General features: G+C 62.9%; 51 protein-coding genes and 1 pseudogene (2 of these 52 cut by a window edge). 21 read left to right on the top strand and 31 right to left on the bottom strand.

Annotated elements, in window-relative coordinates; translation table 11 throughout:
• Positions 1-769, top strand: the end of a protein-coding gene (locus tag ACTV8E_RS18720; RefSeq protein WP_443200469.1) for a carbamoyltransferase family protein. Its footprint begins 1,043 nt before the window's first position; 769 of the gene's 1,812 nt are visible here — the last part of the coding sequence; the start codon falls outside the window, past its left edge; it ends in the stop codon at positions 767-769.
• On the opposite strand, the gene ACTV8E_RS18715 is transcribed toward ACTV8E_RS18720, so the two are convergent.
• Positions 762-1,133, bottom strand: coding sequence for a DUF6746 family protein (locus ACTV8E_RS18715; protein ID WP_443200468.1), 372 nt, complete (start codon positions 1,131-1,133; stop codon positions 762-764). The two genes, ACTV8E_RS18720 and ACTV8E_RS18715, sit on opposite strands and share 8 nt — an antisense overlap.
• A 163-nt stretch (positions 1,134-1,296) precedes the next feature.
• The gene (locus tag ACTV8E_RS18710) at positions 1,297-2,001 is read right to left on the bottom strand and encodes a glutathione S-transferase C-terminal domain-containing protein (protein ID WP_443200467.1); all 705 of its coding nucleotides are present in this window, start codon (positions 1,999-2,001) and stop codon (positions 1,297-1,299) included.
• 107 nt (positions 2,002-2,108) lie between these two features.
• Between ACTV8E_RS18710 and ACTV8E_RS18705 the strand changes: the two genes are divergently transcribed.
• The 10 genes and pseudogenes from ACTV8E_RS18705 (at position 2,109) to ACTV8E_RS18660 (ending at position 13,225) form a co-directional block, all read left to right on the top strand.
• Positions 2,109-2,555: an HIT family protein gene (locus ACTV8E_RS18705; RefSeq protein WP_443200466.1), complete on the top strand. Its 447-nt coding sequence runs from the start codon at positions 2,109-2,111 to the stop codon at positions 2,553-2,555.
• Positions 2,556-2,633: 78 nt separating this feature from the next.
• Positions 2,634-3,575 carry a cation diffusion facilitator family transporter gene (locus ACTV8E_RS18700; RefSeq protein ID WP_443200465.1) on the top strand — a complete coding sequence of 314 codons (942 nt, stop codon included), beginning with the start codon at positions 2,634-2,636 and terminating at the stop codon, positions 3,573-3,575.
• Positions 3,576-3,720: 145 nt separating this feature from the next.
• Positions 3,721-4,239, top strand: a complete 519-nt coding sequence (locus tag ACTV8E_RS18695; RefSeq protein WP_251836411.1) for an RNA polymerase sigma factor — start codon at positions 3,721-3,723, stop codon at positions 4,237-4,239.
• Positions 4,236-5,168: a FecR family protein gene (locus ACTV8E_RS18690; RefSeq protein ID WP_443200464.1), complete on the top strand. Its 933-nt coding sequence runs from the start codon at positions 4,236-4,238 to the stop codon at positions 5,166-5,168. Before ACTV8E_RS18695 ends, ACTV8E_RS18690 begins: the two co-directional genes overlap by 4 nt.
• 111 nt (positions 5,169-5,279) lie before the next feature.
• A complete protein-coding gene (locus ACTV8E_RS18685; protein ID WP_443200463.1) occupies positions 5,280-7,673 on the top strand; it encodes a TonB-dependent receptor in 2,394 nt (797 codons plus the stop codon).
• 67 nt (positions 7,674-7,740) lie between these two features.
• Positions 7,741-8,865: a PepSY-associated TM helix domain-containing protein gene (locus tag ACTV8E_RS18680; protein WP_251836408.1), complete on the top strand. Its 1,125-nt coding sequence runs from the start codon at positions 7,741-7,743 to the stop codon at positions 8,863-8,865.
• Positions 8,862-9,035 (top strand): hypothetical protein, encoded by a 174-nt coding sequence (locus tag ACTV8E_RS18675; protein WP_251836407.1) that lies wholly within the window; start codon positions 8,862-8,864, stop codon positions 9,033-9,035. Before ACTV8E_RS18680 ends, ACTV8E_RS18675 begins: the two co-directional genes overlap by 4 nt.
• Before the next feature lie 1,305 nt (positions 9,036-10,340).
• Positions 10,341-10,874 (top strand): annotated as a pseudogene (locus ACTV8E_RS18670) (methyl-accepting chemotaxis protein); the annotation flags it as partial.
• Between the two features lie 291 nt (positions 10,875-11,165).
• Positions 11,166-12,080 carry a DMT family transporter gene (locus ACTV8E_RS18665; RefSeq protein ID WP_251836405.1) on the top strand — a complete coding sequence of 305 codons (915 nt, stop codon included), beginning with the start codon at positions 11,166-11,168 and terminating at the stop codon, positions 12,078-12,080.
• A gap of 59 nt (positions 12,081-12,139) precedes the next feature.
• Positions 12,140-13,225, top strand: coding sequence for an FUSC family protein (locus ACTV8E_RS18660; protein ID WP_443200462.1), 1,086 nt, complete (start codon positions 12,140-12,142; stop codon positions 13,223-13,225).
• Positions 13,226-13,366: 141 nt separating this feature from the next.
• Here the strand turns inward: ACTV8E_RS18660 and ACTV8E_RS18655 are convergent, their stop codons facing one another.
• Positions 13,367-15,451 (bottom strand): carboxy terminal-processing peptidase, encoded by a 2,085-nt coding sequence (locus ACTV8E_RS18655; protein ID WP_251836433.1) that lies wholly within the window; start codon positions 15,449-15,451, stop codon positions 13,367-13,369.
• A 137-nt stretch (positions 15,452-15,588) separates the two neighbouring features.
• On the opposite strand from ACTV8E_RS18655, the gene ACTV8E_RS18650 reads away from it, so the two are divergent.
• Positions 15,589-16,551 (top strand): zinc-binding dehydrogenase, encoded by a 963-nt coding sequence (locus tag ACTV8E_RS18650; RefSeq protein ID WP_443200461.1) that lies wholly within the window; start codon positions 15,589-15,591, stop codon positions 16,549-16,551.
• A 95-nt stretch (positions 16,552-16,646) separates the two neighbouring features.
• On the opposite strand, the gene ACTV8E_RS18645 is transcribed toward ACTV8E_RS18650, so the two are convergent.
• The 3 genes from ACTV8E_RS18645 to ACTV8E_RS18635 form a co-directional block, all read right to left on the bottom strand.
• On the bottom strand, positions 16,647-17,036 hold the full coding sequence (locus tag ACTV8E_RS18645) for a VOC family protein (protein WP_443200460.1): 390 nt from the start codon (positions 17,034-17,036) through the stop codon (positions 16,647-16,649).
• A gap of 119 nt (positions 17,037-17,155) precedes the next feature.
• Positions 17,156-17,809: an HAD family hydrolase gene (locus ACTV8E_RS18640; protein WP_443200459.1), complete on the bottom strand. Its 654-nt coding sequence runs from the start codon at positions 17,807-17,809 to the stop codon at positions 17,156-17,158.
• 46 nt (positions 17,810-17,855) lie between these two features.
• Complete coding sequence (locus ACTV8E_RS18635) at positions 17,856-18,578, bottom strand: SIMPL domain-containing protein (RefSeq protein ID WP_251836400.1); 723 nt, start codon at positions 18,576-18,578, stop codon at positions 17,856-17,858.
• A 145-nt stretch (positions 18,579-18,723) separates the two neighbouring features.
• On the opposite strand from ACTV8E_RS18635, the gene ACTV8E_RS18630 reads away from it, so the two are divergent.
• Entirely contained in the window at positions 18,724-20,988 is a 2,265-nt protein-coding gene (locus tag ACTV8E_RS18630; RefSeq protein ID WP_443200458.1) for a beta-agarase, read from the top strand.
• A 481-nt stretch (positions 20,989-21,469) separates the two neighbouring features.
• Here ACTV8E_RS18630 and ACTV8E_RS18625 read toward each other — a convergent pair whose 3' ends face one another.
• Complete coding sequence (locus ACTV8E_RS18625; protein WP_251836398.1) at positions 21,470-22,507, bottom strand: metal-dependent hydrolase; 1,038 nt, start codon at positions 22,505-22,507, stop codon at positions 21,470-21,472.
• A gap of 140 nt (positions 22,508-22,647) precedes the next feature.
• A complete protein-coding gene (locus ACTV8E_RS18620) occupies positions 22,648-23,169 on the bottom strand; it encodes an Hsp20/alpha crystallin family protein (RefSeq protein WP_251836397.1) in 522 nt (173 codons plus the stop codon).
• Between the two features lie 182 nt (positions 23,170-23,351).
• Between ACTV8E_RS18620 and arfB the strand changes: the two genes are divergently transcribed.
• Positions 23,352-23,765: an alternative ribosome rescue aminoacyl-tRNA hydrolase ArfB gene (gene arfB / locus ACTV8E_RS18615; protein WP_251836396.1), complete on the top strand. Its 414-nt coding sequence runs from the start codon at positions 23,352-23,354 to the stop codon at positions 23,763-23,765.
• A 21-nt stretch (positions 23,766-23,786) separates the two neighbouring features.
• Here the strand turns inward: arfB and ACTV8E_RS18610 are convergent, their stop codons facing one another.
• Together ACTV8E_RS18610 and phhA are read right to left on the bottom strand one after the other, a co-directional pair.
• Positions 23,787-24,137: a 4a-hydroxytetrahydrobiopterin dehydratase gene (locus ACTV8E_RS18610; protein ID WP_443200457.1), complete on the bottom strand. Its 351-nt coding sequence runs from the start codon at positions 24,135-24,137 to the stop codon at positions 23,787-23,789.
• Between the two features lie 40 nt (positions 24,138-24,177).
• Positions 24,178-24,960 (bottom strand): phenylalanine 4-monooxygenase, encoded by a 783-nt coding sequence (gene phhA / locus ACTV8E_RS18605; RefSeq protein WP_443200456.1) that lies wholly within the window; start codon positions 24,958-24,960, stop codon positions 24,178-24,180.
• Positions 24,961-25,191: 231 nt separating this feature from the next.
• Here phhA and ACTV8E_RS18600 point away from each other — a divergent pair, with 231 nt between their 5' ends.
• Complete coding sequence (locus ACTV8E_RS18600; RefSeq protein ID WP_443200455.1) at positions 25,192-26,754, top strand: sigma-54-dependent transcriptional regulator; 1,563 nt, start codon at positions 25,192-25,194, stop codon at positions 26,752-26,754.
• A gap of 74 nt (positions 26,755-26,828) precedes the next feature.
• Positions 26,829-27,377, top strand: a complete 549-nt coding sequence (locus ACTV8E_RS18595) for a DUF1003 domain-containing protein (RefSeq protein WP_443200454.1) — start codon at positions 26,829-26,831, stop codon at positions 27,375-27,377.
• A 245-nt stretch (positions 27,378-27,622) separates the two neighbouring features.
• Here ACTV8E_RS18595 and ACTV8E_RS18590 read toward each other — a convergent pair whose 3' ends face one another.
• A complete protein-coding gene (locus ACTV8E_RS18590; RefSeq protein ID WP_443200453.1) occupies positions 27,623-28,081 on the bottom strand; it encodes a DUF411 domain-containing protein in 459 nt (152 codons plus the stop codon).
• Between the two features lie 91 nt (positions 28,082-28,172).
• Positions 28,173-28,424 (bottom strand): heavy-metal-associated domain-containing protein, encoded by a 252-nt coding sequence (locus tag ACTV8E_RS18585; RefSeq protein WP_443200452.1) that lies wholly within the window; start codon positions 28,422-28,424, stop codon positions 28,173-28,175.
• A 287-nt stretch (positions 28,425-28,711) separates the two neighbouring features.
• On the opposite strand from ACTV8E_RS18585, the gene chrA reads away from it, so the two are divergent.
• Entirely contained in the window at positions 28,712-29,920 is a 1,209-nt protein-coding gene (gene chrA, locus ACTV8E_RS18580; RefSeq protein WP_443200451.1) for a chromate efflux transporter, read from the top strand.
• Positions 29,921-30,013: 93 nt separating this feature from the next.
• Positions 30,014-31,585 (top strand): phospholipase D family protein, encoded by a 1,572-nt coding sequence (locus ACTV8E_RS18575; protein ID WP_443200450.1) that lies wholly within the window; start codon positions 30,014-30,016, stop codon positions 31,583-31,585.
• On the opposite strand, the gene ACTV8E_RS18570 is transcribed toward ACTV8E_RS18575, so the two are convergent.
• Entirely contained in the window at positions 31,580-32,668 is a 1,089-nt protein-coding gene (locus ACTV8E_RS18570) for an acyltransferase family protein (RefSeq protein WP_443200449.1), read from the bottom strand. The genes ACTV8E_RS18575 and ACTV8E_RS18570 overlap by 6 nt on opposite strands.
• Positions 32,669-32,900: 232 nt before the next feature.
• Here ACTV8E_RS18570 and ACTV8E_RS18565 point away from each other — a divergent pair, with 232 nt between their 5' ends.
• A complete protein-coding gene (locus ACTV8E_RS18565) occupies positions 32,901-33,839 on the top strand; it encodes an SGNH/GDSL hydrolase family protein (protein WP_443200448.1) in 939 nt (312 codons plus the stop codon).
• Between the two features lie 58 nt (positions 33,840-33,897).
• Here the strand turns inward: ACTV8E_RS18565 and ACTV8E_RS18560 are convergent, their stop codons facing one another.
• The 8 genes from ACTV8E_RS18560 to ACTV8E_RS18525 all read right to left on the bottom strand — a co-directional run bounded on the left by ACTV8E_RS18560 (position 33,898) and on the right by ACTV8E_RS18525 (position 42,309).
• A complete protein-coding gene (locus ACTV8E_RS18560; protein WP_443200447.1) occupies positions 33,898-34,788 on the bottom strand; it encodes a Dyp-type peroxidase in 891 nt (296 codons plus the stop codon).
• Between the two features lie 258 nt (positions 34,789-35,046).
• Positions 35,047-35,466, bottom strand: a complete 420-nt coding sequence (locus tag ACTV8E_RS18555) for a hypothetical protein (RefSeq protein WP_251836431.1) — start codon at positions 35,464-35,466, stop codon at positions 35,047-35,049.
• 72 nt (positions 35,467-35,538) lie between these two features.
• Positions 35,539-37,170 (bottom strand): BatD family protein, encoded by a 1,632-nt coding sequence (locus ACTV8E_RS18550; RefSeq protein WP_443200446.1) that lies wholly within the window; start codon positions 37,168-37,170, stop codon positions 35,539-35,541.
• Complete coding sequence (locus tag ACTV8E_RS18545) at positions 37,167-38,870, bottom strand: VWA domain-containing protein (RefSeq protein WP_443200445.1); 1,704 nt, start codon at positions 38,868-38,870, stop codon at positions 37,167-37,169. Before ACTV8E_RS18545 ends, ACTV8E_RS18550 begins: the two co-directional genes overlap by 4 nt.
• The gene (locus tag ACTV8E_RS18540; RefSeq protein ID WP_443200444.1) at positions 38,870-39,883 is read right to left on the bottom strand and encodes a VWA domain-containing protein; all 1,014 of its coding nucleotides are present in this window, start codon (positions 39,881-39,883) and stop codon (positions 38,870-38,872) included. Before ACTV8E_RS18540 ends, ACTV8E_RS18545 begins: the two co-directional genes overlap by 1 nt.
• A complete protein-coding gene (locus tag ACTV8E_RS18535) occupies positions 39,876-40,361 on the bottom strand; it encodes a DUF4381 domain-containing protein (RefSeq protein WP_251836382.1) in 486 nt (161 codons plus the stop codon). Before ACTV8E_RS18535 ends, ACTV8E_RS18540 begins: the two co-directional genes overlap by 8 nt.
• Positions 40,358-41,299 (bottom strand): DUF58 domain-containing protein, encoded by a 942-nt coding sequence (locus ACTV8E_RS18530; RefSeq protein ID WP_443200443.1) that lies wholly within the window; start codon positions 41,297-41,299, stop codon positions 40,358-40,360. The genes ACTV8E_RS18535 and ACTV8E_RS18530 overlap by 4 nt, the downstream gene beginning before the upstream one ends.
• A 50-nt stretch (positions 41,300-41,349) precedes the next feature.
• Positions 41,350-42,309 (bottom strand): AAA family ATPase, encoded by a 960-nt coding sequence (locus tag ACTV8E_RS18525; protein ID WP_251836430.1) that lies wholly within the window; start codon positions 42,307-42,309, stop codon positions 41,350-41,352.
• A gap of 241 nt (positions 42,310-42,550) precedes the next feature.
• Here ACTV8E_RS18525 and ACTV8E_RS18520 point away from each other — a divergent pair, with 241 nt between their 5' ends.
• Positions 42,551-47,392, top strand: a complete 4,842-nt coding sequence (locus tag ACTV8E_RS18520; RefSeq protein ID WP_443200442.1) for an NAD-glutamate dehydrogenase — start codon at positions 42,551-42,553, stop codon at positions 47,390-47,392.
• A gap of 497 nt (positions 47,393-47,889) precedes the next feature.
• On the top strand, positions 47,890-48,429 hold the full coding sequence (locus ACTV8E_RS18515) for an REP-associated tyrosine transposase (protein WP_443200441.1): 540 nt from the start codon (positions 47,890-47,892) through the stop codon (positions 48,427-48,429).
• A 614-nt stretch (positions 48,430-49,043) separates the two neighbouring features.
• Here the strand turns inward: ACTV8E_RS18515 and ahbB (ACTV8E_RS18510) are convergent.
• From ahbB (ACTV8E_RS18510) to ACTV8E_RS18465, 10 genes are all read right to left on the bottom strand, one after another.
• Positions 49,044-49,550, bottom strand: coding sequence for a siroheme decarboxylase subunit beta (ahbB, locus tag ACTV8E_RS18510; protein ID WP_443200440.1), 507 nt, complete (start codon positions 49,548-49,550; stop codon positions 49,044-49,046).
• A complete protein-coding gene (locus ACTV8E_RS18505) occupies positions 49,525-49,968 on the bottom strand; it encodes an Lrp/AsnC family transcriptional regulator (protein ID WP_443200439.1) in 444 nt (147 codons plus the stop codon). The genes ahbB (ACTV8E_RS18510) and ACTV8E_RS18505 overlap by 26 nt, the downstream gene beginning before the upstream one ends.
• Complete coding sequence (gene ahbB / locus ACTV8E_RS18500; protein ID WP_443200438.1) at positions 49,961-50,476, bottom strand: siroheme decarboxylase subunit beta; 516 nt, start codon at positions 50,474-50,476, stop codon at positions 49,961-49,963. The genes ACTV8E_RS18505 and ahbB (ACTV8E_RS18500) overlap by 8 nt, the downstream gene beginning before the upstream one ends.
• On the bottom strand, positions 50,461-50,934 hold the full coding sequence (locus ACTV8E_RS18495) for an Lrp/AsnC family transcriptional regulator (RefSeq protein WP_443200437.1): 474 nt from the start codon (positions 50,932-50,934) through the stop codon (positions 50,461-50,463). The genes ahbB (ACTV8E_RS18500) and ACTV8E_RS18495 overlap by 16 nt, the downstream gene beginning before the upstream one ends.
• Before the next feature lies 1 nt (position 50,935).
• Positions 50,936-52,111 (bottom strand): cytochrome D1 domain-containing protein, encoded by a 1,176-nt coding sequence (locus ACTV8E_RS18490; protein WP_443200436.1) that lies wholly within the window; start codon positions 52,109-52,111, stop codon positions 50,936-50,938.
• On the bottom strand, positions 52,108-52,449 hold the full coding sequence (locus tag ACTV8E_RS18485; protein ID WP_251836373.1) for a c-type cytochrome: 342 nt from the start codon (positions 52,447-52,449) through the stop codon (positions 52,108-52,110). Before ACTV8E_RS18485 ends, ACTV8E_RS18490 begins: the two co-directional genes overlap by 4 nt.
• Before the next feature lie 20 nt (positions 52,450-52,469).
• Complete coding sequence (locus tag ACTV8E_RS18480; RefSeq protein ID WP_251836372.1) at positions 52,470-52,784, bottom strand: c-type cytochrome; 315 nt, start codon at positions 52,782-52,784, stop codon at positions 52,470-52,472.
• 54 nt (positions 52,785-52,838) lie between these two features.
• Positions 52,839-54,557, bottom strand: a complete 1,719-nt coding sequence (locus ACTV8E_RS18475; RefSeq protein ID WP_443200435.1) for a cytochrome D1 domain-containing protein — start codon at positions 54,555-54,557, stop codon at positions 52,839-52,841.
• A gap of 363 nt (positions 54,558-54,920) precedes the next feature.
• On the bottom strand, positions 54,921-55,796 hold the full coding sequence (locus ACTV8E_RS18470; RefSeq protein ID WP_443200434.1) for an ethylbenzene dehydrogenase-related protein: 876 nt from the start codon (positions 55,794-55,796) through the stop codon (positions 54,921-54,923).
• A gap of 32 nt (positions 55,797-55,828) precedes the next feature.
• Positions 55,829-56,002, bottom strand: the end of a protein-coding gene (locus tag ACTV8E_RS18465) for a NapC/NirT family cytochrome c (protein ID WP_273534893.1). The gene runs 435 nt beyond the window's last position; 174 of the gene's 609 nt are visible here — the last part of the coding sequence; its start codon lies off the right edge, out of view — the gene reads right to left on this strand; its stop codon occupies positions 55,829-55,831.

Raw genomic sequence — 56,002 nt, 5'->3', positions numbered from 1 at the left:
CACCGCCGTGGGTGCTGCCGCCTACGTGTCACACCAGCGCGGCGTGCCGGTGGAGAAGATGGAACACGTCTACCTCGGGCCCCGTTACACCAACGAGGACGTCATTGCCGCGTGCGCAGGCCACCCGAATCAGCCGCAGTGGCAGAAGATCGACAACGTACCCGAACACGTTGCCCAGCTTATGGTCGAGGGCCATCCGGTGGCCTGGTTTCAGGGGCGTATGGAGTTCGGCCCGCGCGCGTTGGGCGGGCGTTCGATCATCGGCTGTCCGAGCGTGCCCGGCGTTGCCGATCGCATCAATGCACAGATCAAGTTTCGCGAACGCTGGCGTCCGTTCTGCCCATCCATGCTCGATACCGTCGCCCCACACATGCTCAAGGTTGATCATCCCAGCCCCTTCATGACCTTCACCTTCGAGGTCAACGAAGGCTGGGCCGGGCGCGTACCGGAAGTCGTCCACGAAGACGGCACCGCCCGCGCCCAGGTAGTGGAGCGCCGACATCACCCGCGCTGGTACGACCTGATGGTCGAGCTGGAAAAGCTGACCGGTAATGGTGTGGCGCTCAACACGTCGCTCAACCGTCGTGGTGAACCTATGGTCTGCTCGCCCACCGATGCGTTGAACATCTTCTACGGGTCGGATCTGCAGTATCTGGTCATGGAGGATGTGTTGGTGGTGAAGGAAAGGGCAGATCAGGGTAGGGTTGAATCGATGCTAGCGGCTGGGCTTGAAGTTCGAGCCCAGCCGTCACAGGGACCGCTTATTTGACCAGCGTGCGCGCCGCTTCCAGGTAGCGCGCGCCTTGCGCCTTTACCGTCTGTGGGTCGGCAGTTTCCGAGGCGATGTGCACCTCTTCCAGGGTCGCAGCGATCTGCTGCAGTTCTTCATCGATTTTTTTCAGCGCGTTTTCCAGCGTGTAGCTAAGCATATGCACTTCGGCCATACGCTCGGAGGTCAGCTCCTGAGCGAGCGTATCGGCCAGTCGCTGGTTGTAATCGGCGAGGTGGGTGACTGCTTCCGTCAGGCTAGTGGAAGGCACGCCCTTGAAGTGGGCGAGGCGTTCGCTGGCCAAGGTTGAAGTGGCCAGGCAGGTACCCAGGGCAAACGCGGCAAATCGGGCGATAGAGTTCACGAGGCGATTCCTGTTGGAGAAGTTGGTGACTCGAAAGTAACAATTCTCAAACGGGAATTAATTGCATTTAGTCAATTTTTGCTACGATTTTTCATCGCTGTCCACGCCATGCCTTGTCCGCAACCGGCCATCAAACGCGCCTTCGCGGACTAGGCACTTCACGTTATCCCTGGCTGGGAATCTCCAGTCCACGCACCACGGCGGGACGCGCCAGAAAGGCCTGCAGCACACGCTCGACGTTGGGGAAGCGCTGGAATTCCACCAGATCGCCGGCGGCGTAGAAGTCCACCAGCGTACGGACCCAGGGGAAGAGGGCGATATCGGCAATGCTGTACTCATTGCCCATGATCCAGGCGCGGCCGTCCAGGCGCTGTTCCAACACGCCGAGCAGGCGTTTGGCCTCGGCAATGTAGCGCTCGCGCGGGCGCGGATCTTCGATGTCCTTGCCGGCGAATTTATGGAAGAAACCGAGTTGGCCGAACATCGGGCCAACGCCCCCCATTTGGAACATCAGCCACTGGATACATTCGTAGCGGCCCGCAGCATCCTGGGGCAGCAACTGGCCGGTCTTCTCCGCCAGATAAATCAGAATGGCGCCGGATTCGAACAACGCCAGCGGCTGACCGTTCGGGCCATTGGGGTCGAGAATTGCGGGAATCTTGTTGTTCGGGTTGAGCGAGAGAAACTCCGGAGAGAGCTGGTCATTGCTGTCGAAGCTGACCCGATGCGCTTCATACGGCAGGCCGATTTCCTCGAGCATGATGGAAACCTTGACGCCGTTGGGCGTGGTCAGCGAATAAAGCTGCAGCCGTTCGGGGTGGGAGGCGGGCCATTTGCGGGTGATGGGGAAGGCAGAAAGGTTGGCCATGGCAAGGCTCCGGTGTGAAGAGTGAAGCCAAGAGGATAACGCCCCGGTGGCGGAACGGGCAGAAGGCGGTATCTTTCTCCCATCGTTAACGGGTTGGAGAAACCTTTATGAGTCTGCAGGGCGATTACGATTCACAGAACATCTTTGCCAAGATCATTCGCGGCGAGGCCCCGAGTTACAAAGTCTACGAGGACGACGATGTGCTGGCGTTTCTCGACCTGTTCCCGCAGTCCTACGGCCATACGCTGGTGATTCCCAAGAAGGCGGCGGCGCGCAACCTGCTGGAAATTGACGCGGACAGCCTGTGTCAACTGACCCTGGCGGTGCAAAAGGTCACGCGTGCATTGGTCGAGGAGCTGCAACCGGCAGGAGTGCAGGTGGCACAGTTCAACGGCGCACCGGCCGGGCAGACGGTGTTCCACATCCACATGCACATCATTCCGCGCCATGAAGGCGAGAGCCTGGGCATTCATGCCAGCCAGAAGGCCGACCCGGTCGAGCTTGAACGACTGCAGGCACGGCTGGTGCGGCGGCTGAATTCGCTGACGGCTTGACCTGTCCCCCATGGCAAGCTTCATCGTTGAGCGGGACGGTGCCTTCCGCCGTCCTTACGCCAGACACGGAGCGCGTTGATGCCAGAGCATGCCCCCCATTCCGCTCATGGCCATGAACATGGCCCACATCAGCATGACGGCCACAGCCACACACCGACGGTAACACTGGGAAATGTCGGGCGGATTCGCTGGGTGTTTCTGCTGACCGCCGGCTATGCCGCCATCCAGGCCGTCGGCGGTTGGTTGTCCGGCTCGTTGGCGCTGATCGCTGACGCCGGGCATATGGTGTCCGACTCGGCGGCGCTGCTGCTGGCGCTGGTCGCCTACCGCATTGCCGCTCGCGCAGCGGATGAAACGCGCACGTATGGGTTCCATAGGGTGCGCGTGCTGGCTGCTTTGGCCAATGGCGCATCGCTGCTGTTGTTAGTTGCCTGGATCGTCTGGGAAGCCGTCGGCCGGTTGCGTGAGCCGACCGAGGTGTTGGCCGGACCCATGCTGGTCGTCGCGGTGATTGGCCTGGCGGTAAACATCGTCGGAGCGCTGGTGCTCTGGTCGGGCAATCGCGGCGACAGCAACCTGCGCGGCGCGTTGCTGCATGTGATGGGCGATCTGCTCGGTTCCGTCGGCGCCATTGCGGCGGCCATCGGCATTTTGCTGACCGGCTGGACTGTCCTCGATCCCTTGCTGTCGGTGCTGGTCGCGGTGCTGGTGGTGCGCTCGGCGTGGGGGTTGGTGTCGGAGGCCATCCGCGTCCTCTTGCAGTCGGTGCCGCTGGGACTGGATGTACGGGCGGCCGAGGCCGACCTGGCCACCTTGCCGGGTATCAACGAGGTGGGGCATTTCCATGCCTGGACACTGACCGACGAAAGCTGCGTGGCGACGGTGCATGTCACCCCGGCGTCCGGCGCCGATCCCCTGGAATTGCCCGCGCGGGTGGCGTCGCGGTTACGCGAGCGCTACGCCATTGATCACGTAACCGTACAGGTCGACCCGCCCGGCAAGATCAGCCAGCCTCATTAAGGCTTTCCGAGCCTGGCTGCGTGTCCGGCTCGTCATCTGACTTACCAAAAAAACACGACAGCCTGATCGGCTCCGGCTAGTATTGCTCGCCATCTGAGAACGATTCCGATTTGTTCTTCATTCGCATCTCGTCGGCGAGGTCGCTGTGTCAGCTGAGAACATTACGCATCAACAACGGGTTGGCGTGCTCTACCGCGAGCATCGCGACTGGCTGCTCGGCTGGCTGCGCAGAAACCTGAGCTGCCCGCAGCGGGCCGAGGATTTGAGCCAGGACACTTTCGTGCGCCTGCTGGGGCGCAACGGCTTGCCGGAACTGCGAGAGCCCCGCGCTTTGCTGACCACCGTCGCTCGCGGCTTGCTGATCGACCACTTTCGCCGCAGCGATCTGGAGCGTATTTATCTGGACGAGCTGGCGCGGCTGCCAGAGAGAGTTCAGCCGAGTCCGGAAGAACAGGCGCTGGCGCTGGAAGCGTTGCGCCAGGTGGAGCAGATGCTCGGCCACTTGCCCGGCAAGGCCCGCGCGGCCTTTTTATACAACCGGCTGGATGGACTGGGCCATGCCGAAATCGCCGAGCGCCTCGGCGTGTCGGTGTCGCGGGTGCGCCAGTACCTAGCCCAAGCGCTGCGCCAGTGTTACGTGGCGATTTACGGAGAGCCGCAATGAATGCGGTAACCCATCGGGTATTGGACGAAGCCATCGACTGGCAGCTTTGCCTCGACTCCGGCGACGCCACGGACCAGGAGCGCCAGGCCTTCACCGCTTGGTTGGCTGCCCATCCAGAGCATGCTCGGGCTTGGCAGCAATTGGGCGGCCTCGATCAGCAGCTTGCCGTCGCCGAGCCGGCGCCGGCACGGCGCGCATTGTTGCGCCGCCCCACACGCCGCCGGCTGGGCTCCAGCCTGTTGGTGTTGGTGCTGCTGGGTGGGCTGCTGGGGCTGAGCGCTCAACGCCCGCTGAGCGACTTTCTTGCCGACGAGATAACCGCACGCGGTGAGCAACGCAGCCTGTTATTGCCGGACCAGACCCGCGTGCACCTGAACAGCGCCAGTGCTTTGGATATCGACTTCACCGCGCAGCATCGCCACCTGACTCTGCGCAGCGGCGAGATTCTGGTGGAGACCGCCAAGGGTGACAGCCGCCCGTTGTGGGTGATGACCGAGCATGGGCGGCTGCGGCCGCTTGGCACGCGTTTTCTGGTGCGCCTGGAGGAGGGCGCCACGCGCCTGACTGTGCTGCAGTCGTCCGTCGCGGCCTATGCGCAAACGGCGGGCGAGGAACGCATCATCGAGGCCGGCGAACAGGTCATGATCGGTCGGAACGGGTTGGGTACGTCCCAAGCGGCGTCCTATGCCGCCGATGCCTGGAGCCGCGGCATGCTGGTGGTGGATGACGTACCTTTAGGCGAGTTCATCGCGCGCCTTGGCGAACAGCGGCGTGGGTACCTGGGGCTTGATCCGCGCTTGGCGCAGTTGCGTATCAGCGGCAGCTTTCCGTTACACGACACGGACCTGGCATTGGCCGCCTTGGTGCCCAGCGTGCCGGTGCGTATTCAGCGCTACACCGACTGGTGGGTGAAAGTGGTGCCGCAGTAAGGAGCGCTTGCTCGGTGCAGGGCAGAAAAATATTTTCGTCAGGCCCTGTCACTTTTGTTCTTTGTCACGGCATAGGCATTGAGACTGATTTCCATCTAGGAGCTGTTCGCAATGCACCGCACGTCGACGCTGTTCCAACCTCGTTTGCTGGTTGCCGCTGTGGCACTGGCCTGTTTGCCGCAGCTGGCCCTGGCCGAGCGCTACCAGCTCCCGGCCGGCCCGCTCGCCGGCACACTCAACCGTATTGCCAGCGAAGCCGGCATCGTGTTGAGCATCGACCCCCGTCTCACCGCCGGGCGCAGCTCGCAGCCGGTAGAAGGCGACTACGCGCCCTTGGCCGCACTCAGCGCCGCGCTGCGCGGCAGCGGGTTGCAACTGGTGCAGAGCAGGGCGGGCACCTACAGCCTGGAGCCGATCAAACAGGACGTCATGGTCTTGCCCGAGAGCAGCATCAGCGCCCAAGGGCTGGCTGAAGGCAGCGCCGAGAGCGGCTACCGCAGCGAATCGGTGCGCAATGTGGGTGCCCTGGGTGGCATGGCGCTGCAGGACACGCCGTTTTCCATGAGTGTGGTGTCTCGGGAGTTGCTGGAAAACACCCAAACCACCTCCAGCGACGATGTGTTCAAGCGCAACCCGTTTACCCAATTGTATTCACCCAAAAATGCCGGCTACGCCAGTGCCGTGGCGATTCGTGGCTTCACCGCAGCGGGCAATCTGAGTCTTGCCAACGACGGCCTGCGCTTCAGCAACGGCTATGACGGCGGCAACTTCATCGAAGAAATGGAGCAACTGGAAATTCTCACCGGCCTCAGCGGCTTTCTCTATGGTCCGGCCAGCCCGGGCGGTCTGGTCAACTATGTGCTCAAACGCCCAACGGCCGCGCGCTACAGCAGCGTGACACTCGGCAATGCCGGGGGTAACAACTATTACCTGCACGGGGATTTTGGCGGGCCGATCGACAGTGCAGGGACCTTCGGGTATCGACTCAATGTGCTGGCGCAGGACGGCGAGACCGAGATCGACCTGCAGAAACGCCGGCGGGAAATGGTCAGCCTGGCGGTGGACTGGAACGTCAGTGATGACCTGCTGGTCCAGTTCGAGGCGTCCCACAAGAAAAGCGAAACCCGTGGGCTGAACAGCTATTGGTACTTCTTCGACCAGGGTTTGCGCCCCTCTGCCAAAGACCTCGAGAACGACAGGTTGTACAGCCAGCGCTGGGCGTTCGCCGACAGTGAACATGACCGCGTTGGCGGACGCTTCAATTGGCGCCTGAACGATCTCTTCAGCCTGCGCGGCGCCCTGGGCTACACCCAGTACACCGATGAATATGCCTATACCGGCCCCACCGTCGCCAACGCGGGGCTCTACACCCAGCCGCTGTATGCCTTTGCGCCGGTGGATACCGAAGAAACGTCCGGCAACCTGTTCCTCGATGCGGCTTTCGACACCGCCGGCATCGGCCATGCGATGACGTTCGGCTACCAGGGCAATGTCGCGCGGGTGAAGCATTACACCGACTACGTTCCGTTTCCCGGCCCGCAATATGTCTCTGTGACCCCAGAGGTGCCTTTTGACCAACAGCCGCAGGTGGCCAAGCCTGCCTATTCGGTCGGCAATGGTGATCAGCGGGTGGCCACGCGCAACCAGTCAGACAGTGTCTTGGTGGGGGATGTCATCACCTTCAACGAGCAGTGGTCGAGCATCCTTGGCCTGACCCACACCCGGATCAAGACGTTCAGCAGCGACTTCTACTGGATGGAGGCGTTCGGCACGCCGGAGACCCGTACCCATTACGATGAACGCGAAACCTCGCCCAGCGTTTCGCTGATCTACAAGCCACAACCCTGGCTGACCACCTATGCCACCTACATCGAGGGTCTGCAGGCGGGCGGCATCGCCCCTTCCACCGCGCTCAACGCCGGTGAGGCCCTGGCACCGGAAGTCAGCGAGCAGTACGAGCTGGGTCTGAAAGCCACCGTGGGCGAGACCCTGCTGACCCTGGCGCTGTTCGATATCGACAAGCCCAACAGCTACGTCAATGGGGCCAACCTCTATGTTCAGGAGGGTCGCCAACGGAGCCGGGGTGTCGAATTCGGTGTGACCGGCAAGGTCACGCCTGAGTTGACCCTGGTGGGCGGACTCACCGTGCTCGACCCGGAGGTGGACGATTCCGGCGTCGCCGCCAATGACGGCAACCTCCCGACCGACGTTGCCAGCCGGCTGGCCAAGCTGTATGCCGAGTATGACGTCAACGCCGTACCCGGTTTTGCCGTGACCGGCGGCGCCTATCACACCGGCAAGCAATACACCGATGCCGGCAATGCTCACAGTCTGCCGTCATTTACCACGTTCGACCTGGGCGCCCGCTACCGCGTGCGGGTGGCCGAAACCCACATGACCCTGCGTGCCAACCTGAGCAACCTGGCCGACAAGGAGTACTGGCTGAACAGCTATTACCTGGGCGATCCGCGCACGCTGACGTTCTCTGCCCAACTGGAGTTTTGATTCGTTTCCATCGCCAAGGAAGGCTGGCTGCAACCGTTCGATTCCCAGTTTTACATCGAGATGTGCAATGAACGCTTCCACTATCCGTCGCTGGTCCGCCGTGCATACCTGGACCAGCCTGATCTGCACGTTGTTCCTGCTGATGCTGGCGATCACCGGGCTGCCACTGATCTTTCACCATGAGCTGGAGCATTTGCTCGGCGAGGCGCCCGAGTTGCGCCAGATGCCGGCCGAAACACCGCAGCTCGATCTGCAACAGCTGGTGTTGGCCGCCGAGGCCCATCGGCCTGGCGAGGTGGTGCAATACCTAGGCTGGGATGAAGAGGACGCCAATGGCGTGGTGACGATCATGGCCGCCACCGCCGGCACCGAACCCAACAGCTCGCATACCTTCATGCTCGATGCGCGCACCGGCGAGGCCGTGGCCATGCCGGCGGCCAACGGCGGGCTGATGATGTTTTTCCTGCGCATGCATGTGGACATGTTCGCCGGGTTGGCGGGCAAGCTGTTGCTGGCCTTCATGGGGCTGTTGTTCGTGGTGGCGATCATCTCCGGAGCGGTGCTCTATGCGCCGTTCATGCGTCGTTTGCAATTCGGCGAAGTCCGTCGCCAGCGTTCGCCACGCACACGCTGGCTGGACCTGCACAACCTGATCGGCATCGTCATCCTGACCTGGGCGCTGGTGGTGGGCGTGACCGGTGTGATCAGCGCCTGCGCCGACCTGCTGATCAGCGCCTGGCGCACCGAAAGTCTGGCGGCCATGGTGGCGCCGTACCGCGATGTGCCGCCGCTGACTGAGCGGGCCCCGGTCAGCGATGTGCTGACGATTGCCGCCTCCGCTGCGCCGGGCATGCAGCCGGATTTCATTGCGTTCCCCGGTACGCGTTTTTCCAGCGAGCATCATTATTCGGTGTTTATGAAAGGCAGCACGCACCTGACCGCGCACCTGTGGAAGCCCGTGCTGATCGACGCGCGCACTCTGGAGATTACCGCCGTCAGCACGCCGCCCTGGTACATGAGCGCACTGTCGCTGTCGCAGCCGCTGCATTTTGGCGACTACGGCGGCCGGCCCATGCAGATTCTCTGGGCGCTGCTGGATGGGCTGACCATCGTGGTGCTCGGCAGCGGCTTGTATCTGTGGTGGGTGCGACGGCGCAGCGTGGCGCCGGTCAGCCGCGAGGTACGTGTATGACGCGCTGGCGTGATTCGACCTGGGGTATTCCGAGTGTGATTGCGGGGCTGGGTGCGGTCGGACTGTTCGCCGCGCTGCTCGGCGACGGGGTGTGGGACGCTCTCGCCTGGCTGGGGCTCGGTATACCCGGTGTGGTGAGCGTGATGGCGCTCTGGCTGGGGCGCGGTTGATGCCGCTTTGCCTGTTCTTTGGCCCGACTCGTAGACCAGGTTATGCAGCTGGAACGGCTTAAAAATTAATCTCAGCGTTTTAGTCAAGTAATTCAATTTTTGCCCGATAAAAGTCGGATGTGGGTCTGCTTGGCGTTTGACGCCAGAATGCTGCCTGTTTATCAGCTGCCCGAAAGAGGCAGAGACTTGTGTGCGAGAGGTTCGAGAACTGTGAATACAAAGACGTTAAGGGCGCGGCTGTGGCTGTTGGGGATAGCCAGTGTGTTGGGGGTGGCGCTGCTGGCCGCGACAACATTGTGGTACGCGCAGCGCAGCAAGGACCAATTGCAGGAGTTCGTCGAACGCTTCATCACCGTCAATAGCCTCGCCACAAAGTCTTATGCCAACGGCCTGCAAACAGGCCAGGCGTTGCGCAATATCCTGCTCGACCCGGGTAATCAGCGAGGCCATGACAACTACGCCAATGCGGTGAAGGCCTTTGGTGAGCAGGCGGCGGCATTGATTGAGCGAATGCGCCGGCATCCGGTATCGACGCCCAGGGCCGATGAGCTGGAGGTTAAAATCCGTGCCTGGCGTCCCAAGCAGGACAGGGTCATCGAGTTGGTCAAGGCGCAGCGCGTCAGCGAGGCGATGGTGTACCTGAATGCCGAAGAAACGCCCGCTTGGCGTGAAGTGCGCGCCATTCTGATGGCCGTGGTAGCGAACAGTGAAGAGCGGGCCGCGGCCCGGAATACCGATTTGATCGCATCGCTGGAAGCGTCCGAGCGGATGTCGATGATCATCAGTCTGTTGGCGTTATTACTGGTCGCTCTGGCCACGTTCTTCATCGGGCGCGGCGTATTGCGCCAAGTGGGCGGTGAGCCTACCGACGCAGCCCTTGCATTGCGGCGTATCGCCGGAGGCGATCTGACCCAGACGCTGAGCCTGGCGCACGGTGATCGCGACAGTATTCTCGCGGCGGCGGTGGAGATGCAGGCTCAGTTGGGCGACCTGATTGGCGCCATTCACCAGGATGCGCAGGCGGTACTGAGTGCCAGCGAAAAACTCCAGCACAACGCCGGCATCGTGTCGGCGGCGGCGCAGGAACAAAGCGACGCGACGTCCGCCATCGCTGCGGCGACCGAGGAGCTGACGGTGAGCATCGGGGCGATGTCAGATCATGCCGGGGAAGCCCTGAATCTGTCGCAAAACACCGAAAGCCAGGTGCGTCAGGGGCTTGAAGGCATCAGCTTGACGACGTCGACCATCAACAAGGTGGCCCACAGCATGGCCGAGTCGACGGTGACCATGGAGGAGCTGTCGAAAAAGGTTATCAACATCAACGGAATCGCCCGCACCATTCACGAAATCGCCGATCAGACCAACCTGCTGGCGCTCAACGCGGCCATCGAGGCCGCCCGAGCCGGCGAACAGGGACGAGGCTTTGCGGTGGTAGCCGATGAGGTACGCAACCTGGCCGCCCGCACTGCTAGCTCAACGGTCGAGATCAGCGAGATGCTCAGTGATATTCAGAACAGCTCGCAGATGGCCTTGAACACCCTGAGCCAGACCCAGGCGTTGGTGCAGGACAGCGCCGCGTCCACCCAGCAGGTGCAGAGCGCGGTGTCCGGCCTGGACGAGTCGGCAGCTGAACTGCGCAGTGCCATCAACTCGATCCAGCTGGGCCTGCACGAACAGAGCATGGCGGGTACGGATATCGCGCAACGGGTCGAAATGATCGCTCAGGGCATCGCCAATACCAATCAGGCCGCTGCCAGCTCCAGCAGCTACGCCCGGGAGTTGCTGGGTCTGTCGCAGACGTTGCGTACCCAGGTCAGCCGGTTTCGTACGCGTTCTTAAAAAAAACCAGCTCCCGCAACGGCGCCGTCTGGGCAGGGCGACGTTGCTCGTTGCAAGGAACTGAGATCGATCAATAGCTGAACGAGCAGCCCGCCGCGCAGTCGTGGATTCCCACGGTGGGCTGCCCGAACGAAGCGGCATTGTCAGTCCTGCAATGGGGCGCGAGGCCATCCTGCTCATTCGGTCTTTTCATTGGATTTGACGTGCCAGCCGGACAGTCCACTCGCGTCCAGCGCACTCTGTCGCTAGTCGTGAGTCCAACCGGGAGCTGTTTATCGGAGGCTGGCGAGGATGCCCAACAACACGCAAGGTGTGACCCGTGCCCATCTGGGCATGCTGCTCTGGGCCGTTCTGGTGGGGTTGTCTTTCCCGGCGGTGGGGCTGATGAGCGAGGGGCTGCCACCCCTGTTGCTGACGGCGGTGCGTTTTGCCATCGCGGCATTGGCGGTCTGGCCGTTGCTGTTGGGGCAACCGGAACGCTGGCCCAGCCTGCCGGGGTTGCTGCTGTACGCCGTCATGGGCCTGTGCCTGGCCGGCTTTTTCGGCGCAATGTTCTGGGCGGCGCATCGGGCCAGCGCGCTAAGCATGGCCACCTTGTATGTCAGTGTGCCGCTGATGGCCTACGGTCTGGGACGCCGGCTCGGCGTGGAGCAGCCGGCCGGTCGCATGCTGGCCCTGTTGCTACTGGGCGCACTCGGCGCGCTTGGCCTGGCGTGGGCGGAAAGCGGTGGCCAGCAGGGCGAACTGCAGTTGCGCCGCGGCGAACTGTTGTTTTTTCTGGGGTGTGTGGCTTCCGCACTGTTCCCGGTGTTGAGCAAGTGGGGCTTGAAAAACGGCTGGCTGGCACGCCAGGCCGTCCCACGTACGTTCTGGAGCCTGGTCGTCGGCGGCTTGCTGATTGCTGTGCTGGGGCTGTTCTGGGAGGCGCCACAGGCGCTGTCCCGCATGAGCCCATCGGATCTTCTGATCCTGGCTTATCTGGGCATCTTCTCGACGGCGGCCACCTTCTGGCTGCTGCAGCGTGCCACGGCGTTGCTTACCCCAGGGGCGATCACGGCCTACAGCTATCTGGTGCCATTCGTGTCGATGCTGGTGTTGTTTGGCGAACAGCCGCAGCGCATTGGTTGGCAGTGGCTGCCCGGCAGCGTGCTGGTGATCCTGTCGATCGGCTTGTTGCTGCGCCAGGAGAACGGAACGACGACCTGAGGCCGGCAAATGCCTTCGTTTCAACCAAGGAGAGTGAGATGGCGAGCGGACGGATACTGATGGATATCAAAGGGATGCTGCGGCAGCAGATGCGTCTGTTACTGACCATCACTCCCAGCGACCGGTTGTGGCAGATGCCCATCGCCGCAGCACTGGCTTCGGGGCTGCCGTTGTTCGTCGGCGCCTACTTCGGAGAATTGCAATACGGGCTGGTGTCGTCATTGGGTGGGCTGGTCTTTCTGTACCTGCCCAACACACCCATGTCCCACCGCATGGTGATGCTGATGGCCTGTGCCTTCGCGATGATCGCCTGTTATGCGCTGGGGGTGATCAGCCATTTCTTCCCGGTGTTGAAGGTGCCGGTGCTGGTGTTCGCCAGCATTCTGGTCACCATGGTCTGCCGCTTTTACGGGGTGGGCATGCCGGGCAGTCTGTTCTTCATCATGGCTGCGGCCATCGGCGCCTATACGCCGCTGGAGGTGCTCCAGGTGCCCCTGATGGTCGGGTTGATCAGCATGGGCGCGCTGCTGGCGTGCCTGATCGGTTTTTTCTACAGCCTTTATACCCTGCGTTTGCTGCCTCCCCAGCCGGTCTTGCAGCGGCTGCCGCCAACCTTCAATTTCGTCGTGTTCGACTCGGTGATTATTGGCGTGTTCGTAGGTATTTCGCTGCTGTTGGCGCAGGTGCTGCAGCTGGACAAACCCTATTGGGTTCCGGTGACCTGTCTGGCAGTCATCCAGGGTGCGTCGCTGCAGGCCGTCTGGAACAAACAACTGCAACGTGTGCTGGGCACTGTCATCGGTTTGCTGGTGGCCTGGGGAATGCTGTTGCTGCCGTTGAACAACTGGAGCATCGCGCTGACCATGATGCTGCTGTCGTTCGTGATCGAATATTCAGTGGTTCGGCACTATGCCTTCGCTACCATTTTCATCACGCCCTTGACGATTTTGCTCGCCGAAGCCGCGACCCTCGGGCAGGGCTCGCCAAATACGCTGATCGAGGCTCGGTTCTATGACACGGTGCTGGGCTGTTTAGTGGGGCTGGTGGGCGGAATTTGCCTGCACAACCCACGATTTCGCGACGTGATTGGCCGGCCTATGCGCCGTCTGATTCCGGCCCGCTTTGCGGGGTCGGCAAAAGAGTAGGGGATCTCCCGGCGGGTGCCGGGAGGCTGGATTTTAGTCCGTAGGTGGATGTCGTTGTTCCCACCATGGCTCTTTCAACGGGTGGATCGGTGAAGCGTGATCCACCCTACATCCCGATAACCGGGGTTCCCCGGCTGGGGTTTAGTGCTTGGCAACCTGCGGCTGCAGAACCAGATAGTCGAGCAGGATGTGTCCGCTTTCCGCCAGATAGGCATCTTCTTCAGGCGTAGGCTTGTCCGCTGCGGTGAGCAGGGCGTCTTCCTCGTCATCGTCCTTGAGCTTGCTCAGCAGTTCTTCACCCTTGGCCTCGCGGCGAGCATTTTCCAAGGCGAGCTGCTTGGCCTCGATGGCGGCCTGCTGGGCGCGGCGCTTGGTTTCGTTGAGGCTGACGGTGGTTTCGTTCATCAGTGTCTGGGACAGGCTCAGCCGGTCACGGGTGAAGACAAAGTCCGGGTGGGTGGCGGTGCGCTTTTCATGGCGCTTCTGCAGTTCGACGAGGAACGGCTTGAACGGGTCCGAATCGGTACGGATCGCCGGATTGATGCTATCCCACGGCATGGCTTCCGGCAGGGCGCTTTCGCCGATCTGCTGGGTGTCGACCACCGAGGGGTAGGCGATGTCCGGCAGCACGCCCTGGTGCTGGGTGCTCTGTCCGGAAACCCGGTAGAACTTGGCCAGGGTCAGCTTGAGTTCGCCATGATTGAGCGGCTGGATACTCTGCACCGTGCCTTTGCCAAAGGTCTGCCCGCCGAGGATCAGGGCACGGTGATAGTCCTGCATGGCCCCGGCGAAGATTTCCGAGGCGGACGCCGAGAGGCGATTGACCAGCACGGCCATGGGGCCGGAGTAATAAGCGCCAGGGTTTTCATCGGCGAGTACATCGACGCGACCGTCGCTGTTGCGCACCAGCACCGTGGGGCCTTGTTCGATGAACAGACCGGTCAGCTCAGTGGCTTCCTGCAGGGAACCGCCACCGTTGTTGCGCAGATCGATGACGATGCCGTCGACCTTCTCCTTCTGCAATTCGCCGAGCAGTTTCTTGACGTCGCGGGTGGTGCTCTTGTACTCGGGATCGCCGGCCCGGTAGGCCTTGAAATCCAGGTAGAAGGCGGGGATCTCGATGATGCCAAGCTTGTAGTCACGACCATCGTGGGCCAGCTTCAGTACCGATTTTTTCGCGGCCTGTTCTTCCAGCTTGACTGCCTCGCGGGTGATGGTCACCACTTTGCTGGTCTGGTCGTTCGGCGCGTTGCTGGCCGGGATGATTTCCAGGCGTACCTTAGAGCCTTTCGGGCCGCGGATCAGCTTGACCACTTCATCCAGGCGCCAGCCGATTACATCGACCATTTCGTCATTGCCCTGGGCAACGCCAACAATCTTGTCGGCCGGGGCGATCTGCTTGCTCTTCTCGGCGGGACCGGCCGGCACCAGACGCACCACCTTGACGTTTTCGTTATCGCTTTGCAGCACCGCGCCGATGCCTTCCAGCGACAGGCTCATGTTGATGTCGAAGTTTTCCGCATTGTCCGGCGACAGGTAGTTGGTGTGCGGGTCGTAAGTCTGCGAAAAGGCGTTGATGTACGCCTGGAAGACGTCTTCAGTGCGGGTCTGCTTGAGGCGTGCGAGCTGGTTCTTGTAACGCTTGGTGAGCAGTTCCTGGATGGCCTTGGGCTCTTTGCCGGCGATCTTCAGGCGCAGCACTTCATCTTTAACGCGCTTGCGCCACAGCTCGTCGAGCTCGGCGCGGTCCTTGGCCCAGGGCGCCTCCTCGCGATCGACCAGCAGGTCTTCGTCGAGGGTGAAGTCGATGCTTTCCACCCCCTTATCCAGCAACCCCAGGGTGTAATCCAGGCGCTCCGTCAGGCGTACCAGGTGGCGCTTGTAAATGGCGAAACCCGGTTCCAGATTGCCAGCTTTGAGGAAATCGTCGAACTGGGTGCGCCATTTATCGAATTCAGCGATGTCGGCAGCGGTGAAATAGCTGCGTGACGGATCGAGGAGCTTGAGGTAACCCTCGTAGATTTTCTGCGAGCGGGCATCGTCCAGCGGGGGTTTGCTGTAGTGGTGCCGCTTGAGCAATTCGACCACGTTGAGGCTGGCGATCACCTGGTCGCGGTCGGGCTGCAGAGCGGACCAATCGCCCGCATTGGTGGGCTTGGCAGCCACTGGCAGGACGCTCCCGCCGAGGGCCAGGGCCAGGGCAGTGCCGCACAGCAGGCGCTTGATGTTGAGTCGACGCAGGGTCAGGTGATAACGCATAGTAGGCCGTCTGTCTGGGCGCCGGGCTCCGCGAGGGGGTCGGCGGCATAACGCAAAAGCCCGGTCAATCCGGGCTCGATTCAGAAACTCACTATGGAGGCAGCGTGAAGGCATTGCAAGGTATCGAAGGACGTGTGGAGTGGGCAGAACGGAGCCGTGAACTCTGTGACGCTGGCCAGATTCGCATCCAAGTGGCGGCGGCCGGTCTCAACCGCGCCGATCTGCTGCAACGCGCCGGGCATTATCCGCCACCGCCGGGCGTTACCGATGTGCTGGGGCTGGAGTGCGCCGGCGTGGTCACTGAAGTCGGCCCAGGCAGTACCTGGCAAGTCGGCGACCGAGTGTGCGCGTTGCTGGCGGGCGGTGGCATGGCCGAGGAGGTGGTGGTCGATGCCGGTCACGTGCTGCCAGTGCCGGATGGCCTGAGCCTCGTTGAAGCGGCGGCGCTGCCGGAGGTATACGCCACCGCCTGGCTCAACCTGTTTCAGCTTGCGCGCCTGCAGCCGGGCGAAAAAGTGCTGGTGCATGCCGGTGCCGGCGGGGTTGGCTCGGCGGCGATCCAGTTGTGCAAGGCATTCGGCAATTCGTGCTGGGTCAGTGTCGGTTCCGCCGAGCGCCTGGCCTATTGCGAATCCCTGGGCGCCCGCGGTGGCGTGCTGCGCGGCGAGAATCTGGAAGCGCTGCGCGACCACGCGCCCTTCGATGTCATTCTCGATCCGGTGGGTGCCAGCTATGCGCCGCTCAATCTGGATGTCATGGCCCGTGACGGCCGCTGGGTGATCATCGCCATGATGGGCGGCCGACGCGCTGAGCTCGACCTGGCCAAGCTGCTGGCCAAGCGCGTGCAACTGACCGGCTCGACGCTGCGTAACCGCGACGATGCCTTCAAGTCCGATCTGATCCGTGAGCTGCGCCAGCAGGTGTGGCCGCTGTTTGGCGAGGGCCGCTTGAAACCGCAGCTGGAGCGTACCTTTGCCGCACAGGATGTCGACGCGGCGTTCGCCGAGCTGGAAAGCAACCAAGTGAACGGCAAGATCGTGCTGGTGATCGACGAAAGCTTGAGCTGAGTTCGCGAGTGAGTGCATGGAATAGCGGCGCACCGTGTCCACACGGCCGCGCCGCTAATCCGCTCCCTGAAGACTAGACCCGGCGTACAGCGCACCTAGGGCGTCGAAACATCTTCATGGATGCACAGGTAATTGCCTTCCGTATCCTTGAACCAGGCGGCTTTTTCCGAACCGAGCACGCAGATGTGATTGACGGTTTTCAGCCCGGGAAGGTCGTAGTCCTCAAATAGCACACCGGCCTGTTGCAGGTTTTGCAGCGCGCTTTCGAGATTGGCGACCTCGAAGCTGAGTGCCGTGTGGTCGGCCTTGGTGCCGCCCTCCTTGGGAAACAAGGCAATCCGTGTACCGCTGCCAGCGACGTAGACGAATTTCCCGTCCGGGCGCTGACCCTCGGGCCTGAGGCCCAGCGTGTGTTCATAGAAATCCCTGGCGCGGTGCAAATCGATCACCGGCAACATGAGGGTGACAGGAGCGGTCGAGAGCATGATGAATCACCTGCGCAGTGGATCTACTCCCAGTCTGGCATTCAGAGGCCGCTCTGGCACCTCCGCGCAGGTGGCGTTATCAGGGCAGGGAAGGGAGGCGTTCGGTCGACAGAACGGCGTCACTGCCAATGCAAAATCGGCCAGCCCGCCTGTTCGGCGAATTCACGCAGGCGTGGGTCAGGATTGACCACGTGCGGATGGGCGACGCGGGTCAGCAGCGGCAGGTCGTTGGCTGAGTCGGAATAGAACGAGGCGCCTTGCAGCGTTTCGCCCTGTTCGGCCAGCCAGTCTTCCAGGCGTTGCACCTTGCCCTCGCGGTACGTGAGCACGCCCTGGGTACGGCCACTGAAAAAGCCGTGCTGTTCTTCAACGTCAATGGCCAGCACATCGTCGATGCCCAGCCGTTCGGCAATGGCGCTGACCAGGAATTGGGGCGAGGCGGAGATCACCAGGATGCGCTCGCCGCGAGCGCGGTGTTCGGCCACGCAGCGCATGGCGTCGCTGTAGATCAGCGGCTCGATGATGTTCTCCACGAAGGGCTCGACCACATACTCCACTTCTTCCCGGGTGCGGCCCACCAGCGGCGCCAGGCTGAACGCCATGTAGTCTTCCATGTCCAGACGGCCGAACGCGTATTCGGCCATCAGCGCACTTTCCTGGTGCAGGAAGGATTCGCCATCCACCCACTGCAGACGGGCCATCTCCCGGCTCCACAGGCTGGCACAGTCACCATCGATCAGGGTTTCATCCAGGTCAAAAATGGCCAGGGTCATCAGGTAGCCTCGTTAGGTAAAAGGGGCGGTTGGATCGCAGGTGCGATCACTCCAGGCCGAACTGAAAGGTGCTGACCACCCGCAGGCGCTTACCGATGGTGCGTGAGCTGTCCATGTCGCCGCCGTCGTCACTGTTTACGCTGATCACACCCTGATTGGCATTTTTCAACCCGCCGAGGGTGGCGCCGGCATCGGCGGCGAACTTGGCCGCCTGTTCGCGAGCATTGCGCGTGGCGTCTTCAAGCAGCTGCGGCTTTACATCATTGAAGCCGCGCAACTGATAGCGCGGTCCGCCGTAGCCGTCCTGGTTGTCGAGCTGCACGCCGGCCTGGATCAGCGGATCGCTGGCATTGGCGGCCTTGGCCACCAGGTCGACGCGCGGGGTCTTGACCACCACTTGGCCCAGCCCGGTAAAGCGCAGGGCGACATTGCTGTTGCCCCATTCGCGAGCCAGCAGGTCCTGGACCTGTAAGGGCCGGGTTTCGATTTCATCGGGGTTGAAGCCTTGCGCGGCCAGGAAGGCCACCACCTGCTCACGGTCTGCGCTGAGCTGGCGCTGCACCTCATCGAAGGCATTGCCGCCGCGACGGAACGCCAGGGTCCAGATGGCGAAATCGCTTTTCACATCCATTTCCGCCAGGCCCTTGACCGTTACCGTGCGGTCGGCCATGCGGAAGCGTTCCACCCCTTGACCCACCGACCAGCCGGCGAACGCGAGGGCGGCACCTAGAATGACAGCGGGAAGCAAACCGAGACGGGCAACAGGCATGGGGAATACTCCGAAGAAGGAACTGGCTTGCATTCTAAGCCGGCTAGCATCTTTTGGAACGCGGCGTGGTCTATTGCCGGTGTGTCAGGGAGCCGTTGCGATGAAGCCTGCCCTTTTTATATGGATTGTGAGCTGTTGCTTGGCCATGCCACTGAAGGCTGACGAGCAGACGTTGTTCAGCTTCGTGCGGCCGATCGATGTGGTGCAGGTCAGCACGCGGGATGCTTGGTTTCCCGAGCTGACTGCGGAAACGACGCCCGAGGGGCAGGTGCTGCGCAGGCTCAGCTTCAATGCGGCGCAGCGGCCGCGCATGCGCATGGAACCGCAGTCCGGCAGCTGGGACTGGAGTCAGGCGCAGGCGATCACGCTGCGTATCCAGAATGCCATGGACTGGGACCTGACCCTGAATGTGCGTATCAACAGTGGGGATGCCAAGACACTGGTCACCCAAGTGGCACTGCCGGCCGGGCCAGCGCAAACCTTGGTGGTGCCGCTGCGTGTCGCCTCGTCTCTGCAGCAAGGTATGCGCGCCCCGCCGCCGATGCCATGGATGCGCGATGGCAATCGCCTGCTGCTGGCCACCTCGGTGGACGGCGAGATCGAAGTCGATCAAGTCAAATCGGTAACCCTCTCATTGAATAATCCCGATGTGCCGCAGCATGTGCTGCTCGGCCATTTCGGCGTGACGACGGAAGATCAGCTGCAAGCGGCGTATGAGGGGATCGTCGACGGCTACGGGCAGTTCACTCGGGGCGAGTGGCCGGAAAAGATCGGCAGCGATGAACAACTGCGCGACAGTGTGGCCCAGGATGACCAAGCCCTGGTCCCCTTGCTTGAGCAGTTACCCGAGCAGGATCGCTTTGGCGGCTTGCGGGGTGGCATCAGCTTTCCGGCCACGGGGTTTTTCACCACAGTGAAGGTCGACGGGCGCTGGTACCTGCAAAGTCCCGAAGGCAACCCGTTCTTTTCCCTGGGCGTCAACGCGGTGACGCGTCAGCACAGCCAAACCTATGTGCAGGGGCGCGAGGCGATGTTTCGCGACCTGCCGGAGCCTGACCAGGCCCTGGCGGCCTTTTATGGCGAGTCGGACAACCGCAGCGACATCGGCGCCAACCGCAACCGGGCGTTTGACCATGGCCACTGGTACGACTTCTACAACGCCAATCGCTACCGGGTACGGGCCGAACAGGCCTGTCGGCAAACGGCGGACTGTGCTCCCTGCGACCCGGCTAACGAGGCGGTCAGGCTCAACGAGATCACCGCGGAACAGGCACAAGCCTGCATCCTGATGCGCAACCAGGCGGTTGTCGGCCGGTGGGCCGAGCAGTCTCTGCAGCGCCTCAAGGCCTGGGGTTTTAACAGCATCGGCAACTGGAGCGACGCGGAGCTGCGTGATCCGCAGCGCATGCCGTATACGCTGCCGTTGCTGATCGGTGGCGACTACGCGACCATCTCCACTGGCCATGACTGGTGGGGCGCCATGCCCGATCCATTCGATCCACGTTTCGCCATGGCCGCCGAGCGCAACATCGCCATTGCCGCGCGCGGCCGGCGGGACGATCCCTGGCTGCTGGGCTTCTTCGCTGACAACGAACTGGCCTGGGCTGCGCCCGGCGAACATCCCCATGCGCGTTATGCGCTGGCCTATGGCACGTTGCGGGCGACGACGGATGTGCCGGCTAAACGAGCCTTCCTCAAGCTGTTGCGCGACAAGTACCGCAACCAGCAAGGGTTGGCCCAAGCCTGGGGCATCGAATTACCGGCATGGGAGTTAATGGAAGATCCCGGCTTCGAGGCGCCATTGCCGAGCGCGGAATTTCCCGCCATCGAAGAGGATTTTCAGCGCTTCCTGCGCCTGTTCGCCGACACCTATTTCAAGACCGTCGCCGATGCGCTTGACTGGCATGCGCCCAATCATCTGCTGCTCGGCGGGCGTTTCGCGGTCAGCACGCCGGAGGCGCTGGCGGCCTGCGCACAGTACTGCGATGTGCTGAGTTTCAATGTCTACACCCGTGCGCCGCAGCAGGGCTATGATTTTGCCGCGTTGCAGGCACTGGACAAGCCGGTGCTGATCAGCGAGTTCAGTTTCGGCTCTCGTGATCGCGGCCCGTTCTGGCCGGGGTTGCTCGAAGTCCCCACCGAAGAAGCGCGGGGCTCGGCCTATGCACATTTTCTCGAGCGAGCCACCCAAGAGCCGAGTCTGGTGGGCGTTCACTGGTTCCAGTACCTGGACCAGCCCGTGACCGGTCGCTTGCTGGATGGCGAAAATGGCCATTTAGGTCTGGTCGGCATCACCGACCGGCCCTTCGCCAGCTTCGTACAGGCTGTCCGCCGCGCCAACCTGCGCGTGGCGCAGGATTGGTTGCCGGTGGCGGTGGGCGGGGCTGAGGATTCAGAAGGGCAGCCGTAGCGTGTGGAAGGGTGAGACGACAACGGATGGCTAGCGCTGCGCTCAACCGTCCTCCGTGACGGTGCGATGCGGCAGCGAAATGTAGGGTTGATCGCGCTTCACCGATCCACCGGGTGGCGATCCACCGGGTGGCGCTCCACCGAGCGGTATTGGAGGGGTAAAAAGCGACATTCACCCTACGGGCTGGTGCGTAACCGGTAGGGGCGAATTTATTCGCCTGGAGCAGGGCCTTCAGTCCACGCTGATGCCGCGACCAACATAGGATCTCAGCCACATCGCTCGTCGTCGCCCCGCAGTCATCGAAGGGATCGGTGCCAGGCGAATAAATTCGCCCCTACATATTCGGGTCGGTTATTTCCATTTTGGTGTTAGGTAAGCCTGCCGCACGGAATACTCCGCCGGCGGGGTGCTCGCCGGTTTCCAGCCCTCCCGTCTGCAACGAGCGCCGCCGCCCTATGCCAGCTGCGGCTCCGCTTTGATACTACCGGCGCAACTCCTCTGCCCAGGCCATCACCGGCACGTTTTCTTGCGGGTTCCAGATCCGCTGCCAGAGGGTCAGCAGGCGGGCGGTATCGCTGCGCTGCATGGGGCGTCGCTCCACCCAGGCAATCGGCTGCCATTGATCGTCGCGCCATTCGGCCATGGGGAAGCGAAAAGGGTGGTAGCCGGCCATGCCCATGCGCAAATCGGTTACCACCAGCTGATCGCCAATGCGGTCATAGCGCAGGATGCCGCGGGAAAACCACTCCAGCCGGGCATGCTGAGGCGAGTCACGCAGCGACTCACGCCAGTGGAGCCCGCGCGGCAATGACTGCAACGCGGGCGGCTGGGGGTCGAGCCAACTGACCAGGACTTCGTGGTACCGCTCGCCATCCAGCACGATGACCCGCCAGAGCAGGCTGTTGAACGGTGTCGGGGTGCTGAACATAGCCTCGGCCTGGATACCGTCGCGGGTCAACGCCTGCTGAACCCGATGTTCCGCCATTTGCTGACCGGCTAGGGTGAAGGCGAGGTACAGGCTCGACAGTCCCAGCGCACCGTATTGCCAACGCAGGCCTTTGTTGCCTAACCCAATGACCGCCCCGACCAGCACCGCGCCCAGCAGCGGCAGGGTGTACAGCGGGTCGATGATGAAGATGCTGGCCCAGGCAATCGGCGGCGAGGTCAGTGGCCAGAGCAGCTGGGTGCCGTAACTGGTGAAGGAGTCCAGCAAGGTATGCGTGACCAGTATCAGCCAGATTGTCAGCAGCATGCGCGCGCCGGTATAGCCCGGATTCGGTCGCCAGCGTCGCACCAGCCAGGTCAACAGAAGCGCTGCGCCGCTGAGTACGAACAACGAATGACTGAAGCCGCGGTGATAGGTCATTTGCGCCACGGCATCGCCGTAGTCGATGACCACATCCAGATCCGGCAGCGTGCCGAGCATGGCGCCACACAGCAGAGCCTTGCGTCCCTGCCAACGACCGAGCATCGCGCCTTGAATGCTGGCACCGAGCACAGCCTGGGTGATGGAATCCATGGGGGTACCGGGTAACGGACGGGTGGTTAACTTACCCGAGAGGCGAAAAAGAAACAGTGATTAATCTTGAGCAAATCCTTCAGGGTGGCGATGGCAAGGGATGGCGCATTCGGTAAAACCGAACGCGCCATCGAAACCGGCTATCCGCCGGAGGAGATGGGAATCTGCCGTTGCGTCGGCATGGCTTCCGGCTTTCTCGGCAGGTGAAGGGTCAGCACGCCATTGTTGAAGCGTGCCTCGATTTTCTCGGCGTCCACATCCTGTGGCAGTGAAAAGCTGCGCTGAAAGCTTCCGTAGTAGCGTTCCGAGTAATAGGAATTTTTGTTGTCTTCTTCCGATTGCGCCTTCTTCTCACCTTGAATCGTCAGGTTGCCGTTGGCCAGTGTTATCTGGAGGTCTTTTTCTTCCAGACCCGGTAATTCGGCGGTGATTTCGAAGGCGTCCTGTTTCTCAGAGATATCCACTGCGGGCATCAGGCGATTGGCCGCAGTCTCCGCCCCCCACAAAGGCGACTCGAAAGCACTGCTTCCGAACGGCGACATAGGCGAACCCAGGCCGAAATCCGAGAAGAGGTTGTCGATCTGCCGGCGCAGGCGGCTGATGGGATGCCGCCCGGATTCCTGCATGTTGGAAGAGCGCTCGCGCTGCTGATCGACCTGCATGGATTTGTCAGTGTCATTCATGGCGAAATCCTCCTTATATAAATAGGAGCCTGCATAAATAAACTAGAGCGAGTTGAATGGATCGGTGATGACACTGGTCGGAAAGCAGCTGGCTGGCGTTAGTGGTCAAACCAACGGTGTTCTGCGTTATCCTCACGCCGCCCTGGCTTCTCGGAACTTCCATGTTGCACATTTCCAACAGCGTCGAATTGCCTGACAGCGAAATCGAACTGACCGCCATTCGTGCCCAGGGCGCGGGTGGACAGAACGTCAACAAGGTCTCAAGTGCGCTGCACCTGCGGTTCGATATCCGCGCCTCGTCATTGCCGGCGTTCTACAAGGAGCGGCTGTTGGCCTTGCGCGACAGCCGCATCACCGCCGACGGGGTGATCGTCATCAAGGCGCAGCAGTTCCGTACCCAGGAACAGAACCGCGCCGATGCCTTGGCGCGTCTGGCCGAGCTGATCCGCAGCGCGACCAAGGTGGAGAAGACGCGTCGGCCAACCAAGCCCACCCTCGGCTCGAAGACGCGCCGCCTGGAGGGCAAGAGCAAGCGCGCCACGATCAAGGCCGGGCGCGGTAAGGTGGATTTCTAGCAAGCGCGCGGCCGGTTCCGTTCAGACAGCAGGGCGTTCAGCTGCCTGATCGGTGCGCGCCGCCATGATGAAGTCGTTGCGGTGCAGTCCACGGATTTTGTGCGTCCACCAAGTGACGGTGACCTTGCCCCATTCGGTGAGCAGCGAGGGGTGATGGCCTTCGGCTTCGGCGATTGCGCCGACCGCCTGGGTGAAGGCCAGAGCCTGGCGGAAATTCTTGAAGGTAAAGACCTTTTCCAGTTGCAGGACGCCCTCGCGGGTTTCCACGCTCCAGTCGGGAATCTGTTTGAGCAGGCTGGCCAGTTCATCCTCGGAGACGTGGGGCGCGTCGGCGCGGCAGGCTTCACAATGGGCTTGGGTCAGATCGGACATGGAGATTCTCCTAACGCGCGTGTTCTTGTTGGTATGACGACTAGGCGGCCTTTGGCGGAAACTTCGGCGCGTGCAATCCCAGCTGCATGGCCTGGTGTACCCAGCCCATGATGTCCTCGTTGCTCAGCTCGAACAAACGCTTGAGGGTCGGCAGCACGAAGTACAGCGGCTGCAGGATATCGATGCGGTAGGGCGTGCGCATGGCTTCAAGTGGGTCAAAAGGCAGGTGTTCAGGCGTCTCGGACAGACAATAGACCGTTTCCTTGGCCGAGGAGAGGATGCCGCCGCCGTAGATGCGTCGCCCGGCCTCGGTGTCGACCAGGCCGAACTCCACCGTCATCCAGTACAGGCGGGCGAGAAATACCCGTTCTTCCTTGCTGGCCTGCAAGCCGAGGCGGCCGTAGGTTTGGGTAAAAGCGGCGAACCAGGGGTTGGTCAGCAGCGGACAGTGTCCGAACAGCTCGTGGAAAATGTCCGGTTCCTGCAAGTAATCCAGCTCCTCGAAGGTACGGATAAAGGTGGCAACCGGGAAGCGTTTGCTGGCCAGCAGTTCAAAGAACGTCTGGAAGGGGATCAGCGCCGGTACCCGGACTACTTGCCAGCCGGTGGTGTTACCCAGCACCTGGTTGATCTCGTCCAGCTGAGGAATTCGATCTAGCGGCAAGGCCAGCTGGTCGATGCCGTCAAGATAGTCCTGGCAAGCGCGCCCTTCGATCAATCGCAACTGGCGCTCGATCAGTATCTGCCAGACCTGATGTTCGGCCTCGGGATAGGCGATGAAACCTTTTTGGTCCGGTTTGCGGGCTTGGTACTGAGTGCTCATGAATGGCCTCCGCCCATGGGCAGTAATGCTTCGAACCTAGCCCAGATGCGCAGGAATGTGCCTGAGAAAACGGCTGCCAGGGGCGAGCAGGTTCGCTCCGTCTGTAACGCCGGGCTTACGCCATTCGGCAATTGGCTTGCTCGGCTACGCTGAGCTGGAAAGAGCGTCACGAAAAGCTGACGCAAAAAACGGCACGCTCTCATTTGACTCTCCCTAATGGGCTGAAAAAACATGCGCATCAAGATTCATTGCCTGAACCGCCTGGGTATCCTGCGGGACATTCTCGATCGACTGGTGGATTACGGCGTCAATGTGGCGCGTGGCGAGGTGGGCGGCGAGCAGGGCAACGCCATCTATTTGCACTGCCCGAACCTGATCAATCTGCAATTCCATGCCTTGCAGCCGAAGCTGGAAGGAATTGAGGGTGTGTTCGGCGTTAAGCGTGTCGGTCTGATGCCCAGCGAGCGACGTCATCTGGAACTCAATGCCCTGCTTGGCGCGCTGGAGTTTCCGGTGCTGTCGGTGGACATGGCTGGCGCAATCGTTGCAGCCAATCGCGCTGCCGCCCATCTGCTCGGCGTGCGCGTGGACGAAGTGCCGGGCATTGCCCTGGCGCGATATGTCGAGGATTTCGATCTGCCCGCCTTGGTGCGCGCCAACAGATCGCGGATCAATGGTTTGCGGGTCAAGGTAAAGGGTGATGTGTTTCTGGCCGATATCGCGCCGCTGCAAGTCGAGCACGATGGCAGTGATGCCTTGGCCGGCGCGGTCCTCAGCCTGCATCGCGCCGACCGGGTCGGCGAGCGCATCTATCAGGTGCGCAAGCATGAGCTGCGCGGTTTCGACAGTATCTTTCAGAGTTCGAAGCGGATGGCGGCCGTGGTGCGTGAAGCGCGGCGCATGGCGCCATTGGATGCGCCGCTATTGATCGAGGGCGAGACCGGCACCGGCAAGGAGCTGCTGGCGCGCGCTTGCCATCTGGCCAGCCCGCGTGGCCAGGCGCCGTTCATGGCGCTGAATTGCGCCGGGCTGCCGGAATCCATGGCCGAGACCGAACTGTTCGGCTATGGACCCGGCGCCTTCGCCGGGGCACGGCCGGAAGGCAAACTCGGCCTGCTGGAGCTCACCTCCAGCGGCACGCTGTTTCTCGATGGGGTGGGCGAGATGAGCCCGCGACTACAGGCCAAGCTGTTGCGTTTTTTGCAGGACGGCGGTTTTCGCCGGGTCGGCAGCGACGAGGAGGTGTACCTGGACGTGCGGGTAATCTGTGCCACTCAGGTGGATTTGTCCGAGCTGTGCGCGCGGGGTGAGTTTCGCGAAGACCTGTATCACCGTCTGAACGTGCTGAGCCTGCATATTCCACCCCTGCGCGAGTGCCTCGACGGGCTGCCGGTGCTGGCCGAGCATTTTCTCGATCAGGCCAGCCGGCAGATTGGTTGTGCCTTGCCCAGTCTGGCGCCTAAGGCGCTGGAACGGCTGTTGAACTACCAGTGGCCGGGCAATGTGCGCCAGTTGGAAAACACCTTGTTCCAGGCGGTGTCGCTGTGCGAGGGCGGGGTGGTCAAGCCCGAGCACATTCGCCTGCCGGATTACGGCGCACCGCACCCGTTGGGCGAATTTTCCACGGAGGGGAGTCTCGACGAGATTCTCGGTCGTTTCGAAAAAGCCGTGCTGGAGCGGCTGCATGGCCAATACCCAAGCAGCCGCCTGCTCGGTAAGCGGCTCGGCGTGTCGCATACCACCATTGCCAACAAGCTGCGCGAATATGGGTTGTCGGGAAATGGCGGGCGGTAAGGCGCCTGTCAACGGCCGCTATAGTTTTGGCAGACGCCGCTGTCGGCGTGGGTCTCGAACCAAGAGGGACTGCCATGAACACTACCTCGGGCCAATCCGCCAATCATGGGAATGAACCGTCGGTCGAGCACCTGCGTTTCCATCGACCTCATGCGCACCTGACGCCGACCTTCGGCAACGACCGCTTTGCTTTGCAGGCCGAGGCGTTTGCGCGGTTTTTCGGCACGCCGTTGTTTCTCGGCGTGCAGACGCTGATCGTGCTGGCGTGGATGGCGGCCAATACCCTGGGCGTTGCCCGTTTCGATGTCTACCCGTTCATCCTGCTCAATCTGGCGTTCAGCTTGCAGGCAGCCTATGCCGCGCCGCTGATCCTGCTGGCCCAGACCCGTCAGGCCGCCCGCGACAAGGCCCACGCCGAAGCTGACGCCCGGCATCGTGAAGCCCTGGCACTGGCCAATGAACATCGCCAAGCTCAGGCCGCGCAGAATACGCAGCAATTGTTGCAACTGATGGAACAGAACACGCGGTTGACCGAGACAACCAAGCAACTGAGCGAGCGGATCGAGCAGCTGACTGCCGAGATGCACGCTCGCTTTGTTGCGCACAACGAAACGCCGCGCTGACAGGCCGTTGAAAGCTACCTGCGTTGGCAATACTTCGTTAAAAACAGCCTTCGAAAGCCGCTTGCGGCTAACGCGCTTCAGCGCCGCCCGAAGGGCAAACGAAGTGAGTAATGCTCATTTAGAACACCTAAACTGCGCTTCTTCGGCTGTTTCGACCAACCTTCGGTTGTTACTGCGTTGCGCCTCGTATTGCTCGCCTACGCTTTTTCAACGGCCTGCTGAAGAGCGCGGCGGTAGCGGTCGGATCAGTGCGCCGGGTAGTCGGCGATGACCTGCTCGGCGCCGGTCTTGCGCAAGCCGATGACCTGATAAGCATCGCGATGGTCACCCATTTCCATTCCCGGCGAACCCATCGGCATACCTGGTACGGCGAGGCCGGCGAGGTCGGGGCGCTTGCGCAATTCCAGCACCTGGGCGGCAGGCACATGGCCTTCGACGAAGCGCCCGTCGATCACGCCGGTGTGGCACGAAGCCAGACGCGGCGGAACGCCGAGCCGCTGCTTGACGGCGACCATGTCCCGCTCGACATGATCACGCACGGTGAAGCCGTTGCTTTCCAGGTGCTTAATCCAGTCCTTGCAGCAGCCGCAGTTGGCATCGCGGTGCACGTCGATGACCACAGGTTCTGCGGCCTGGCCGACGGCACTGAACAGCAGGGTGCTCAGGGCGGCGATGCGCAAGGCTTTACGAGTGGGGAAATGCATGGTGGTCGCTCCGATGTTCTGGGCTTGGAGATGGGGGCAGCGGGCGGATGCTTGCACATCCACCCGGTTCGCCAGGGTATGCAGCGTCTGACTAGCCGCAGCAGCCGCCGCAGCACGAAGAGGCTTTTTTGGCCGCGGGGGCATCAACGGTGGCGGGATAACCGGCCTCGTCCAGGGCGGCAATCAGCGCGGCGCTGTCCGCTTCGCCGGCGACGCGGACGCGTCCGGTCGCTACATCAACCTGGACGCTTTGCACGCCATTGAGGGGCATCAGGGCTTCGTTGACATGCTTGACGCAGGATTCGCAGCTCATGCCTTCAACGCGGAGTTCGATCGTGTTCATGGTGGTTCCTCGAGCAGTAGGGGCCAGGACCTTGGGGCCATTTTCGACCTTGTCACGAGGGCAAGGTCAAGGGGGGATTCGGGAAGTGAGTCTGCCCTGCACCAGGACGCGAAGGATTGATTTTTATCAAGATCTGCGAATAGCGCAGGGGGTGGTGAAGCATGAGCGCACCCGTAAGGGCGGCCTCGCCTGCAACCCGCCAGCGCGGCATGTCTAAGCACCACTCGGACGCATGTAACATACGCCCGGTCTTATGATCGCTGGCTTATTCACTACGGATTCCCTGCATGTCCGCTACCCCTGCAGTTCGCCACGCCGATAACGGCTGGTCGGTGTTCAAGGTTTTTCTGCGTCTAGGCCTGACCTCGTTTGGCGGGCCGATTGCGCATCTGGGTTATTTTCGCACCGAGTTCGTCAGCCGCCGCCAGTGGCTGAGCGAGCGCAGCTTTGCCGACCTGGTGGCGCTGTGTCAGTTCCTGCCCGGACCGTCCAGCAGTCAGGTGGGCATCGCGCTGGGTTTGTCACGCGCCGGTTATCGCGGTGCGCTGGCGGCCTGGGCGGGCTTCACCCTGCCGTCGGCGATCCTGCTGATTCTTTTCGCCCTGGGGATCACCCGTTGGGGGGAGCTGTTGCCGTCGGGGCTGTTGCACGGGCTCAAGGTGGTCGCCGTGGCAGTGGTGGCCCAGGCGGTGTGGGGAATGGCCCGCAGCTTCTGTACCGACGTGCCGCGGGTCGCAATCATGGCCCTGGCCACCGGCATCCTGGTGGCCTGGCCCACGGCACTGGGCCAGGTCGGTGTGATCGTCGGAGCCGGTGTGCTGGGTCTGTTGCTGTTCAAGCCGAGCCGCGACGGTGAGCACGAGCCTTTGCCAATAACGGTCGGCCATGGCGCCGGGTTGCTGTTGTTGGGGCTGTTTTTCGCTTTTCTGCTGGGCTTGCCGCTGCTCGCGCAGCTCTGGCCAAGCCAGACGCTGCAATTGATCGATGCCTTCTACCGCGCAGGTTCGCTGGTGTTCGGCGGTGGCCATGTGGTGTTGCCCTTACTGCAAAGCGAAGTGGTCCACACTGGCTGGGTCAGCAATGAGGCGTTCCTGGCCGGCTATGGTGCGACCCAGGCGGTCCCCGGTCCGCTGTTCACCTTCTCGGCCTTTCTCGGCGCTTCCATGAACAGCGCACCGAGCGGCTGGCTGGGCGGACTGCTGTGTCTGGTGGTGGTGTTTGCGCCTTCTTTTCTGCTGGTCATCGGCGTGCTGCCGTTCTGGGAGCGCCTGCGCGGCAGCCTGCGCACCCAGGCGGCGCTGATCGGCGTGAATGCGGCGGTGGTCGGCCTGCTACTGGCGGCGCTGTATCGGCCGGTGTGGACCAGCGCGATTCTTACCTTCGGTGATTTCGCCCTGGCGCTGCTGGCCCTGGTGGCACTGATGCGCTGGAAGTTGCCGCCCTGGCTGGTGGTGCTGGGATGTGGGGTGGGCGGCTGGGGCTTAAGTGTTCTCTAGTACTCGGGCGGTTGCGTCGTGGTACGGCCTGCCAAGCGGCGTTTTCCTTATACTCCACGCGGTGTTGCGGCTTCATCGAGGGGAAACTGAATAATGGTGGACTGGGTACAGGTGCTGGGCGACGTGACGCGCTGGGCGCTGGTTGGCGGTGTGTGTGTCGCCGTGCTGACGGGCTGCAAGTCGCTGCCGCCGCTGGACGGTCGCCTCGACTCGAAAGCCCTGCAACCTGCCGAGTCTGCCGCAACCCCGCTGGGCCGTGCCCTGGCGCCGGAAATCGAGGCGTATCCGGGACTTTCCGGAATCTTCCCGCTGGCCGATGCCCAGGATGCGTTCGCCGCCCGCGTGCTGCTGGCCCGCGCCGCCGAGCGCACCCTGGATGTGCAGTACTACATTTGGCGCGGCGACATGACCGGCACCTTGTTGTTCGAGGCGCTGCACGAGGCCGCCGACCGCGGGGTGCGGGTGCGTCTGTTGCTTGACGACAACAATACCTCGGGCCTGGACCCCACCCTGCGTGCCCTGGATGCACACCCGCTGATCGAGGTTCGGTTGTTCAATCCCTTCCTTGTACGCAGCCCGCGTGTGTTCGGCTTCCTCAGCGACTTTTCCCGTCTCAACCGGCGCATGCACAACAAATCCTTCACGGCAGACAGCCAGGCGACCATCGTTGGTGGGCGCAATATTGGCGATGAATATTTCGGCGCCGGAGACGGCGTGCTGTTCGCGGATCTGGACGTGATCGCAGTGGGGCCGGTGGTGACGGAAGTGTCGAGCGATTTCGACCGTTACTGGGCCAGCGAATCCAGCTATCCCGTTGGGCTGTTGTTACCAGCGGCCGATCCCGAGCAGCTTACGCGTCTGGCGACATCCGCCTCGCTGGTGGAGCGCAGCCCAGCCGCCGCCAGTTATGTGCAGGCCATTCGTGAATCGAACTTCATCGGCCAGATGCTGGAGGGTTCGCTGACATTTCAGTGGTCGCCCACCCGCCTGGCCAGCGATGACCCGGCCAAAGGGCTGGGGCGGGCCGAACCGGAAGCGCTGTTGCCTTTTCAGCTGCACGAAATCATCGGCGTGCCGCGTAGCGACGTAGAGTTGGTTTCGCCGTATTTCGTTCCGACCCAGGCGGGTGTCGAAGCGTTCGTGGCGTTGGCGCAAATGGGCGTCAAGGTACGCATCCTGACCAATTCGCTGGACGCCACCGATGTGGCAGCGGTGCATTCCGGTTATGCCAAACATCGTAGGGCGCTCCTCGAAGCGGGCATCGAGCTGTATGAAATGCGTCGGCTGAATCCGGAAATGGACAAGCGCAAGCGCACCGGCCCGTTCGGCAGCTCCGGCTCCAGTCTGCACGCCAAAACCTTCGCGGTGGATCGTCAGCGCGTGTTTGTTGGCTCGTTCAACTTCGATCCGCGCTCGGTCAACCTGAATACCGAGCTGGGCCTGATCATTGACAATCCGGTTTTGGCTGGGCAGATCGACGATATGTTCAATAGCGACATCGCCCGCACGGCCTATGAAGTGCGCCTGACGGACGACGGCACGCTGTACTGGATAGAGCAGGTTGGCGGGCAGGACGTGTACCACGCCCGCGAACCTGGAACTACGGTCTGGCAGCGCCTGGGGGTAAGCGTGCTGGCGTTGCTACCGATCGACTGGTTGCTATAACACCGGCTTCGCCTTGCTGGGTACCGGCACTGGCACTGGCACTGGCACCCGCGCCGGTGTCCGTACAGCGGGGCGCCGATCGAGAAAGACCGCGCGTAGGCCGTTGGTGATCGGCACTTCCACCTTGCGGTACATGATGATCGCCACCAGGTAGCAAAGCCCGATAGCCAGCGGCGTGGTCAGGTACGCGAGCGCGCTGGGCGTATCGAATACCGGGACAACCTTGCCAAACGCTTTCATCACGTAGGGATGGAACAGGTACAGGGAAAAACTGGCATCGCCGATCAACACCACCGCCGTGGGCAGCCGGATGCTCGACAGGCCATGCACAATCGCCAGAAACCCGAACAGTGCCGGAATACCCCAGTAGCCGGCCCGCCCGAGCAGAGGGTCCAGAACGTCGCTGAACGGCATGCAGGCCAGGCAGGCCACACCCAGCAGCACCAGCGCCCAGCGCGTGCCGGTGGTCAGGCTGGCGCGCCAGGCCGCGGTGCGTGCATACAGGGCATAACAGCCCATGCCGAAGATGAACTCGAGAAGAATCGCGTCGGTATAAAAGGCCGGCACGACTGCGTCGAACTTCATCACGTGGCCCAGCAGCACCAGTACCGCGATCATCAGGGAGCAGATCAGCAGTCGGTGGCGATGATTGATAGCCATGGACAAGGCGAACAGGGCATAAAAGAACATCTCAAAATTCAGCGTCCAGCCCAGAAACAGCAGCGGCTGCACGTACTCGCCTTTCTGGTAGGGGATGAACAGTAGTGACTTGATTAGCCCTTCAAGATCCGCCGTGGTGTTGTCCAGCAGACTCGGCGATAGCAGGGCGATGGCGAATACGCCCAAGGTACCCAGCCAGTAAAGAGGGAGCACCCGAATAATCCGTTTGGTGAGGAAATGCCGGGTCGAGTGGGCGGTAACCAAGGCCATGATGAAGCCACTGATGACGAAAAAAATGTCGACGCCCCAGGCGCCGTTGCGAAACAGCGGAATGTGGTAAATGACCACAGCGGAGGCCGCGAGCGCACGCAGTAATTGGATGCTGTCGAGTTTGTCGGGAATAAGCGGGGTGGCGGAAGGCATGCAGAACTCCATTTCTGTCCGGTTACGAGCCACAGCCTGTGGTTGTGCTCTCGAAGGGGCGAGCAGACGGGCATCCTTGCTCCAAACGATTGAGTAAAGCAGCTTGGCGGCGGGCTAAGAACGTATGCCTGGGTTTTTTGACAACCGGTCAAAAACGGCTAGACCGAAGACTCGGCCAGGCGGTTTCTCTGGCCGTGCGGGAGCTGGACAGCTTATTTCGCAGGAGCGATTCATGAAAATTCTCGCCGGCCTTGTACTGGTTCTGGCCTGTATGGCCCAGGCCGCATCCGACCGGGTAGTACCGCCCGACTCGGGATATACCCGCGCCTCAAGCGGGCCGAGGGCTCCAGGCGCAATGGAAAAATGGCTGCATGGGCTTCCTTCGATTGTGTGCTGGGGAGACTCGCTGACCAGTGCGTCCTACCCGCGTATTCTCGCCAAGCTCACCGGCCGTCCCGTGACCAGTCGCGGGGTGGGCGGCAACACCAGTGCGCAAATTGCCGCCCGCCAAGGCGGCCGGCCCACCTACATGACGCTCGTGGGCGGACGGATCCCCGCCAGCGGTGCGGTACGAGTGGAGTCGTTCACCGTCACGCCCATGGGCATCTACGGCAAGCAGGTGATTGAGGGCAGTATTGGTGGTGTGGCAGGAGTGCTGCGGCGACTCTCCCAGGAAACCTACGAATTCACCCGCACGACACCGGGGGCCGCCGTCGAGGTACCGGTGGCATTACCGTTCATGCCTGACGTGGGCGAGACCGACTTCGAGATCGCGGTGATCTGGGCGGGGCGCAACAACTATGACGAACCGGCGCAGGTCTTATCCGATGTGCGCGCCATGGTCGAGTTCCTCAAACCCCTCAACAAGCGCTTCGTGGTGCTCTCGCCACCCAATGGCAATTACCGCGACGAGTACATCGGTGCGCCGAACTACCACTACTTCGTCGAGATCCGCGATGGCTTGCGCAACGCCTACCCCAACAACTTCCTCGATGTCTGGCAGTTGCTGGTGCAAAGCTACGATCCGTCAGATCCCCGTGATGTCGCCGATTACCAGAAGGGCATACCGCCGCATTCCTTGCGCGATGACGATATTCATCTGAATGAGGCGGGCAATCGCAAGGTCGCCGCGTGGGTGCGTGACTACTTGATCGGCTTCAAAGGCTATTGAATATCGAACCCCTCGCGCGCGACCGTCACGGTCGGGCGAGGGAACGGCGAGGGCAGGCTTACTGCTGCAGACGCAGCGCGCTCAGGTCGAGATGGCCATTGCTCACCGGCGGGCACCAGTAGTAACCGCCGGTGATGGGACGGCTGAAGCGGAACAGCGCGTCGAGGATGCCATCCTCCAGACCGGCCATGCGGCGCATCTGCACCTCGAAGGCCGTGAAGGAATGACCGAACGCCAGGAACAGGAGACCGGCCTGCCGGCCATCCGACCAGGGCATGGAGCGGCGCAGCATGAACGCTTCGGGGCTGAAGCTCTCTTGCGCGGTGCGCTTGACATGGGCCGACTCGGGCGCGTCCTCAATCTCTTCGTTATCGCTCTTGCGCCGGCCCATGACATGGTCCTGCTCGAGGGGCGAGAAGGTCGCGAACTGGTCGAGGTCATGCACCCAGTGCTGCAGCGCCGCGAAGCTTGAACCTTCCAGGCCGGCTGGTGCATTGCGGACAAAAGCGGCTTGCAGGGCGTCATCACCCTTGGGGTTTTCCGTGCCGTCTTCGTAGCCGGTCAGGTCATGCCCGGTCTTGTAGCGGAACGCGTCGGTGGCCTGCACCAGGCACAGCGCCGGGGCCAGAGCCGCTTCCAGAGCACGGGTGCGCAGCAGCAGCTCACCGCGATCATCACCGCGCAACCAGCACCACAGGGCATGCTGGGTCGAGGGCACATCCACGCCCACGCCACTGATGGCTGGGAAGGCACGTAGCCCGTCGACAGGGGCGGACAGTACCTGAACCAGTGATTCGCCAAAGCCGACCACGGTCGCATCGCCGTTGACAAGCTGGCAAAGGTGATCCAGTGCCGCCGGAAGGGCTTCAGGCTGTTCCAGGGTAAAAAACAGATGTCGGGCCACAAGCGGCACCGGCGAGGCAAGAATCCCTGGCTGGTAATACGACATGACAACTCCTTGGCAACTAAAAAAATACGCCGGAACGCCGCGCGCTCTACCGCGAACGTCCGAAAGAACCTGATATGAATTTTATCGCGCCGCGATCTCTTGGGGACAGGCGAAAGGCTATGGAAGCCAGAGAGACGGCCTATGTCGATAGCAAACCGTAGGGGCAGCCCCGCCGTTGCCTGTGACGCCGCTGGCGGGCTGTCCGTAGTGATATGCCAAGCCAAACTCTTTGGGCGGAGGTCGTCCTAGTCGGCTGACTCAGAACAACTCCTGCTCATCGCGAATCAGCACGCCATGCAGTCCTTGTTCATCTTCCTGGCAGTCGTACAGGTAATACATCACCACCACGCCATTCTCCATCACGGCCACGTAGTCGCCCGGCTCGACGGTGAAGAAGCGCGGTGAGGCCGGGGACTCCATGCATTCGATGTCGGCCGTCACAAACTGCTCGGGGTCTTCCTCGCCGAAGAAGTCGGCGCGTTCGGCCTCGCTCCACGCCTCGGGAGTCTGGAAGGCGCCAGTGAACAGAATGCGCGCATCGCCGAGTTCTTCCTCCTCGGCATCCGGATCATTGTCGTCGGGACGGTACAGCGTGCACTCCAGGGCTGCGCTGCTGTTCAGCACCGTCTGTCGGGCGGCCAGGCGACGGCTCGGGTCGAGTTCTGCGGCGTTGCACATCTGCACCCAGACAGGGTCGAGATCAGCGGTCATGTAATGGATTTCCGTAGGTAGAAAAAGTATGTCCCGTGCTCAGCGCGGATAGAGCGGCGGTAGGGCGGTGTCGGTGGCCTGGGCGCCGCTCCGTTGAGGCTCGGGCAGGTCGCGGATGGCTTTCCATAAGGCTTCGCCATTCCAGGTTTGTTCGGTTTCGCTGTACAGCACGCCATTGAGACCATCCAGGGCATCGGACAGCGGCACGTGGCGCGCGGCCATAGCGGCGAGAGTCTCCGGGTGCGCACGGGCCCAGGCGTCGAGTGCGTGCCGGGTGGCCTGCGGATCGTCGGCCAGACAGGCGCGCTTGAGGTCGTCAAGCAGACTGCGTGCGCTGGGACCAGGGAGTGTGGCGCGCTGAATGGCGGGCTGACGCCGGGCATGCCACCACAGGCCGAAGCCGAGCAGGGTGGTGCAGGCCAGCAGGGCGCTGCTCAGTTGCCAAGGCCACAGGGCCTGGTTGGGCACCGACGGGGCTAACGGCGGCAGGGCCAGGTCCAGTTGCGGATTGCTGGCCACGGCAAAGCTGCGCGCCGGCAAGCGGGTGCGTTCCAGGCTGTCGGTTTGGGTGTTCCACCAGACGACTTCCACGGCGGGCACCTGCACCTGACCTGCGCGATTGGGCACCAGCGCTTCGCTTTGCTCGCGGCTGCCGATCAACCCCTGTTCGGTGGTTTCGTTGCTCAGTTTGGGCTGGTCCGGGTAGTGGCGCAGGTCGGCGCTTTGCGTGGCCGGCAGCGGTGGCAGTTGGGTGCTGGACAGGCCTTCGACGCGCAGAACCCGTTGGCGGGTCAGCGAATCACCGACGCTGACCTGTTCTGGCTCGGGGGTCCAGGTTTCGCTCAGGGTCAGGGCGCTGGCGGGCAGCCAGGGGGCATCGCTTGGGTAGTCGGCGGGCTTAGCCTTTACCGTGAGTGGAATGACCGGCGAGGTGACCCGCACGCTGCGGCCCGAACGCGGGCCGAAGGGGTTGAACTGGTCGGGATTGTTGCGTTCGACCAAGGTGGCGCTGAACACCTGCGCGGGCAGTTCGATGTCACCGCTGCGCAAGGGGAAAATCGCATAGCGGATTTCGATCACGCCATGGCGCACGCCGTTGACCATTTTTTCGTAGGTGATCGGTTTGCCAAGCTGCTCGACGCGCGCTTCGGGTGTCTGCAACGGTGTCAGGGCGCTGTCATCGAACAGCGTCACCGAGTGGTAGATGCGCAGGGTCAGCACCACCTGAGCCTGCACGTAGGCGCTGTCCCGGTCGAGGCTGGCGTCGATGAACACCGGGGAGAGCTTGCCGGGTGCGTCTGTGGGCGCCTGGGCCGGGGTGACATGCAGAGTGATTGGCGTGGACCAGACCTCGCCCAGCTTCAGGGGCGGGATGACCACGAAGCCGGTTTGCCGGGGCGCCAGCGTAATGATCCAGCGGGTGATGGTGTGGGCCACGCCGTCGACGGTGACCAGGCGATTGACCTGTTGGCTGTCGAGTACCTTGAACAGCGGCTGCAAGGGCGTGAGGTCCGGTTTGCCAGCCAGGGTTACGCCGGCGACTTCCAGGGTCAGTTGCAGGGTTTCGCCCATGCTGAACTGCTGGCGGTCGACACTGGCGTGCAGCCGGGCCTCGGCGCTGGCCAGGCCGCTGAGCAGGCAAAAAAAGAAAACGCAGAGCAGGCGCATCATCGCTGGGGATTCCTGGTGTGTTGTTCGTACCTGAACTTGCGGCGCAGCAGTTCGGCGGGGTCATCGGGAATCTGGCGCAGCCATTGTTCCAGCGCCTGGCGGCGTTCGTCACCCAGCGCATCGGCCGGTTGCGCGGTGGCATGAGCCGGTTGCTCGCTGTCCGACTCGCTGGCGGTGCCACTGGCCGGGGCCGTCGATGCGTCGTCGGTCTCCAGGGATTCGCCCTCGGGGCTGTTATCCGCGTCGCGCTCCTGGCCTTCCTGACCGGGAGAGCCGGCAGGGGATGGCTCGGGTGTACTGCTGGATGACGGACTGTCATCGTGCTGCTGTTCTTCTTCTCGCTCGCGCAGCAGATTTTCGATCAGCGTGCGGTTGTGCAGGGCCTGGGGCAGTTCCGGTTGCAAGACCAAGGCTTGATCGTAGGCCTCCAGCGCAGCCTGCAGATCGCCAGCCTGGGCCAGCGCGTTGCCGCGATTGTAATGATCGGCGGCGCTGTCGCCCTGAGCGAAGCGCTGGGCGGCGGCGGGGTAGTCACCAGCCTGGTACAGGGCATGGCCCTGGCGCAGCGGATCGCTGAAGCGCTGCGCGGCTTCGGCGGGGCGTTGCGCATCGAGCAGGCGCTGGCCTTGCTGGTCGGCGCGCAGCCACAGGTCATCGAAACTCCAGGCATACCCAGGCTGTGGCAAGACCATGAGCAAGGGCAGGCAGAACAACCAGCCGCGCCGTCCCGCGCAGGCGGCGAGCAGCAGCAGGGGCAATAGCAGCCAGTGGCCCTGGTCGAGCCAGTGGGCGAGGCGGACAGATTCACCGTCTTCTTCGCGCAAGTGCTGCGGAGCGTTGAGCAGGTCGAGTGCGCGCAAGTCGCCCTCGTCCAGACGCCAGGGCGCATAGCGGGCGCCGATCTGGTCGGCGAAGCGGCGTAAGCCGGCATCGTCCAGGCGCGACAGGATGATCGCGCCCTGATCATCCAGACGGTAACCGCCCCCTTCCTGAACGATCGGCGCGCCCTGGGAGGTGCCCATGCCCAGCATGAGCAGACGTTCGCCCTGGCGGCCGAGTTGCCGTGCAATTGCACTGCGTTCTGTCTCGCTCAGCGCGCCGGTAATCAACAGCAGCCGTCCTTGATCGCGCGCACCTTGATGCAGCAGGTCCAGGGCCTTGGCCACGGCCAGATCGGCGCGTTGGCCCGGCTCGGGCATGATCGAGGGCTTGAGCGCGTCGAGCAGATTGTGCGTGGTGGCCATGTCGTCGGACAACGGCACCAGCACGTGGGCGCTGCCGGCATACACGACGACGGCGGTCTGGGCGTCTCGGCGAGCCTCGAGCAGGTCGAGAATCTTGCGCCGCGCCTGTTCCAGACGATTGGGTGGCGTGTCGCCTGCCAGCATCTGCGGCGTCAGGTCGATGATGATGACCAGCGGATCGGCCGGTTTGCCGACGGTTTGCTCCAACTGCTGCCAACTGGGACCGAGCAAGGCCAAAAGGGCCAGCAGCCAGGCCAGGCCCAGCGCGATCCACGGCAGGCGATTGCCGCGCCCGTTGCTGCGGGTGAGCAGCAGGCTATGAAAGGCGCTGGGCAGGATCTGCTGCCAGCGGCCGGCTCGCCGCTCGCGGTGCCACAGCTGCCAGAGCAGCCAGCCGAGCAGGGGAGCGAGCAACAGCCAGGCAGGGCGCAGCCAATGCGGCCAGAGTAGTTCCATCACCGTGACCTCCGCAGCCAGTAGGGACGCAGGCCCTGCGGCCAGAGTACACGGCCGATCAGCAGCACGCTGAGTACCAGGCCAGCGCCCAGGGGCCAGCTGTACAGCGCAAGAATCTGCCGTGCCTGGGTGGGTTGCTGCGCCACCGGCTCGAGCGTATCGAGCAGCGCTTCGATGTCTTGCAGCTGTTCACGGGACTGGGCGCGGAAATACTGCCCTTTGGTGAGCGCGGCGATTTCCTGCAACAGGCCTTCGTCCAGGTCCATGCCCGGGGTGAAGGCGAAGACGCCGCGCTGGCCGCCCTGACCCGGCGCGGCGCCGATGCCGATCGGATAAATCGTCACGTGGTGCAAGGCCGCCATGCGCGCAGCAGTGAGCGGGTCCAAGGTGCCGCTGGTGTTGGCACCGTCAGTAACCAGCACCAGTACGCGGCTGTCAGCCGGACGTTCCCGCAGACGCTTGACCGCCAGGCCAATGGCATCGCCGATGGCGGTGTTTTGCCCGGCGATGCCGATCAGCGCTTCGTCGAGCCAGGTGCGCACGGTGTGCCGGTCGAAGGTCAGCGGCGATTGCAGGTAGGCCTGGCTGCCGAACAGGATCAGGCCGACGCGGTCGCCGTGGCGCTCCTCGATGAAATCGCCAAGCAGTCGTTTGACCAGGGTCAGGCGGCTGATGGCCTGTTCGTTCCAGCGCATGTCCGGGTAATCCATGGAGCCGGAAACATCCACGGCGAGCAGCAGGTCGCGGCCGCTGGCCGGTATCGGCAGGGGTTCGCCCAGCCAGTGCGGGCGCGCGGCGGCGAGTAACAGGCACAGCCAGAGCAGAGCGAACGGGGCTTGCTGGCGCCACGCCGGCAGGTTGGCGCGCGCCTTATGGCCGGCGAGGCTTTCCAGCTCGGCGAGAAAATTCACCTTGAGCGCCGCTTCGCCATTGTCCGCCGGAGGCAGCAGCCAGCGCAGCAGCCAGGGCAGCGGGGCGAGCAAAAAGACCCAGGGCCAGGCGAATTCAAACATGCTTGCGAATCCAGGTTTCGACGGCGCGGTGCAGATCGTCCACGGCCTTGTCGTCGAGCAGACACTGCGGGCGATAGGCACCGTCCACCAGCACCATCCAGCGGGTCAGCCCGGCGGCCGGGCAACGGTTATCGAGAAACGCCAGCCAGGCCCGGCCGCTCAGGGTCTGGCAGTGGCTGTCCGGGTAATGCTGCAGGCACAGGCGCTTGAGCAGGCCATTGAGCTGTTGCAGCCAGGGACCTGCCGGTTGCTGGTAGTAGGGTTTGGCCAGGCTGGCGAGTTCGTCCAGCGCCCGTTGGCGGCGGGGGTCCAGCTCCGGCTCGTGGGCCGGGCGACGGTGCAGGCGAATCGACAAGTACCACAGTGCGCAGAGCAGCAACGGCACGCCGACGGCCAGCAGCCACCAGCCCGGCGCCGGCGGCCACCAGGGCACCGGCGGGGGCGGCAACAGAGGTTGCAGTGCGTCGAGCGTGCTCATCGGCGGGAGTCCGCAGCAGGTTGTTCCAGGTATTCGCGCAATTGCTCGAACATGTCCGTCTGGCTGCTCAGGGGTAGCAGCAGCGCGCGCATCCTTTGCGCAGCGTGCTGCCAGCGCAGGCGCCGTGCTTCGCCCAATTCGCGGTAGGCGCGGCGCAGGTCGCTGTCATAGGTGTCCAGCTCCAGCACTGCCTGCTGTTCGCCAAACCGCAGCAGGCCGGCGGCGGGCAGCGCGTGGTCGAGGGGGTCGGAAATGGGCAACAGGATCAGGTCGATGTGGCGGCCCAGCAGGGCCAGTTGTTGCTCGGCCGCATCGGTGAGCGCGCGTTCGTCGCAAATCACCACCAGCAGGCTGCCGGGACGCAGCACTTCGCGGGCGCGGCGCAGTGCGGGGCCGAACGTGCCCTGCGGAGCCTGCATGTCGGCGTGCAGGGCATGGTTGGCGCCCACCAGCCGGTTGAGCAACTGCAACAGGCTTTGCTTGCTGCGTCGCGGGCGCACTTCATGGTGCTCGCCATCACCAAACACCAGCCCGCCGATGCGGTCGTTGTGTGTCAATGCGGCCCAGCCGAACAGTGCCGCAGCCTGGGCGGCGAGCACCGATTTGAGCTGCGCGCCGCTGCCAAAAAACAGCGGGCGACTCTGCTCAACCAGCAGGTACACCGGGCGCTCACGTTCTTCATGGAACAGCTTGGTGTGCGGTTCCTGGGTGCGCGCGGTGACGCGCCAGTCGATGGTGCGCACATCGTCGCCCGGCTGGTAGACGCGCACCTGGTCAAAGTCGATACCACGTCCGCGCAGCTTGGAACGGTGCAGGCCGATCAACGGACTGCGTCGGCTGGGCGTGGAAAACAGCTGCACCTCGCGCAGGCGATGGCGGATGTCGATCAGTTCGGCCAGGCTCGCGCGCACGCCGGGTTGCGACGGCAGGGTATGCATGGTTCAGCGCTCCGCGTGAGAAACGGGGCGAGCAGCCGGCAGCGGTTTCATCAGGCCACCGCGACCACGTCCAGCACGCGCTGGATCACTTGATCCTGATCGACGCCGGAGGCTTCCGCCTCGAAGGAGAGAATGATGCGATGGCGCAGCACATCGAACAGCACCGCCTGGATGTCCTCGGGGCTGACGAAATCCCGCCCGGCCAGCCAGGCATTGGCCCGCGCGCAGCGGTCCAGCGCGATCGAGCCGCGCGGGCTGGCGCCGTAGCTGAGCCATTCGGCCAGTTCCGCATCGAATTTGGCCGGAAAGCGCGTGGCCATGATCAACTGCACCAGGTATTCCTCCACCGCATCGGCCATGTACAGGCCGAGAATCTGCTTGCGCGCCGCGAAGATGGCCTGCTGGCTGAGGCGTTTTTCCGGGTGGGTTTCGCCGTTCAGCGCTTCGCCGCGGGCCTGCTGAAGAATGCGCCGTTCCACTGAGGCATCCGGGTAGCCGATCTTCACGTGCATGAGGAAACGGTCGAGCTGGGCTTCGGGCAGCGGGTAGGTGCCCTCCTGCTCGATGGGGTTCTGCGTGGCCATCACCAAAAACAGCGGCGACAGCTCATAGGTGCTGCGCCCGATGCTTACCTGGCGCTCGGCCATGGCTTCGAGCAGTGCCGACTGCACCTTGGCCGGGGCGCGGTTGATTTCGTCCGCCAGGACCAGGTTGTGAAAGATCGGCCCTTGCTGGAATACGAAGCTGCCGGTTTCCGGGCGGTAGATCTCGGTGCCGGTAATGTCAGCCGGCAACAGATCGGGGGTGAACTGGATGCGATGGAACTCGGCTTCCACGCCGTCGGCCAGGTCCTTGATCGCCTTGGTCTTGGCCAGGCCGGGCGCGCCTTCCACCAGCAGGTGGCCATCAGCAAGCAGGGCGATCAACAGGCGGTCGATGAGTTTTTCCTGGCCGAGAATCTGGCCAGCAAGAAATTGTCGCAGGGTTAGCAACGCTTCACGGTGTTCCATCATCGGGACTCGGATCGAAACGGGGCGAGGGTCGATATGACGCAGCCTGGTGGCGGCCACTTTAATCGAAGATGGGAAGCTGGGCTAACGTTCTAGGCAGGGTCGCGGTGCATGAATGTCGCAGGGTGCGACCTGTACACCGCCAGATGCGGCGTGCAGCACGGGAATGTGATTGCAGACACGTTCGTGCCAGACGCGCCTGAAGCAACTACGGATTTCTCTGTTTTGATGGAGTATCGCCATGGTGTTTTTCACTGCGACCGGCAAGGCCGATTTCCAGCAGCAATTGGAGGCGATTCTGGCCTCCCATGTGGAAGCCGGCGTCTTGCCGCAGGTCTGTCGCTTCGCCGAGCAGTTCTTTGCCGTGATCGCGCTCGACGAACTGGTCGAGCGGCGCCTCACCGACCTGGCCGGTTGCACCTTGTCGGCCTGGCGTTTACTGGAAGGCTCCCGTAGCGAAACGGCCCAGGTGCGGGTGTTCAACCCCGACTACGAAAAGCATGGCTGGCAGTCCAGCCACAGTGCAGTGGAAATCCTGCACCCGGACATGCCCTTTCTGGTGGACTCCGCGCGCATGGAGCTGGCGCGCCGTGGGCGTAGCATCCATACCCTGCAGAACACGGTGTTCAGCGTGCGCCGCAACGCGGCCGGCGAGTTGCTGGAGCTGTTGCCCAAGGGCTCCACGGGCGAAGGGGTGCATGCCGAGGCGTTGATGTTCCTGGAAATTGACCGCTGCGCGACGGCCAGCGAGCTGCATGAGTTGCAGCAGGCCTTGCTGGATGTTCTAGACGAGGTGCGCCTGGCGGTCAGCGATTTCCCGGCCATGCAGGCCCGCGCCCGCGAAGCCATCACTCGCTTGGAGCATTGCCCGGTCGAGGTAGACGTCGAGGACGTTGCGGAAATGAAGGTGTTTATCCAGTGGTTGCTGGACGATCACTTCACCTTTCTGGGCTATGAAGAGTTCACCTTGGAGGACGAGGCCGAAGGCGGTCGCGTGGCCTATGACGAGGCCTCATTGCTGGGCCTGTCGCGGCGTTTGCGCAAGGGGTTGAGCCGTGAGGACACCCATGTCGAAGCTGCGACCATGGCCTATCTGCGTCAGCCGCTGCTGTTATCGTTCGCCAAGGCCGCGCGGCCCAGCCGGGTGCACCGTCCGGCCTATCCGGATTTCGTCTCGTTGCGCGAACTGGACGATGCCGGCCGGGTGATTCGCGAATACCGTTTCATGGGTCTGTACACCTCAATGGTGTATGCCGAAAGCGTCAAGCGCATTCCCTACATCCGGCGCAAGGTGGACGACATCGTCACCCGCTCGGGCTTCGATGCGAAGGCGCATCTGGGCAAGGAGCTGCGCCAGGTACTGGAGGTATTGCCGCGCGACGAGCTGTTCCAGACGCCGGTTGATGAGCTGTTCGAGACCGCCATGGCCATCGTGCAGATCCAGGAGCGCAACAGGCTGCGGCTGTTCCTGCGTCGGGACCCCTACGGTCGTTTCATGTACTGCCTGCTGTACGTGCCGCGCGATCTGTACTCCACGGAAATCCGCGTGAAGGTCCAGCGCATCCTCATGGAACGATTGGGCGCCAGCGATTGCGAGTTCTGGACGTACTTTTCCGAGTCCCAGCTGGCGCGGGTGCAGTTGATCCTGCGCATCGATCCCCGCCATCCGCCGCACTTCGACACCCGGCAACTTGAGCAGGAAGTCATTCAGGCCTGCCGGTCCTGGCAGGACGACTATGCCAACCTGATCCTGGAAGGGTTCGGCGAGGCCCGTGGCCGGGAAGTCCTGGCCAATTTCCCGCAGGGGTTTCCGGCCGGCTACCGCGAGCGCTACGAAGCCCATTCGGCGGCGGTGGACATGCAGCACATCCACGAGCTGTCCGAACAGCGCCCTTTGCTGATGAGCTTTTATCTGCCGCTGGGCACGGATGACCGGCAATTGCATTGCAAGGTCTACCACGGCGACACGCCCCTGCCGCTGTCCGATGTGCTGCCGATTCTGGAGAATCTCGGCCTGCGCGTGCTCAGCGAGTTTTCCTATTACCTGCACCAGCGCAGCGGTCGAGCATTCTGGATCCATGACTTCACCTTCACCTATGCCGAAGGCCTGCAGATCGACATCCAGGAGCTCAACGAAACCTTCCAGGATGCTTTTGTGCATGTCGTCGCCGGCGATGCTGAAAACGATGCCTTCAACCGGCTGGTGCTCAGCGCCGCGCTGCCCTGGCGCGACGTTGCGCTGCTGCGCGCCTATGCGCGTTACCTCAAGCAAATCCGCCTGGGCTTCGACCTGGGCTATATCGCCAACGCGCTGAACAACCATCCGGACATCGCGCGTGAACTGGTGCGTCTGTTCAAAACCCGCTTCTACCTAGCGCGCAAGCTGATCGAGGCGGATCTGCAGGACAAGCAGCTTAAGCTGGAACAGGCGATTCTCACCGCGCTGGACAGGGTGGCGGTGCTCAACGAGGACCTTATCCTGCGGCGCTACCTGGCGCTGATCAAGGCAACGCTGCGCAGCAATTTCTACCAGCCGGATGCCCAGGGCGCAGACAAACCCTACTTCAGTTTCAAGTTCGATCCCGGCGCAATCCCGGGAGTGCCCAAACCGGTACCGCGTTATGAGATTTTCGTCTACTCGCCGCGTTTCGAGGGTGTACACCTGCGCGGTGGGCCGGTGGCTCGGGGTGGTTTGCGCTGGTCGGATCGCGAGGAGGATTACCGCACCGAAGTGCTCGGCCTGGTCAAGGCTCAGCAGGTGAAGAACGCGGTGATCGTGCCCATGGGTGCCAAGGGCGGCTTCGTGCCGCGGCGCCTGCCGCAAAGCGGCAATCGCGATGAGATCCAGGCCGAGGCGATTGCCTGCTACCGCCTGTTTATCAGCGGCTTGCTGGATATCACCGACAACATCCAGGAGGGTCAGGTGGTGCCGCCGACCAATGTGGTGCGCCATGACGGCGACGATCCCTATCTAGTCGTGGCGGCCGACAAGGGGACGGCGAGTTTTTCCGATATCGCCAATGCGCTGTCCGCCGATTATGGCTTCTGGCTCGGCGATGCCTTCGCCTCCGGCGGCTCGGCCGGCTACGACCACAAGGCCATGGGCATCACCGCCAAGGGTGCCTGGATCTCGGTGCAGCGGCATTTTCGCGAGCGCGGCATCGATGTGCAGCAGGACAGCATCAGCGTGATCGGCATCGGCGACATGGCCGGTGACGTGTTCGGCAACGGCCTGCTGATGTCCGACCGGGTGCAGCTGCTGGCGGCGTTCAACCATATTCATATCTTCATCGATCCAGCCCCCGATCCGGCGGCCAGCTACGCCGAGCGCCAGCGCTTGTTCGCGCTGCCGCGCTCGGCCTGGACCGACTACGATGCCGGGCTGATCTCGGCCGGTGGCGGTGTGTTTGCGCGCAGCGCCAAAAGCATCGAGATCACCCCGCAGATGCAGGCGTGCTTCGCCATCCAGGCCAAGCGACTCAGCCCCAACGAACTGATCAATGCGCTGCTCAAGGCACCGGTGGACCTGATCTGGAACGGCGGCATCGGCACCTACGTCAAAGCCAGTACGGAAAGCCACGTCGACATTGGCGACAAGGCCAACGATGCGCTGCGTGTCAACGGCAATGAGCTGCGCGCCAGGGTGGTGGGTGAGGGCGGCAACCTGGGCATGAGCCAGCGGGGGCGCATCGAATATAGCTTGAATGGCGGGGCGAGCAACACGGATTTCATTGATAACGCTGGCGGGGTGGACTGTTCCGACCATGAGGTGAACATCAAGATCCTGCTCAACGAGGTGGTCACGGCCGGCGACATGACCGGCAAGCAGCGCAACGAGCTGCTGGCCGGCATGACCGAGGCGGTGAGTCGGCTGGTGCTGGCCAACAACTACAAGCAGACGCAGGCCCTGTCGCTGGCCGAGCGGCGGGCCCGCGATCGCGGCGCCGAATACCGTCGGCTGATCACCGACCTGGAAAGCCGCGACAAGCTCGACCGTGCGTTGGAGTTTCTGCCCAGCGACGAGCAGTTGGTCGAGCGCGGCAATAACAGTCAGGGACTGACCCGCCCGGAACTGGCGGTGCTGCTGTCCTACAGCAAGATCGACCTCAAGCAGGCGCTGCTCAAGTCGAAGATACCGGACGACGACTACCTGATTCGCGACATGGAGAGCGCCTTTCCGCAGCTGCTGGCGGAAAAGTTCGGGCCGGCCATGCGCCGTCACCGCCTCAAGCGCGAGATCGTCAGCACGCAGATTGCCAATGATCTGGTCAACCATATGGGCATCACCTTCGTGCAGCGGCTCAAGGAGTCCACCGGCATGAGCGCCTCCCAGGTGGCGGCGGCCTATGTGATCGTGCGCGACATCTTTCATCTGCCGCATTGGTTTCGGCAGATCGAATTGCTCGATCATCAGGTGCCGGCGGAAACTCAGCTGGCGTTGATGGACGAGCTGATGCGTCTGGGGCGGCGCGCCACACGCTGGTTCTTGCGCAGCCGGCGCAACCAGCTGAATGCCGCCCGTGACCTGGCGCATTTCGGCCCGCGTGTCGCGGCGCTGGGGTTGAAGCTAAACGAGCTTCTCGAAGGACCGACACATGAGCTCTGGCAGGCGCGCTATCGCGATTATGTCGAGGCGGGTGTGCCCGAGTTGCTGGCGCGCATGGTGGCTGGCGTCAGCCATTTGTACACGCTGCTGCCGATCCTCGAAGCCGCCGATCAGACGGGCCTGGAACCCGCCGAAGTGGCCCGGGCGTACTTTGCGGTGGGTAGCAGGCTGGAGCTGACCTGGTTCCTGCAACAGATCACCGAGCTGCCAGTAAAGAACAACTGGCAGGCCCTGGCCCGTGAAGCCTTCCGCGACGACCTCGACGGGCAGCAGCAGGCGATCACCGTATCGCTGCTGCAAACGCCGGGAAGCGACGATCTGGAAGCACGTCTGCAGGGGTGGATGGAACAGCGCAAGGTGATGGTCAAACGTTGGCGCAACATGCTCGCGGAACTACGCGCCGCCACCGGCAGCGACTATTCCATGTACGCCGTGGCCAGCCGCGAAGTGGCTGACTTGGCGCAAAGCGGAGCGTAGAAGGCATTCACCCGTGCAGCGGTAACGTTGCGCGTGGGTGGTCTCGTTCGTGGGTAGCCCGGGTTACGTTGCGCGTAGGGCGGCCCCGCCCGTGGCAGGGCGGGAGAGTGGGGCGCGGAGTCTTCGGGCAGCCCGCCGTTTTTGGCCTCGATCAAGCTCGGAGTGATGGCGGGGTGCTCGGCCAGTTGCGCATATCCATCTCGGCACCGTGCAACGAGCGACGCCGCCCTACGGCCAGGAGTAACGTTGCGCGCAGGGTAGTCTCGTTCATGGATGGCCCCGTTGCGCGTAGGGCGGCCTCGCCCGTGGCAGGGAATAAGGATGGAAAACACGGAACCTCCGGGCAGCCCGCCGTTTTTGGCCTCGATCAGGCTCGGAGTGATGGCGGGGTGCTCGGCCAGCCGCGTGTTTCCATCCCGGCATCGTGCAGCGAGCGACGCCGTCTACGAGCATGCGGCCTACACTGCGGGGTCCTTGTTCTGTCATGGATGACATACATGGCCAACTATCGGCGTGTCTGGTGCCCGGGCGGCACTTATTTCTTTACCCATACCCTGGCGCGTCGCCGCAACAACGATCTGCTGGTAAGCAACGTCGATGCCTTGCGCCAGGCTGTCGCCACGGTGAAACGGCGTCATCCATTTCACATCCATGCCTGGGTGGTGCTGCCCGAACATTTGCATTGCGTCCTGGAACTGCCGAGCGGAGATGTCGATTTCGCGTTGCGTTGGCGGCTGATTAAGCTGATTTTCTCCCGTAGCGTGGCGGCTACCGAACGCAGCTCCATGACCCGCTTGGTGCGCGGTGAGCGGGGGATCTGGCAGCGTCGTTATTGGGAGCACCTGATACGCGATGAACAGGACCTGCTGCGGCATCTGGATTATGTCCACATCAACCCGCTGAAGCATGGTCTGGTCGAGCGGGTATGCGACTGGCCGTATTCGACGTTTCATCGTCTGGTGGAACAGGGTGTGTACCCAGCCGATTGGGCCGGTGGCCCGGAAACGGAACATGCAAGCATCCAAGGCGATCCTTAGTTGGTGTAGGGCGGTCTCGCCCATTTGCGAGAAGAGGGTGGAAAAGCGGAATCTTCGTGCAACCCGGTGATTTGTGGCCCCGATCGACTCGGAGTGATGGCGGGGTGCTCGGCGAGCCGCGTGTTTTCATTCCGGCATTGCGCAGCGAGCGACGCCGCCCTACGGCCTGGGTGACGTTGCGCGTCGGGTGGTTTCGTTTGTGGGTAGCGCGGGTGACGTTGCTCGCGGGTGGTAGGGTAGCCCGGGTGACGTTTTGCGTAGGGCGGCCTCGCCCGTTGCAGGGATAAGGATGGAAAACACGGAGTCTTCGGGCAGCCCGCCGTTTTTGGCCCCGACAGCCCCGGAGTGATGGCGGGGTGCTCGGCGAGCCGCGTGTTTTCATTCCGGCATCGCGCAGCGAGCGACGCCGCCCTACGGCCTGGGTGACGTTGCGCGTAGGGCGGCCTCGCCCGTGGCAGGAGATAAGGATGGAAAACACGGAGCCTTCGGGCAGCCGCCGTTTTTTGGCTCGGCTCAGGCCCGGAGTGATGGCGGGGTGTTCGACTAGCCGCGTGTTTCCATTCCGGCATCGAGCAGTGAGCGACGCCGCCCGTCATGTGCCGGCTTGCCCGTGATTACGACGTGCCTGGGCGGCCGATGCGCAGGCCGGTTTTTTTCAGAATGCGGCTGCTGACCAGCATTTCATCGGCGCGGCAGGCGGGGCCGAGCAAGTGGCGGATGTCGGCGCGGTAGGCGTCGATTTCCTCGGCGCTGCGGCCATGCACCATGGCGAACAGGTTGTAGCGCCAGCCCTCGCGGCGCGGACGGCGGTAGCAGTGGCTGATGTAGGGCTGAGCACCGAGCAGTGGGCCGAGGCGGTCCATTTCGGCATCGTCCACGTCCCACACCGTCATGCCGTTGTGCTGATAGCCGAGTCGGTAGTGGTTGGGCACGGCGGCGATGCGGCGGATGGCGCCGTCGTCCTGCAGGTGCTGCAACAGGTTCAGGGTGGCGGTAACGCTCAACTGAAGCCGTTCGGCCAGCCAGGCCCAAGGGTCGTCCACCAGCGGCAGGCCGGCTTCGGTGAGTTCGATCAGTTGCCTGACCACCTGCGGTTCATACCGGGAAATGCAAGCCGACATGGTAGGTCTGCTCCTTGGGCAGATTGAGGACCGGCAGGCCGGTCTCTGCTTCGATGTGCGCGATGCTCTCGGCGATGCCTTCGGGTGTGGCGCAGCCGAGTACGAACCACATGTTCCAGGCGTGTTCGCGGCGGTAGTTGTGGGCGACTTCGGGCATGGCGGCGAGGATCTCGGCCACCGCGTCGAAGCGTTCTTCCGGTACGGCCAGGGCTGCCAGGGTGAAGGAGCCGCCAAGGCGCTCGATGTCGAACATCGGCCCAAAGCGGGTCAGGGTGCCGTCATTCAGCAGCGCCTGGGTGCGCGCGCGCAGTTCGGCGGACGAGCTTTCCAGTTCCAGCGCCAGGGCTTCCCAGGGGCGCGGCACCAAGGGCAGGCCCTGCTGCAGGCGGTTGATCAGTTTCCGGTCGAGTTCATCCATGGCACACCTCATGTGGGGCGGGCGGGGTATAGCGACCGCCGCGCTGCTTGAACGCACGGGTGCTGAACAGTAATTGATGCGGAATGTCGCTCAGGCCGTGCTCAGCCAGCAGTGCCGCGATGTGCATGCAGACCTGTTCCCGCTCGCGGCCGTGCACCATGCAGAACAGGTTGTACGGCCAATGCGGCAGGCGGCGCGGGCGTTGGTAGCAAAGATTGATGCCCGGCGCCTGGCCAAGCCTCTGGCCAACCTCATCGACGTGGTCGTCGGCAATATCCAGCACCAGCATGGCGTTGGCGCGAAAGCCCAAGGCGCGATGCTGCAGAACCAGGCCGACCCGGCGGAACAGGCCATCGTCGTTCCAGCCCCGCATTTGCGCGAGCACTGCGTCTTCATCGGCGCCGATCTGTTCGGCGAGGGCCAGGTAGGGCCGGCTGGCCAGCGGCAGGCCTGCTTCCAGCAGGCGGCGCAACTCCAAGCGTTGTTCGCTATTCAGGGCGCTGCACATGGGCTGTGCTCCAGGGAAAAGCCGAGATCAATGCGGTAGGCGCGCTGCATGGGCAGGTCGAGTGGGGCGAGGCCGGTGTCGACCTCAATCTCATCGAGCACCTGGTCGAGGTGGGCACGGTCCGGTCCGGTAAGCACAAACCACAGGTTGTAGGCGTGTTCGCGCAGGTAGTTGTGATTGACCTCGGGGTAACGGTTGATCCGCTCGGCGATCTGCTCCAGGCGCTCATGGGGCACGGCCAGGGCTACCAGCGTGCTGGCGCCGGCGCGGCTGTGCTCGAACACCGGGCCGATGCGCGACAGGCCACCGTTCTGCTCAAGGCGAGCGAGGCAATCGAGCACCTCGGCCTCGCTGCACTCAAGGACGTCGGCCATGGCCTGGTAGGGCTCGGCACACAGCGGCATACCATGCTGGAAACGTTCGATCAGGCGACGGCTGAGCGGATCGAGGTCGTGCATGTCAGAGCCCCGTTTCATGCGCGCGGCTGGTGAAGAAGATGCCGCTCGGGCTGTCGGCCGGCAGGCGCTTGATCAGCTCCAGGCGATAGGGGTCCCACACCTGCACTTCGCCGCTGTCGCGCACCGACAGCCAGAGCTGGTCGCCACGGGCGGTGAACTCCATGTGCAGCACGGCCGGACCGGGTTCCAGAGTGGCCAGGATGGCGTGGCTTTCGCTGTCGATCACCTGCACCTTGTGGTTGTCCGGGTGGGCGAAGTTGACCCAGATCTGCCGCGCATCCGGGCGGGCCATGACAAACACCGGCTGGCCGGCGACGTCGATGGCGGCGGTCTGTTGCCAGTTCTCGCTGTTCATGACCAGCACGCGGTGCTGGCCGATGGCAGGCACGAACGTCTGGTTGCCGGCCACGGTCCAGCCTTCCAGGTGCGGCATCTTGTAGACCGGCAGCGGCTGCTGGCCACGGCCGTAGCCGTCGAGGATGCGCTCAACGCCGCGCTCGGGGTGCCAGAGGTCGAGCTTGGCCATGCCGTCCTCGCCAAACAGGCCGGCGATGTAATAGCGGCCTTCCGGGGTAAGCAGGGCATCGTAGGGTTGCTTGCCGATATTCTCGAAACGGCTGACGACCGGCGTGTTGCCTTGGCTGAAGTCCAGCAGCCAGGTTTCGCCGGTGTCGAACAGGCTGTAGATGAAACCCTGGTTGGGCACGTCGGTGACCCCGACCACCCGCGAGTTGCGGCTGCCGTCGGGCAGCGGGGTGGCGGGGATGTCGGCCACTAATTCCAGGGTCACGGCGTCGAAGACTTTCACGCCGCCCGGTTCGTAGTTGCCCACGGCGATCAGGCGACCGTCCTGGCTGATGGCGCCGCCGATGCTGTTGCCGGCCTGGATGATGCGCTTGTCGACGCGCTGCTTGAGCAGGTCGACTTTGGTCAGCCCGCCGTCGCGTCCAAAGACATAGGCGAAGCGCTGGTCGCGGGAAAACACCACCGAGGCATGGGACAGGTCGCCCAGCCCTTCGATGCGCGCCAGGCGGGTCTGGCTGCTGCTTTCGATCAATTGCAGGCTGCCGGTGGCGCGTTCGATCACCACGCCCAGGTCTCCGGTGCCGCGCAACGGTTGTTGGGCACAGGCGCTGAGCAACAGGCCGGCGGCCAGTAGCAGGGACGGGCGGATCATGGCGAGGGGTATCCTTCAAGCAAGACGTCGACCAGCCAGGCCACATCCTGCTCATCGAGCAGGGCTTTCCAGCCGGGCATGGCAGTGCCGGGGCGACCGTGGGTCACGGTGGCGATCAGAAATTCGCGGGGTTTGCCAGCGAGAGCGTCAAGAGTCAACGCGGGGCCGAGGCCGCCGGTCATGCGCAGGCCGTGGCACGAGCCACAATCCTGCAGGAGCAGGTGCTCCAATTGGGCCTGCCGTTCGACACTGGGTGTCGCGTGCAGTACCTGGGGAAAAGAGAGGAGGGACGCCACAGCCAGTCCCAAACGAAAGTGCGCGGCTCGTGTGACCATCATGGCGTCCCTCCTGGACGTGCTTACTTCAGAGACAGGACCCACTCGGCGAGGATCTTGGCTTCTTCTTCGCTTACCGCGTTTGGCGGCATCGGGATCGGGCCCCACTTGCCACTGCTGCCGTTCTTGATGCTGGCGGCCAGGGTAGCGGCTGCGCCTTCAACACCGGCATTCTTGGCGGCGACTTCGTTCAGTGCCGGGCCGACCATTTTCATGGACACGTTGTGGCAAGCAGCGCAAGGCTTGCTCTTGAACAGGGCCTCGCCGTCAGCGGCTATCGCCGGCTGCAAGCTCAGTGCACCGCCCAGAGCGAGCAGTGGGATCAGCAGTTTTTTCATGGGTACTTCCTTCAAGGCTAAGGGGACGGGCCTTGCAGCCCGTCCTGGAGAAACTCAGTAAACGTCGTACTGAGTGTTATGCACGTTAAATTTACCGGTGGGAGTAATCAACCTCTTGTCCCGGATCACTTTTTTCAGCTTTAGGGTCTTGTCGTCGACCACCACGATGGCCGATTCCTCGTCCTGTCCGCTCCATACCGAGAACCAGACTTCGTCGCCGGCCTTATTGTACTCAGGCTGCACAACGCGCTTGGCGCCTTCCTTGATACCGGACCAGTCGCCGATAGGCAAAACGGTGTAACCGGCGTTCATGTTGGTGATGTCGAAAACGGCCACCGACTGGCTGATTTTTGCTTCTGGATGGAAGGTGGTATCCAGGTACAGGTGCTTCGATTTCGGATGGGTCTTGATAAATAGCGACCCGCCGCCCTGTCCCTTGAGTGTTTCTACAACTTTCCAGGCATATTGCGGGTATTTGTCGGGATCGGTCCCGATCAGGGAGATGGTTTCATCGCCCAGGTGGCTGGTGGCCCAGACCGGACCGAACTGCGGGTGCACGAAGTTGGCACCGCGACCGGGGTGCGGGATTTTACCGACATCCACCAGGGCTGCCATCTTGCGCTCCTTGGAGTCGATCACGGCGACCTGGTTGGAGTTATTGGCAGCGGTCATGAAGTAGCGATGGCTGACGTCCCAGCCGCCGTCGTGCAGGAAGGGCGCGGCGTCGATGCTGGTAGTGGTCAGGTTGTCGATGTCCTCGTAGTTGACCAGCAGGACCTTGCCGGTTTCCTTGACGTTGACGATGAACTCCGGGTGTTCATGGGAGGCGATGATCGCCGCCACGCGGGGCTCCGGGTGATATTCCTGGGTGCCAACGGTCATGCCGCGAGTGGAGACGATGCGCAGCGGCTCCAGGGTCTCGCCATTCATGATGGTGAACTGCGGCGGCCAGTAGTCGCCGGCGATCACGTACTTGTCTTCGTAACCTTCGAACTTGGAGGTTTCCACTGAGCGGGCTTCGATGCCCACCTTGATTTCCGCGACCTTGATCGGCTCCTTGGCCCACAGATCGATCATGTCGATCTTCGCGTCGCGGCCGATCACCAGCAGGTAACGGCCGGAGGCGGACATGCGCGAAATGTGCACGGCGTAACCGGTGTCGATGGTCTTGACGATCTTCTTGGTGTTGCCGTCGATCAACGCAATCTTGCCGTCGTCACGCAGGGTGACGGAGAACAGGTTGGGCAGGTCCAGCTTGTTCAGCTGCTTCTTGGGACGGTCTTCAGGCTTGACCAGGACTTTCCAGGAATTCTTCATCTCGGCCAGACCCCACTCCGGCGGCGTCGGCGGGGTGTGCTGGATGTACTTGGCCATCAAGGTGATTTCGGCCGAGGTGAGGCCGCCCGAGGTGCCCCAGTTCGGCATGCCGCCCGGTGAGCCGTAGGTGATCAGCGCTTCAAGGAAGGCCTGACCACGTTGCTGGGTGATGTCCGGAGTCAATGGTTTGCCGGTGGCGCCCTTGCGCAGCACGCCGTGACAGCCGGCGCAGCGCTGGAAGTAGATTTCCTTGGCCTGTTCGAACTCGGCGGCGGTGAGGTCCGGTGCGCCAGGGGTATGAACCACTTGAGCGCTGGTCGGATCAATCGCGGAGGCTTGTCCGGCATAGGCGGCACTGGCGCTTTCCGGATTGGTGTTGGCCTGGGCTATCGCTAAACCGAGCAGCGACAAGCCGGCAATAAACCCTGTCAGTAGCGGTTTGCCAACATAACTCATTGTGTAACTCCTTAGGGCCGGCGGGTTGGAGGCCGGACCGACAACATGGTGCGGGCGTTGTACCTCGGGGGTACGTTGTTTATCTGGGTGTTCACTACGTGGTTTTTCAGGTTCTTGTTGACTGCCTTGCCAGTGGGAAACGCTGTTCAGCCGATGCCCCGCACCGGTTGTGATTGAGGCAGAGGATCGCCGGGACGCGCCGTTGCGTCCTTGACGGTAATCAATCGAATCGGCGGCAAGGGAAACGCTGAGGAAAAAATCTGAAACGAAGGGATGGTCTCGTCCCTGCGCAGGCTGCGCAGACAAAACGGGCCCACCTCCCGCGATACGGGGGTGGGCTCAAAGGGCGTGGATGGGTTGTTGTTATTGTTTGGCCGCGGTGATGTCCGCGGCTGCGTCGATGCCCAACTGATAACCGAGCGAGACGTGGTGATAGCGGCCGCTGGCGCTGTCGTCGTGGATGGCGAAGCCGAAGTTGTAGGTGTGCCCCGGTTCGAGGGCGACGTCGCCTGCGCCGCCGGTGAATTTGCGGGTGAAATCCACTGTCCAGGTATCGCCGTTGCGTGTGCCGACCGCGCTGATCAGTGCCTGGCCGCCGTCCATCACGCGCGTATCGGCGACATGGCCGTCGAAGGCCTTGTTTTCGCCGCTACGCCATTGGTTGAGGTCGTAGAACAGCCCACCGGCCAGCGAACCGCCGCTGACGTACTTGGTCTTGTTCTCGTCCGCACCGGGCATGCTGCGGGCATCGCCGTGACAGCTGGCCCAGCAGCCGCCGCGATCGGCCAGTTCCACCTTGGAGCCGGCTTCGAGCATGTAGGCGATTTTGACCGGGTTCTTGTCGTCCATCTTTGCCGCACCGGAAGCCGCGGGCTGGGTCCAGGAGAAGCGCAGGTAAAGGTGCTCGCCGTCGTGGGCGGCCTGCACCTGGGTATTGATGAAGGGCGCCTTGCCGGCAATGGGTGCGGGTTCGAGCGTGGCGCCGCTGGCGATTTTCTTGCCCATGTCAGCGGTTTCTTCCGAATGGCAACCGGCGCAGGTTTCGCCTTTTTTCAGCGCCCGGGCGCCGCCGTGTTCGGTGCCCTTGGTGATCCATTCCAGCGGCGAGACGCCCGGATAGAACAGAGTGATATCCGTGGCCGGCACCTTGCTCCAGTCGGCAGGAGGCGCGGCCTGAGCCTGGGTGGCGGCGAGGGCCAGGGCCGCAGTGATGGCGCTGGCGATTAAGGTTTTGTTCATGGTCGATTCCTCTTCATGGCTCTGGCCAGTCCCTATTCTTCGTCTTCTTCAGTCATGCCCGCGGGTTTGTGGTGGGCAATCCCTTTGTGGCAATCAATGCAGGTCATGTTGTCGCGAATCGCCATTTCATGCTGCTTGCGGGCCCGCTGCTTCTGCGTCTCGGTGTTCATGCTTTCGAGGCTGTGGCAGTTGCGGCACTCACGAGA

It is taken from the genome of Pseudomonas sp. B392_1p, from assembly GCF_052245235.1.
Classification (GTDB): Bacteria; Pseudomonadota; Gammaproteobacteria; order Pseudomonadales; family Pseudomonadaceae; genus Serpens; species Serpens gallinarum.
Note: the sequence above shows the minus strand (reverse complement) of the source record. Positions and strands in the feature narration are given on the sequence as shown.

What these genes read in the sequence shown, in the direction of transcription:
- ahbB (WP_443200438.1), bottom strand. Translation starts at nt 50,476, where the DNA reads ATGTGCAGCGCCCTGAATAGCGAACAACGCTTGGAGTTGCGCCGCCTG.
- arfB (WP_251836396.1), top strand. Translation starts at nt 23,352, where the DNA reads ATGTTGCACATTTCCAACAGCGTCGAATTGCCTGACAGCGAAATCGAA.
- ahbB (WP_443200440.1), bottom strand. Translation starts at nt 49,550, where the DNA reads ATGTCGGCTTGCATTTCCCGGTATGAACCGCAGGTGGTCAGGCAACTG.
- ACTV8E_RS18520 (WP_443200442.1), top strand. Translation starts at nt 42,551, where the DNA reads ATGGTGTTTTTCACTGCGACCGGCAAGGCCGATTTCCAGCAGCAATTG.
- ACTV8E_RS18630 (WP_443200458.1), top strand. Translation starts at nt 18,724, where the DNA reads ATGCCACTGAAGGCTGACGAGCAGACGTTGTTCAGCTTCGTGCGGCCG.
- ACTV8E_RS18595 (WP_443200454.1), top strand. Translation starts at nt 26,829, where the DNA reads ATGAACACTACCTCGGGCCAATCCGCCAATCATGGGAATGAACCGTCG.
- ACTV8E_RS18690 (WP_443200464.1), top strand. Translation starts at nt 4,236, where the DNA reads ATGAATGCGGTAACCCATCGGGTATTGGACGAAGCCATCGACTGGCAG.
- ACTV8E_RS18635 (WP_251836400.1), bottom strand. Translation starts at nt 18,578, where the DNA reads ATGCCTGTTGCCCGTCTCGGTTTGCTTCCCGCTGTCATTCTAGGTGCC.
- ACTV8E_RS18660 (WP_443200462.1), top strand. Translation starts at nt 12,140, where the DNA reads ATGGATATCAAAGGGATGCTGCGGCAGCAGATGCGTCTGTTACTGACC.
- ACTV8E_RS18570 (WP_443200449.1), bottom strand. Translation starts at nt 32,668, where the DNA reads ATGCCTTCCGCCACCCCGCTTATTCCCGACAAACTCGACAGCATCCAA.
- ACTV8E_RS18480 (WP_251836372.1), bottom strand. Translation starts at nt 52,784, where the DNA reads ATGAAAAAACTGCTGATCCCACTGCTCGCTCTGGGCGGTGCACTGAGC.
- ACTV8E_RS18540 (WP_443200444.1), bottom strand. Translation starts at nt 39,883, where the DNA reads ATGTTTGAATTCGCCTGGCCCTGGGTCTTTTTGCTCGCCCCGCTGCCC.
- ACTV8E_RS18665 (WP_251836405.1), top strand. Translation starts at nt 11,166, where the DNA reads ATGCCCAACAACACGCAAGGTGTGACCCGTGCCCATCTGGGCATGCTG.
- ACTV8E_RS18600 (WP_443200455.1), top strand. Translation starts at nt 25,192, where the DNA reads ATGCGCATCAAGATTCATTGCCTGAACCGCCTGGGTATCCTGCGGGAC.
- ACTV8E_RS18560 (WP_443200447.1), bottom strand. Translation starts at nt 34,788, where the DNA reads ATGTCGTATTACCAGCCAGGGATTCTTGCCTCGCCGGTGCCGCTTGTG.
- ACTV8E_RS18645 (WP_443200460.1), bottom strand. Translation starts at nt 17,036, where the DNA reads ATGCTCTCGACCGCTCCTGTCACCCTCATGTTGCCGGTGATCGATTTG.
- ACTV8E_RS18545 (WP_443200445.1), bottom strand. Translation starts at nt 38,870, where the DNA reads ATGGAACTACTCTGGCCGCATTGGCTGCGCCCTGCCTGGCTGTTGCTC.
- ACTV8E_RS18505 (WP_443200439.1), bottom strand. Translation starts at nt 49,968, where the DNA reads ATGGATGAACTCGACCGGAAACTGATCAACCGCCTGCAGCAGGGCCTG.
- ACTV8E_RS18640 (WP_443200459.1), bottom strand. Translation starts at nt 17,809, where the DNA reads ATGACCCTGGCCATTTTTGACCTGGATGAAACCCTGATCGATGGTGAC.
- ACTV8E_RS18710 (WP_443200467.1), bottom strand. Translation starts at nt 2,001, where the DNA reads ATGGCCAACCTTTCTGCCTTCCCCATCACCCGCAAATGGCCCGCCTCC.
- ACTV8E_RS18705 (WP_443200466.1), top strand. Translation starts at nt 2,109, where the DNA reads ATGAGTCTGCAGGGCGATTACGATTCACAGAACATCTTTGCCAAGATC.
- ACTV8E_RS18585 (WP_443200452.1), bottom strand. Translation starts at nt 28,424, where the DNA reads ATGAACACGATCGAACTCCGCGTTGAAGGCATGAGCTGCGAATCCTGC.
- ACTV8E_RS18675 (WP_251836407.1), top strand. Translation starts at nt 8,862, where the DNA reads ATGACGCGCTGGCGTGATTCGACCTGGGGTATTCCGAGTGTGATTGCG.
- phhA (WP_443200456.1), bottom strand. Translation starts at nt 24,960, where the DNA reads ATGAGCACTCAGTACCAAGCCCGCAAACCGGACCAAAAAGGTTTCATC.
- ACTV8E_RS18625 (WP_251836398.1), bottom strand. Translation starts at nt 22,507, where the DNA reads ATGGATTCCATCACCCAGGCTGTGCTCGGTGCCAGCATTCAAGGCGCG.
- ACTV8E_RS18470 (WP_443200434.1), bottom strand. Translation starts at nt 55,796, where the DNA reads ATGAACAAAACCTTAATCGCCAGCGCCATCACTGCGGCCCTGGCCCTC.
- ACTV8E_RS18590 (WP_443200453.1), bottom strand. Translation starts at nt 28,081, where the DNA reads ATGCATTTCCCCACTCGTAAAGCCTTGCGCATCGCCGCCCTGAGCACC.
- ACTV8E_RS18685 (WP_443200463.1), top strand. Translation starts at nt 5,280, where the DNA reads ATGCACCGCACGTCGACGCTGTTCCAACCTCGTTTGCTGGTTGCCGCT.
- ACTV8E_RS18550 (WP_443200446.1), bottom strand. Translation starts at nt 37,170, where the DNA reads ATGATGCGCCTGCTCTGCGTTTTCTTTTTTTGCCTGCTCAGCGGCCTG.
- ACTV8E_RS18475 (WP_443200435.1), bottom strand. Translation starts at nt 54,557, where the DNA reads ATGAGTTATGTTGGCAAACCGCTACTGACAGGGTTTATTGCCGGCTTG.
- ACTV8E_RS18620 (WP_251836397.1), bottom strand. Translation starts at nt 23,169, where the DNA reads ATGCAGGTCGATCAGCAGCGCGAGCGCTCTTCCAACATGCAGGAATCC.
- ACTV8E_RS18490 (WP_443200436.1), bottom strand. Translation starts at nt 52,111, where the DNA reads ATGATCCGCCCGTCCCTGCTACTGGCCGCCGGCCTGTTGCTCAGCGCC.
- ACTV8E_RS18530 (WP_443200443.1), bottom strand. Translation starts at nt 41,299, where the DNA reads ATGCATACCCTGCCGTCGCAACCCGGCGTGCGCGCGAGCCTGGCCGAA.
- ACTV8E_RS18525 (WP_251836430.1), bottom strand. Translation starts at nt 42,309, where the DNA reads ATGGAACACCGTGAAGCGTTGCTAACCCTGCGACAATTTCTTGCTGGC.
- ACTV8E_RS18515 (WP_443200441.1), top strand. Translation starts at nt 47,890, where the DNA reads ATGGCCAACTATCGGCGTGTCTGGTGCCCGGGCGGCACTTATTTCTTT.
- chrA (WP_443200451.1), top strand. Translation starts at nt 28,712, where the DNA reads ATGTCCGCTACCCCTGCAGTTCGCCACGCCGATAACGGCTGGTCGGTG.
- ACTV8E_RS18485 (WP_251836373.1), bottom strand. Translation starts at nt 52,449, where the DNA reads ATGATGGTCACACGAGCCGCGCACTTTCGTTTGGGACTGGCTGTGGCG.
- ACTV8E_RS18535 (WP_251836382.1), bottom strand. Translation starts at nt 40,361, where the DNA reads ATGAGCACGCTCGACGCACTGCAACCTCTGTTGCCGCCCCCGCCGGTG.
- ACTV8E_RS18575 (WP_443200450.1), top strand. Translation starts at nt 30,014, where the DNA reads ATGGTGGACTGGGTACAGGTGCTGGGCGACGTGACGCGCTGGGCGCTG.
- ACTV8E_RS18700 (WP_443200465.1), top strand. Translation starts at nt 2,634, where the DNA reads ATGCCAGAGCATGCCCCCCATTCCGCTCATGGCCATGAACATGGCCCA.
- ACTV8E_RS18555 (WP_251836431.1), bottom strand. Translation starts at nt 35,466, where the DNA reads ATGTGCAACGCCGCAGAACTCGACCCGAGCCGTCGCCTGGCCGCCCGA.
- ACTV8E_RS18680 (WP_251836408.1), top strand. Translation starts at nt 7,741, where the DNA reads ATGAACGCTTCCACTATCCGTCGCTGGTCCGCCGTGCATACCTGGACC.
- ACTV8E_RS18610 (WP_443200457.1), bottom strand. Translation starts at nt 24,137, where the DNA reads ATGTCCGATCTGACCCAAGCCCATTGTGAAGCCTGCCGCGCCGACGCG.
- ACTV8E_RS18495 (WP_443200437.1), bottom strand. Translation starts at nt 50,934, where the DNA reads ATGCACGACCTCGATCCGCTCAGCCGTCGCCTGATCGAACGTTTCCAG.
- ACTV8E_RS18565 (WP_443200448.1), top strand. Translation starts at nt 32,901, where the DNA reads ATGAAAATTCTCGCCGGCCTTGTACTGGTTCTGGCCTGTATGGCCCAG.